General features: G+C 58.5%; 44 protein-coding genes and 4 pseudogenes (2 of these 48 cut by a window edge). 33 read left to right on the top strand and 15 right to left on the bottom strand.

All coding sequences use genetic code 11. The annotated features are described in order from the left end of the window. Positions 1-635: the 3' portion of a cysteine hydrolase family protein gene (locus HU749_RS12330; protein ID WP_095962673.1), read on the top strand. The gene continues 52 nt to the left of window position 1, outside the view; the window shows 635 of its 687 coding nt (coding positions 53-687); its start codon lies off the left edge, out of view; its stop codon occupies positions 633-635. Further along, a complete protein-coding gene (locus tag HU749_RS12335) occupies positions 635-1,996 on the top strand; it encodes a purine-cytosine permease family protein (RefSeq protein ID WP_046062102.1) in 1,362 nt (453 codons plus the stop codon). Before HU749_RS12330 ends, HU749_RS12335 begins: the two co-directional genes overlap by 1 nt. Before the next feature lie 232 nt (positions 1,997-2,228). Here HU749_RS12335 and HU749_RS12340 read toward each other — a convergent pair. Further along, positions 2,229-2,320, bottom strand: a pseudogene (locus HU749_RS12340) (5-carboxymethyl-2-hydroxymuconate isomerase); the annotation flags it as partial. Between the two features lie 253 nt (positions 2,321-2,573). Between HU749_RS12340 and HU749_RS12345 the strand changes: the two are divergent. From HU749_RS12345 to HU749_RS12360, 4 genes are all read left to right on the top strand, one after another. Further along, complete coding sequence (locus HU749_RS12345) at positions 2,574-3,947, top strand: sigma-54 interaction domain-containing protein (protein WP_013692889.1); 1,374 nt, start codon at positions 2,574-2,576, stop codon at positions 3,945-3,947. A 183-nt stretch (positions 3,948-4,130) separates the two neighbouring features. Continuing rightward, positions 4,131-5,279, top strand: coding sequence for an iron-containing alcohol dehydrogenase (locus HU749_RS12350; protein ID WP_095973916.1), 1,149 nt, complete (start codon positions 4,131-4,133; stop codon positions 5,277-5,279). Between the two features lie 71 nt (positions 5,280-5,350). Further along, positions 5,351-6,793, top strand: a complete 1,443-nt coding sequence (locus HU749_RS12355) for a hypothetical protein (RefSeq protein WP_186651970.1) — start codon at positions 5,351-5,353, stop codon at positions 6,791-6,793. 413 nt (positions 6,794-7,206) lie between these two features. Next, a complete protein-coding gene (locus HU749_RS12360) occupies positions 7,207-8,163 on the top strand; it encodes a cyclase family protein (protein ID WP_013692892.1) in 957 nt (318 codons plus the stop codon). Positions 8,164-8,662: 499 nt separating this feature from the next. On the opposite strand, the gene HU749_RS12365 is transcribed toward HU749_RS12360, so the two are convergent. After that, positions 8,663-10,054: an aldehyde dehydrogenase family protein gene (locus HU749_RS12365; RefSeq protein ID WP_079302851.1), complete on the bottom strand. Its 1,392-nt coding sequence runs from the start codon at positions 10,052-10,054 to the stop codon at positions 8,663-8,665. Between the two features lie 100 nt (positions 10,055-10,154). On the opposite strand from HU749_RS12365, the gene ptrR reads away from it, so the two are divergent. The 10 genes from ptrR (at position 10,155) to HU749_RS12415 (ending at position 22,521) form a co-directional block, all read left to right on the top strand. After that, positions 10,155-11,036 carry a putrescine utilization regulator PtrR gene (ptrR, locus tag HU749_RS12370; protein WP_046061803.1) on the top strand — a complete coding sequence of 294 codons (882 nt, stop codon included), beginning with the start codon at positions 10,155-10,157 and terminating at the stop codon, positions 11,034-11,036. A gap of 386 nt (positions 11,037-11,422) precedes the next feature. Next, positions 11,423-12,250 carry a helix-turn-helix domain-containing protein gene (locus HU749_RS12375; protein WP_013692895.1) on the top strand — a complete coding sequence of 276 codons (828 nt, stop codon included), beginning with the start codon at positions 11,423-11,425 and terminating at the stop codon, positions 12,248-12,250. A gap of 224 nt (positions 12,251-12,474) precedes the next feature. Continuing rightward, positions 12,475-14,019, top strand: coding sequence for an ABC transporter substrate-binding protein (locus HU749_RS12380; RefSeq protein WP_046061802.1), 1,545 nt, complete (start codon positions 12,475-12,477; stop codon positions 14,017-14,019). Between the two features lie 168 nt (positions 14,020-14,187). After that, positions 14,188-15,204, top strand: coding sequence for an ABC transporter permease (locus HU749_RS12385; protein ID WP_046061801.1), 1,017 nt, complete (start codon positions 14,188-14,190; stop codon positions 15,202-15,204). Then, on the top strand, positions 15,201-16,085 hold the full coding sequence (locus HU749_RS12390; RefSeq protein ID WP_046061800.1) for an ABC transporter permease: 885 nt from the start codon (positions 15,201-15,203) through the stop codon (positions 16,083-16,085). The genes HU749_RS12385 and HU749_RS12390 overlap by 4 nt, the downstream gene beginning before the upstream one ends. Then, complete coding sequence (locus HU749_RS12395) at positions 16,085-17,116, top strand: ABC transporter ATP-binding protein (protein ID WP_186651968.1); 1,032 nt, start codon at positions 16,085-16,087, stop codon at positions 17,114-17,116. Before HU749_RS12390 ends, HU749_RS12395 begins: the two co-directional genes overlap by 1 nt. Positions 17,117-17,140: 24 nt before the next feature. Continuing rightward, the gene (locus HU749_RS12400; protein WP_046061799.1) at positions 17,141-18,097 is read left to right on the top strand and encodes an ABC transporter ATP-binding protein; all 957 of its coding nucleotides are present in this window, start codon (positions 17,141-17,143) and stop codon (positions 18,095-18,097) included. A 6-nt stretch (positions 18,098-18,103) separates the two neighbouring features. Beyond that, positions 18,104-19,342, top strand: a complete 1,239-nt coding sequence (locus HU749_RS12405; RefSeq protein WP_052719898.1) for a serine hydrolase domain-containing protein — start codon at positions 18,104-18,106, stop codon at positions 19,340-19,342. A 166-nt stretch (positions 19,343-19,508) separates the two neighbouring features. Further along, complete coding sequence (locus HU749_RS12410; RefSeq protein ID WP_186651966.1) at positions 19,509-20,690, top strand: putative porin; 1,182 nt, start codon at positions 19,509-19,511, stop codon at positions 20,688-20,690. Between the two features lie 703 nt (positions 20,691-21,393). Further along, positions 21,394-22,521, top strand: a complete 1,128-nt coding sequence (locus HU749_RS12415) for an alpha/beta hydrolase (RefSeq protein ID WP_202888919.1) — start codon at positions 21,394-21,396, stop codon at positions 22,519-22,521. An 89-nt stretch (positions 22,522-22,610) separates the two neighbouring features. On the opposite strand, the gene HU749_RS12420 is transcribed toward HU749_RS12415, so the two are convergent. The 3 genes from HU749_RS12420 to HU749_RS12430 all read right to left on the bottom strand — a co-directional run bounded on the left by HU749_RS12420 (position 22,611) and on the right by HU749_RS12430 (position 26,067). Further along, positions 22,611-24,302 carry a thiamine pyrophosphate-binding protein gene (locus HU749_RS12420; protein WP_186651962.1) on the bottom strand — a complete coding sequence of 564 codons (1,692 nt, stop codon included), beginning with the start codon at positions 24,300-24,302 and terminating at the stop codon, positions 22,611-22,613. 34 nt (positions 24,303-24,336) lie between these two features. Then, entirely contained in the window at positions 24,337-25,053 is a 717-nt protein-coding gene (locus HU749_RS12425) for a hypothetical protein (RefSeq protein WP_186651960.1), read from the bottom strand. 237 nt (positions 25,054-25,290) lie between these two features. Then, positions 25,291-26,067, bottom strand: coding sequence for an SDR family oxidoreductase (locus HU749_RS12430; protein WP_186651958.1), 777 nt, complete (start codon positions 26,065-26,067; stop codon positions 25,291-25,293). Positions 26,068-26,184: 117 nt separating this feature from the next. On the opposite strand from HU749_RS12430, the gene HU749_RS12435 reads away from it, so the two are divergent. Beyond that, complete coding sequence (locus HU749_RS12435) at positions 26,185-27,111, top strand: LysR substrate-binding domain-containing protein (protein WP_046062099.1); 927 nt, start codon at positions 26,185-26,187, stop codon at positions 27,109-27,111. A 3-nt stretch (positions 27,112-27,114) separates the two neighbouring features. Here HU749_RS12435 and HU749_RS12440 read toward each other — a convergent pair whose 3' ends face one another. Further along, positions 27,115-28,674 (bottom strand): GMC family oxidoreductase, encoded by a 1,560-nt coding sequence (locus HU749_RS12440; protein ID WP_079302842.1) that lies wholly within the window; start codon positions 28,672-28,674, stop codon positions 27,115-27,117. 164 nt (positions 28,675-28,838) lie between these two features. Continuing rightward, positions 28,839-29,600: an alpha/beta hydrolase gene (locus HU749_RS12445; protein ID WP_046061786.1), complete on the bottom strand. Its 762-nt coding sequence runs from the start codon at positions 29,598-29,600 to the stop codon at positions 28,839-28,841. A 114-nt stretch (positions 29,601-29,714) separates the two neighbouring features. On the opposite strand from HU749_RS12445, the gene HU749_RS12450 reads away from it, so the two are divergent. Then, entirely contained in the window at positions 29,715-31,148 is a 1,434-nt protein-coding gene (locus HU749_RS12450) for an HD domain-containing phosphohydrolase (RefSeq protein WP_095962665.1), read from the top strand. A 428-nt stretch (positions 31,149-31,576) separates the two neighbouring features. Further along, the gene (locus HU749_RS12455; RefSeq protein WP_186651956.1) at positions 31,577-32,206 is read left to right on the top strand and encodes a LysE family translocator; all 630 of its coding nucleotides are present in this window, start codon (positions 31,577-31,579) and stop codon (positions 32,204-32,206) included. 39 nt (positions 32,207-32,245) lie between these two features. Here the strand turns inward: HU749_RS12455 and HU749_RS12460 are convergent, their stop codons facing one another. Continuing rightward, positions 32,246-32,698 carry an Lrp/AsnC family transcriptional regulator gene (locus HU749_RS12460; RefSeq protein WP_024616693.1) on the bottom strand — a complete coding sequence of 151 codons (453 nt, stop codon included), beginning with the start codon at positions 32,696-32,698 and terminating at the stop codon, positions 32,246-32,248. 98 nt (positions 32,699-32,796) lie between these two features. Here HU749_RS12460 and HU749_RS12465 point away from each other — a divergent pair, with 98 nt between their 5' ends. Further along, positions 32,797-33,408, top strand: coding sequence for a LysE family translocator (locus HU749_RS12465; protein WP_052719926.1), 612 nt, complete (start codon positions 32,797-32,799; stop codon positions 33,406-33,408). Between the two features lie 75 nt (positions 33,409-33,483). Here the strand turns inward: HU749_RS12465 and HU749_RS12470 are convergent, their stop codons facing one another. Next, complete coding sequence (locus HU749_RS12470; RefSeq protein WP_437127842.1) at positions 33,484-34,476, bottom strand: GntR family transcriptional regulator; 993 nt, start codon at positions 34,474-34,476, stop codon at positions 33,484-33,486. Positions 34,477-34,816: 340 nt separating this feature from the next. On the opposite strand from HU749_RS12470, the gene HU749_RS12475 reads away from it, so the two are divergent. The 8 genes from HU749_RS12475 to HU749_RS12510 are packed head-to-tail and all read left to right on the top strand — an operon-like array spanning position 34,817 to position 42,542. Beyond that, positions 34,817-36,193: an amidase gene (locus HU749_RS12475; RefSeq protein ID WP_186651954.1), complete on the top strand. Its 1,377-nt coding sequence runs from the start codon at positions 34,817-34,819 to the stop codon at positions 36,191-36,193. 39 nt (positions 36,194-36,232) lie between these two features. Further along, complete coding sequence (locus tag HU749_RS12480; protein ID WP_046061782.1) at positions 36,233-37,111, top strand: polysaccharide deacetylase family protein; 879 nt, start codon at positions 36,233-36,235, stop codon at positions 37,109-37,111. Between the two features lie 28 nt (positions 37,112-37,139). Next, positions 37,140-38,480: an MFS transporter gene (locus tag HU749_RS12485; RefSeq protein WP_046061781.1), complete on the top strand. Its 1,341-nt coding sequence runs from the start codon at positions 37,140-37,142 to the stop codon at positions 38,478-38,480. 10 nt (positions 38,481-38,490) lie between these two features. Then, positions 38,491-39,252, top strand: a complete 762-nt coding sequence (locus HU749_RS12490; RefSeq protein ID WP_046061780.1) for an SDR family NAD(P)-dependent oxidoreductase — start codon at positions 38,491-38,493, stop codon at positions 39,250-39,252. A gap of 51 nt (positions 39,253-39,303) precedes the next feature. After that, positions 39,304-40,053, top strand: coding sequence for an SDR family NAD(P)-dependent oxidoreductase (locus tag HU749_RS12495; protein ID WP_046061779.1), 750 nt, complete (start codon positions 39,304-39,306; stop codon positions 40,051-40,053). A gap of 13 nt (positions 40,054-40,066) precedes the next feature. Next, positions 40,067-40,366 carry a hypothetical protein gene (locus tag HU749_RS12500; protein ID WP_079302840.1) on the top strand — a complete coding sequence of 100 codons (300 nt, stop codon included), beginning with the start codon at positions 40,067-40,069 and terminating at the stop codon, positions 40,364-40,366. After that, the gene (locus HU749_RS12505; protein WP_079302839.1) at positions 40,363-41,337 is read left to right on the top strand and encodes a CobW family GTP-binding protein; all 975 of its coding nucleotides are present in this window, start codon (positions 40,363-40,365) and stop codon (positions 41,335-41,337) included. Before HU749_RS12500 ends, HU749_RS12505 begins: the two co-directional genes overlap by 4 nt. Beyond that, the gene (locus tag HU749_RS12510; protein ID WP_079302838.1) at positions 41,334-42,542 is read left to right on the top strand and encodes an ABC transporter substrate-binding protein; all 1,209 of its coding nucleotides are present in this window, start codon (positions 41,334-41,336) and stop codon (positions 42,540-42,542) included. Before HU749_RS12505 ends, HU749_RS12510 begins: the two co-directional genes overlap by 4 nt. Before the next feature lie 121 nt (positions 42,543-42,663). On the opposite strand, the gene HU749_RS12515 is transcribed toward HU749_RS12510, so the two are convergent. After that, positions 42,664-44,205 (bottom strand): ComEC/Rec2 family competence protein, encoded by a 1,542-nt coding sequence (locus tag HU749_RS12515; RefSeq protein WP_079302837.1) that lies wholly within the window; start codon positions 44,203-44,205, stop codon positions 42,664-42,666. A gap of 127 nt (positions 44,206-44,332) precedes the next feature. Next, on the bottom strand, positions 44,333-47,263 hold the full coding sequence (locus HU749_RS12520; protein ID WP_225919161.1) for a beta propeller repeat protein: 2,931 nt from the start codon (positions 47,261-47,263) through the stop codon (positions 44,333-44,335). Between HU749_RS12520 and HU749_RS29365 the strand changes: the two genes are divergently transcribed. Further along, positions 47,264-47,395: a hypothetical protein gene (locus HU749_RS29365; protein WP_264084029.1), complete on the top strand. Its 132-nt coding sequence runs from the start codon at positions 47,264-47,266 to the stop codon at positions 47,393-47,395. It abuts the gene before it with no gap. A 150-nt stretch (positions 47,396-47,545) separates the two neighbouring features. Here HU749_RS29365 and HU749_RS12525 read toward each other — a convergent pair whose 3' ends face one another. Then, positions 47,546-48,874 (bottom strand): glycine zipper 2TM domain-containing protein, encoded by a 1,329-nt coding sequence (locus HU749_RS12525; protein WP_202888918.1) that lies wholly within the window; start codon positions 48,872-48,874, stop codon positions 47,546-47,548. 142 nt (positions 48,875-49,016) lie between these two features. Further along, complete coding sequence (locus HU749_RS12530; RefSeq protein WP_079302834.1) at positions 49,017-50,042, bottom strand: helix-turn-helix transcriptional regulator; 1,026 nt, start codon at positions 50,040-50,042, stop codon at positions 49,017-49,019. 968 nt (positions 50,043-51,010) lie between these two features. Here HU749_RS12530 and HU749_RS12535 point away from each other — a divergent pair. The 4 genes and pseudogenes from HU749_RS12535 to HU749_RS29620 form a co-directional block, all read left to right on the top strand. After that, complete coding sequence (locus HU749_RS12535; RefSeq protein ID WP_186651952.1) at positions 51,011-52,183, top strand: ABC transporter substrate-binding protein; 1,173 nt, start codon at positions 51,011-51,013, stop codon at positions 52,181-52,183. A gap of 1,294 nt (positions 52,184-53,477) precedes the next feature. Beyond that, positions 53,478-54,527, top strand: a pseudogene (locus HU749_RS29610) (sensor histidine kinase); the annotation flags it as partial. A 261-nt stretch (positions 54,528-54,788) separates the two neighbouring features. Continuing rightward, positions 54,789-55,077: pseudogene (locus tag HU749_RS29615) on the top strand (response regulator transcription factor); the annotation flags it as partial. A gap of 518 nt (positions 55,078-55,595) precedes the next feature. Then, positions 55,596-55,937, top strand: a pseudogene (locus tag HU749_RS29620) (ATP-binding protein); the annotation flags it as partial. 17 nt (positions 55,938-55,954) lie between these two features. On the opposite strand, the gene HU749_RS12545 reads toward HU749_RS29620, so the two are convergent. Both HU749_RS12545 and HU749_RS12550 read right to left on the bottom strand, forming a co-directional pair. Further along, entirely contained in the window at positions 55,955-57,028 is a 1,074-nt protein-coding gene (locus HU749_RS12545; protein ID WP_186651948.1) for a DUF2955 domain-containing protein, read from the bottom strand. After that, a protein-coding gene (locus tag HU749_RS12550; protein ID WP_082097871.1) for an HlyD family secretion protein crosses the window boundary here: on the bottom strand, positions 57,018-57,671 show its 3' portion. 477 nt of this gene lie beyond the right edge of the window; 654 of the gene's 1,131 nt are visible here — the last part of the coding sequence; its start codon lies off the right edge, out of view; its stop codon occupies positions 57,018-57,020. Before HU749_RS12550 ends, HU749_RS12545 begins: the two co-directional genes overlap by 11 nt.

Raw genomic sequence — 57,671 nt, forward strand, 5'->3', positions numbered from 1 at the left:
TCACTCTGGAGCGGTTCGATCAAGTAATCAAAAACGCAACAGCGCTGGTTGATTGCGCTCGAAAAAACAACATCCCTCTGTTCTACACCCGTCATGTCAACGATGCCCAAGGTTTCGGCTTGGCGCTGGGCGAGCCCGTAGATGCCGAGGGTAAACCGACAAGCTATCGCGCTGGCACATCTGCCATAGAGATCATCGACGCGTTAGCCCCGCAGGCCGGGGACATTGTCATTGATAAGCAACGCTACAGTGCCTTCCACGGCACTCGGCTGACTCCGATGCTGAAGGAGCGCGGGATCAAACATCTCGTGGTGATGGGCGTGCTGACTGACGTCTGTGTGATGAGTAGCCTGTTCGATGCCTATCAGAACGACTTCCACTTGAGCCTCGTGGCCGACGCTTGTACGGCGACGACTTCCGCAGCCCATTACTCGGCCTTGTTTATTCTCTCCAACTGGCTTTACGGACTGGACATGCTCTCTACCGAACAACTGTTGCGACGCTGGAGGGGCGAGCCAGCACCTTCACTTCGTACGATGGAACCAGACCACCTTGCTTTCCAGCCAGAAGAGTTCATGCAAGCTATCGCGCGCCTGGAGAACTGCCTCGTTGCCAAGACTGAGCGGAGAGCATGATGAACGTAGAAAAAAGAAGCATCGATTTCATCCCGGAAACCGAACGTCACGGCGAACCCCGTTCTCTGCTCTTCGTGTGGTTTGGGGCCAACGCCAACATCACCACGGTTGCCGCCGGGGTGCTGCCGGTCAGCCTGGGGCTGAACCTGTTCTGGAGCGCTTTGTCGATCCTGCTCGGTTCCCTGATCGGCGCGATATTCATGGCTTCGCATTCTGCACAGGGGCCGAGATTGGGCATCCCGCAGATGATCCAGAGCCGTGCGCAGTTTGGGGTATTTGGAGCCATTGTTCCGCTGCTGTTCGTAATGTTCATCTACTTGGGTTTTTTTGTTAGTAATACGTTGTTGGCCACCCAAGCAGTCGCCGCTTCAAGCCCCCTCAGCAGTGAGGCAAACATTGTACTGCTTGGTTTGCTCTGCTTCCTGGTAGCCTTGTTTGGCTACAAGCTCATCCACCGCCTGCAAAAAATGCTGTCGTTGGTCTCGGTTGTTTTTTTCGGGATCGCGACCCTGCTCGCCCTTGCGCTGCCAATAGACGCGGAACAATGGACGACGCAGGGCTTCAACTTGGCGAGCTTCCTCGCGTCAGTGAGCATTGCGGTGACTTGGCAGTTGTCCTATGCCCCTTATGTGGCCGACTATTCTCGCTATTTGCCTACCCAAACTTCCGCGCGCCAGGTTTTCTGGTACAGCTATGCGGGTACGGTCATTGGTGGAAGCTGGATGATGTTGCTGGGTGCGATATTGACCAAGGGCGTCACAGGTTTTTCAGACAACGTTGGCCTTCATTTGCTTAGCGTTCTAGGGGGTGGGACTTTGCTGGCCGTGGCATTCGTGCTCTATGGTCAGATCGCCATTAATGTGTTCAACCTCTATGGAGCCTTCATGTCGACGGTTACCGTTATCGAGCCCTTTGCTGCGCTCAAGGTCACTGCGAAGGTGCGCGCCAGCTTTATGCTCATTATCTGCGCCGTTGCCACTGCGTTATGCACGATGGCCCAGGATGACTTCATTCAGTTCTTTCTGAATTTCATCTTTTTCATGAGCTACTTTCTAATCCCATGGACGGCAATCAACTTGGTCGACTACTACGCGCTACGCAAAGGCGTCTACGAGATTGCGGATATCTTCGACCCCTCGGGAATCTACGGTCGGGTGAACTGGATCGCTATCGGAGTGTTCCTCGCGACCATCGTGCTGGAAATTCCATTCATGAATACGTCCCTCTACGTCGGCCCCATCGCCTCGGCCCTGCAGGGTATCGATTTGGCGTGGGTTGTTGGTCTGGTGTTTCCGGCATGCGCTTACTACGGATTGATGAGTCGGCGCGGTCTCGTGGTGAGCAAACCAACAAAAGCATGATCGTTGAGCCGGAGATTGCTCAGATCAAACACTGATCAGGCTGCGCTGAAGGAGAGTTGGATGTGATCTTTGTGACTGAGCCACCAAGACAGTCGTATCTATCCAGTCGATAGCTGTCCCATCATGCTGTGCGCTTCCCTGCTGGCCGCTGCGAAGATTTTGCGGCAGGCCAGACAGGGGCGCTTTTTTAACAGTAGTGGCGGGTCGTCGATCCATAGCGAAATGCGCTCCTATCCAGTCGAACTCCGCGGCTACGAATTCCTCCTAGGGGAAATACACCGCTGGCGCCAAGTGTGGCGTGAACTTTTCGAAGAGACCCGGCAAATCGGCTTAATTCGACGAAAACCATTTGGTTATCAGCTACCCCTTCTCGGCGCTTTAATACCGCTAAACAGTTCACACGCTACGCTAGGGGCTACGGACTATTGTAGTTGCTGGTAAAGAACGAGGTTGCGATCGGGTCCTCAGGGTTTGCAAGCAGATCTGGAACTACATCGTTAGGCCAGGCTTACGTTACTCTCCATCCTGGCACAACGTTTACACTTAACTGCTCCGCACCCTCGAAGGAACCTCCCCGGTGAACGTCAATGACGCCAGTTTCGAAGAACTGCTCAACGCTTTGCATGACGGCGTCTACATCACTGATGGCGACGGCAAGACGCTGAAGGTCAATCAAGCCTATGAGCGCCAGACCGGGCTCAGCGGTGCTGATCTCATCGGCCGATCCATGCAGGAGCTTGTAAAGGAGGGCGTCCTCTCGCAATCGGCCACACTGCGTGTATTGCATGAAGGTCGGCCGGTGTCGGTGATGCAGAGCCTGAGTCAGGGCAAGAAATTGTTAGTCAGCGCCACGCCGATTCTCAATGCTGAAAACCGGATTTCATATGTTGTCAGTACCGTACGCGACATGACTGAACTGCTGCGCATGAAACACGAGCGTGATGAGTTGCAACAGCTTAAACAACTGCGCAACAGCACCGCCAAACTTCATGCTGGCCAACGAGACAACCTCCTGCGTTCTCCACTTATGGCCGATCAGGAGGTTTCTGGCCGTATTTTCTCGCTGGCCCGGCAGGTTGCCAGTAGCTCGGTGAAGGTTCTGCTTCAGGGAGAAACCGGCGTAGGAAAGACCCTCGTAGCGCAATTCATCCACAACGCCAGTCTGCGTGCCAGTGAACCATTTCTCGCACTCAACTGCGGTGCGCTGCCCGAGAACCTCATCGAAGCCGAGCTGTTTGGCTATGCGCCTGGAGCGTTCACAGGCGCGGGTCCTAAAGGCAAGCGTGGCCTGCTGGAGCTGGCGCATCACGGAACATTGTTTCTCGATGAAATTGGTGATTTGCCATTGCCGGTGCAGGTCAAGTTGCTCAAGGTCATCGAGGAAAATCGCTTCATTCCGGTCGGTGGCCTTGAGCTGAAGGAGGTCGATGTACGCATCATTAGCGCCACCCACCATGACCTCAAACAGCTGGTGGCAGAAGGTCGTTTTCGGGCAGATCTGTATTACCGGCTCAATGTGGTGCCAATCCACATTCCGGCACTGCGCGAGCGTCGGGAGGAGATTCCGCCGCTTCTGCATTACTACCTCGACAGATTCAATGTCCGCTATGAACGTCAGGTTCAATGGAGTCTCGAAGCCCTCGATTTGATGTGCGAGTACGCCTGGCCCGGCAATATCCGCGAGTTGATCAACATCGTCGAACGGCTGGTGGTGACCAATCAGACCGGGACTATCGAGGCGCTCGACATGCCCGAGGAGATCCTCGACCTCAATCCGCGCAATACCAATGAAACCGGCTTGCCATTGCGCAAGGTATTGGAAAATGCCGAGCGCAGTGCGATTCGTGCGGCGCTGCGTGTGCACAAGACCACGCGCCTTGCAGCCAAGGCGTTGGGCGTGAGTCAGGCGACCGTGGTGCAGAAAATGAAGCGCTGGGAACATTCTGATTAGAATTCTAATCAGCCTCGATTGAATCGATCAGAAACCTAATCGGGACTGACCGGTAAAACCCCTCCTATTATCGTGTAAATCGCGCAGAGGCCCCACGTCACGGGGCTTTGCGGGCATTGGCACGTCTTTCGCTAACTCGTATGGCACGTCTTCCAATAAAACAACATCAACTGGACGAGCCCGATGAACATCTCTGCTTTCAAAATCGCGAACAAACTGATCACTGGACAAGGCGCTATCGAGCAGCTTTCGGCTGAACTGACTCGCCTCAATGTCCAGAACCCGCTGATCGTCACCGACGCCATTCTGCTGAAATCCGGCACCGTTGACCTGGCGCTGGCGCAACTGGGCAGCCGCCACTACGGCGTTTTCGATGAGGTCAAACCGGAGCCGGAAATCGTTATCGTAGAGGACTGCACCCGCGCCTATCGCAAGGGCAACCATGACGGCTTGATTGCGGTGGGTGGCGGCAGTGCCATCGATATCGCCAAGGGTGTCGCGGCGTATGCCGAGCATGGCGGTTCGCTGAGCGAACTGTTCGGTGTCGATCTGGTAAAGCGTAAGGGCCCTGCGTTGATTGCGATTCCAACGACCGCCGGCACGGGTTCGGAGGTCACCAACGTAGCGATTTTTTCCGACAAGCAAGCGCAATTGAAGAAAGGCATTGTCAGCGACTACCTGCTACCCGATGTGGCTTTGGTTTGTCCGACCATGACGTTGACCTGCCCACGCAGCGTGACGGCGGCCAGCGGTGTCGATGCGCTGGTGCATGCGGTCGAGGCCTATCTTTCACTCAACGCTTCGCTCATCACTGACGCCATCGCGCTGGGCGCTATCAAACTGATCGCCAAGGCGCTGCCAAAGGCTTATGCCAACCCCTCCAACCTGCACGCGCGGGAAGACATGGCCACCGGCAGCTTGATGGCCGGCATGGCATTTGGTAACGCCGGAGTAGGGGCGGTGCACGCCTTGGCATACCCATTGGGCGGGCGCTTCAACATTGCCCACGGCGTCAGCAACGCCTTGCTGCTGCCGTACGTGATGGAGTGGAACAAGACGGCCTGCGTCGAACGCTTTCGTGATATCGCCGAGGCCATGGGCGTGCGCGTCGCACACCTGGGCGACAAGGATGCGGCCGACCAGGCCGTTAAAGCCATGACGGATCTATGTGTCGCCGTGGATATCCCAACCGGTCTGCGCAGTTTCAACGTGCCTGAAGATGCGATTCCGGCGATGGCCGAGGAGGCCAGCCAGATCGACCGCTTGATGCGCAACAACCCGCGCAAGCTGACCGCCGCTGATATCGAGAAGATCTATCGCGCAGCCTATTGATCTCCGTCACTTACGACTCCGGTAGTACCGGAGCGTGCGCCCGTACAAAACCAATAAAACAGGTGAACTCAATGTCCAACATTCCTGCGCAACGGAGCGAAAGCCCGTACATCCCGCTGGGTCCCTTCAAGGTCCGGCTGCCGTTTATTCACTACAAGATCGAGCTTCCGGATTACCTTCAGGGCTTGCTGATGTGTGCCGTGGACCTGGCGGCCATTCCGCTGATGACCGAACTGCTCGGCATGCCATTCGAGGTCGCACTTGCCGTCGTGATGCTCAACGGCTTGCTGTACCTGGCGCACCATTTACTCGGTGACCCCACCGTACCTGGCTGGATCACCCCGGCGGTACCACTGCTGATGGCGTACTGCGCGCAATTCCCAATGGGCCCGGAGCGTGTCCACGCCTTGATTGCCTTCCAGTTGATGCTCGGGATTTTTTCAATCGCCCTGGGGGCGACCGGGATGGCAAAGAAGGTGGTGGAATATGTGCCCTCGGCGATCAAGTCCGGGATTATCGTCGGTGCCGGCTTGAGTGCGGTGATCGCGGTGTTCCAGGTGGGCGGTAAATTCAACGTGCTGCCCTGGACCATTTCCATTGCGGTCGGCATTGCCTTCTATTTGATCTTTTCCCAACACTTTAATGAGCTCAAGCAGCGCAACCGCTTCTGGTGGAACCTCGCCAAGCTCGGCATCTTGCCGATCGTTCTGTTGGCCGTGGTGATTGCACCATTGTTTGGTGAAGCGTCCTGGCCAACGATTCAGTGGGGTATCAGCAAACCGGACTTTGCCGGCCTGTGGAACGACTACACCGTGTTCGGCCTGGGCATGCCGCCACTGTCCATGTTCATCTCCGCGCTGCCGACCATGCTGGCGGCGTACATCATCGTCTTCGGTGACGTGCTCAGTGCGAAATCTCTCCTTGATGAGGCAGAAACCGTCCGCACGGATGAAGTCGTTGACTACAACGCCGACCGTGCTCACCTGATCTTCGGTGCGCGTAATGCGTTCATGAGCATCTTTGGCCCGGATGTCGCCATGTGCGGCCCGAAATGGGCGGCGATGTTAGTGGTGGTGATCGAACGTTTCAAAGGTGGGCCGAACGCGATGAAGTCGATCATCGGCGGTGTCGGGTCGTTCCGTTGGGGGACCAACAGCGGCCTGCTGTTGTTGCCTGTCGTGACCCTGGTACAGCCGATTCTCGGTGTTGCGCTGTCGCTGACCTTGCTGATCCAGGGTTATGTAAGCGTGCGCCTGGGCATCCTTGAAGCGCGCAGCCAGCGCGACTTGGGTATCGCGGGTGTGATCGGCGCGGTACTGGCAATCAAAGGCGCGAGCTGGGCCTTCGGGATTGGCGTTGTGCTGTGCTTGTTGATCTACGGTAAGAACTTCTTCAAGGGCGAGATGGATGGGACATTTGCCAAGGATTTGAAGGCGGCGGATGCCAAGCCAGCCAAAGGAGCTGAGTCGCCCACGGCTACTAAGCGGGTAGCAGAAGAGGCTATGGCTGACTGACATGTCTGAGTCGCTCAGTCTGACACCATTGCGGTGAGCTTCCTCCCACAGGTTTTGTACGCATCACGCCCTCTGTGATCAACACTAATCCATCTGTGGGAGGAGCCACGGGCTGACTCTAGCCACGCCTTAGCCACGAATGAAAGTTCGCCTTGCCCTCGCCATGCGAGCGATATCTTCCTAGTCAGCGACGGTGATCGGATTTCTGCGATCGTGAAGCTGTTAGCGTCAAGTGTGTCGAGAATATGTGGGGAGAAGGGTAGCTCCGACACCCAGATTCATGAGCGGGGCCGTGAGATCCCATTGCCTACTGCGTCCGCTTACTAGTGGGGTGAATCCTGCTTCGTTGCAAGCATTAGTCACTCAGTCATTCAGAGCAAACAATAACCACCGCGACTAAAAAGGAAAAAATCATGACAACTGCAGTTCCTACGATGGATGATTTTTTGAAGGACGCTCCTTCTAACTGGGGCAAGTGGGGACCGGAAGACGAAGTTGGCTCGCTGAACTACCTGAGCGCGCAAGAAGTCATGCGCGGAGTGGCGCACATTAAGACGGGAAGCGTATTTACTTTACAGCGTATGATCGGTGATCCCGCAGGCGATCCGGTTTGGCCAGGCCGTACCCCGGCGGAACGTACTATGGTTCTCGATGAGTCAAGCTGGGACAATGATCATGGCCCATGTTATCCCGGCGGGTTGCACTACGCTGATGACAAGATCGACGCGTTTCTGCAAGGCTCCACGCAATATGATGCGCTTGGCCACCTCTGGTACGGCGGAAAAATATGGAACGGCTACGACGCGCGAACAACTGTGGGTGGCCTTGACAAGGCCAGTGTCGCACCTATCGGCGAGCGAGGAGTGGTCGGACGCGGAGTATTACTGGACATGGCACGGCATCGTGGCAAGCGCATGCTGGATAAAGGTGAAACATTCACTCACTTAGATCTTGTGGCGTGTGCAGAGGCTCAGGGCCATACGATCGAGCCCCACGATATCCTAATTATCAGGACTAACTTCCTTCAAGCTTTCTATGAGCAGGGCGAGGCGTTTTACGACGGATTCTGCGAGCCAGGCCTTACATATTCGGAGGAGCTTGTTCGATGGTTCCATGAGAAGGAAATTCCAAACCTTGTCACCGATACCATCGCCAATGAGGTCACGACAGACCCAGTATCAGGTGTGGCTCTACCACTACACTGCGCTTTGATGCGTAATCTTGGTATCGCCTTTACGGAGATCTGCGATCTGGAAAAGCTAGCTGAAAGTTGCGCTAAAGACAGGCAGTATACTTTCCTTTATGTGGCAGCCCCGCTAAAAGTACATCGCGCTGCCGGATCACCAGTCAATCCGGTAGTGATCAAATAGTCATTTATGCTGGGGCAGGTTTGCTCCTGCCTCAGCATAAGTGAAAGCAGCCGATGCTCGGTGTTGTTCTGTCGCTGACGTGCCTGATCCAGCTTCTCAGCCCCTTTCGTAACTTAATCAGCCGGTCGGCTTCTTAACGAATACCCTCGGCCTCGGCAAACCTACTCAGAGCAATATTGGTCAACCACGCGTCGAGTCGTTCGCACAGCTGGTGAATAGGCCAACGTCACGGTCAGCTCACGCGTAGCGAGAGCTGACCGGAGGAACGAGGCAGGCAACGGTAATTCGAAGATTTGGGTAGAGTTCCTTTCTATCCCTTCTTCGGATGTCAGAACCACGCAGTGGTCTGAGGATCGGAACAATTCACTTTCGCTTACTTTGCCGTATCCACCAACTTCACGAAATATTTCGCGATTTTAGGCGGGGTATTATTTTTGTAAGCTGCAATGAGCTCTTTAGAAAACGAGGTTTCCAACGCACTCGGTCTTCGTCCATGCGCTTAATGCCGATCAAGCCACACCGTCTGCGCGTTGCAGAATTCACGTACCCCGAAGTGCGAAAGCTCGCGACCAAAACCGCTCTTCTTCACACCGCCGAAGGTGACACGCGGATCTGAGGCGCAGTAACCATTGATAAATACACCACCGGTTTCCAGTTCACTTGCCATTTGTTGGGCACGTTCCACGTCGCCTGTATAAATCGTCGCGGCGAGGCCGAACTCACTGTCATTTGCCAGTGCCATGGCGTGGGTGGCATCGCGTGCGGTGATGATCGAAGCGACTGGGCCAAACAGTTCCTGCTTGAACGAGGTCATCTGGTCGGTGACATCAGCGAAAACCGTTGGCTCGTAGAAGTTACCGCTACCCTCGGCCTTCTTGCCACCCAGTAACAACGTAGCACCTTCCTCCAAAGTGTCGCGCACCTGCTGATCCAGTTCATCACGCAGATCAAAGCGAGCCATCGGGCCGATGTAAGTAGCGGCTGCCAGTGGATCACCGACCACGAGTTTTTGCGTGGCTTCAACGAATTTTCGCGTGAATTCTTCAATAACGCCCTGCTCGACAATCAGGCGCTTGGCCGCTGCGCAGACTTGCCCGGTGTTCTGATAACGGCCAATCACGGCGGCTTTCACTGCATCGTCGAGGTCGGCATCGTTGAGTACGATAAAAGGGTCGGAGCCGCCCAGTTCCAAGACGCATTTTTTCAGCGCCGCACCGGCCTGCGCGCCGATGGCCATGCCAGCTCGCACGCTGCCGGTGAGGGTGACGGCTGCAATGCGTGGGTCTTTGATCGCCGTGGAAACACCTTCCGGCGTGACGTTGATGACTTCGAAAGTCCCTTCAGGAAATTCGGCTTGCTGAAAGGCGTCCAGCAACAGGTAAGCGCTACCCATCACGTTTGGCGCATGTTTGAGCACGTAGGTGTTGCCTGCGAGCAATACCGGAACGGCGCCGCGCAGGACCTGCCAGATCGGGAAGTTCCACGGCATCACCGCGAGAATCGAGCCGAGTGGGCGGTATTCAATGCGTGCTTTTCCGCCCTCAACCAATGTCGGTTCTGCGTTGAGCATGGCCGGGCCGTGTTCCGCGTACCAGTCGCAGAGCTGCGCACACTTTTCGATTTCGCCACGTGCTTGGGTAATCGGCTTACCCATTTCCAGGGTGATCATGTTCGCCATCGTTTCTGCGTTGTTGCGCAAGACGTTGGCCAGGGCGATCAGCCGTTGCGCGCGTTGCGCAACGGGTGTGCGATGCCAGACACGGAACCCGGCCGTGGCACGTGACAATGCGGTTTGCAGTGCCGCTTCGGATTCAAAAGGGTAGTTACCGATTTGCTCGCCGTTGACGGGATTGATCGAAATGGCATGAGTGAGACTGGAAATGTTGGTCATGGCATCGTCCTGCGGGGTGGGAATGCGTTCAGACTACGGTGGCTTTTGGTTACTTAAAACTGAATAATGCTGACCGTATCGTTCACGTATGGAGAATGACTTGGATCTGGTTCAGCTGGAAATTTTCAAAGCGGTCGCCGAGCACGGCAGCATCAGCGTCGCCGCTCAGCACATCCATCGTGTGCCGTCGAACCTGACGACGCGGATCAAACAACTGGAACAGGACCTGGGCGTTGACCTGTTTATCCGCGAGAAAAGCCGCCTGCGGCTGTCGCCGGCTGGTTGGAGTTTTCTCGACTATGCCCGACGCATTCTCGATCTGGTCCACGAGGCGCGCGCGACGGTTGCGGGGGAAGAGCCGCAAGGATCGTTTCCCCTCGGGTCGCTGGAGAGCACGGCGGCGGTGCGTATTCCTGAATTGTTGGCCGCCTATAACCAGAAACATGCCAAGGTCGAACTGGCCCTGTCCACCGGTCCTTCCGGGACCATGATCGACGGAGTGCTATCGGGTCGATTGGCCGCTGCGTTTGTCGATGGGCCGGTGCTGCACCCGGCACTGGAGGGCGTGCCGGCATTCGAGGAAGAGATGGTGCTGATCGCACCGCTCAACCATTTGCCGATCCACCGTGCGCAGGATGTGAACGGCGAAAACATCTACGCCTTTCGCTCTAATTGCTCTTACCGACATCACTTTGAAAGTTGGTTCGCCAAGGATGCTGCGGTGCCCGGCAAGATTTTCGAAATGGAGTCGTATCACGGCATGCTGGCCTGTGTCAGCTCCGGTGCTGGCCTGGCGCTGATGCCGCGCAGCATGCTCGAAAGCATGCCGGGCTGCACCACGGTGAGTGTGTGGCCGTTGTCGGAGTCCTTTCGCTATTTGCGAACCTGGCTGGTGTGGCGCCGGGGGACGGTGTCGCAAAGCCTGACCATGTTCGTGCGTTTGCTCGAAGAGCGATGCACAGCGGCGGGCCGACTGACTTGAGCGAATCAAACCGCCATCGATTAGCAGACTCAGCCGTGCTGCCTCGACCACATCGATGCATCAGGTTGCAGGGAGGATATCGTGACTAAGAGCTCACGCGATGTTCAAGTGAACAGTCGACTCTTGGGTAGCTATAGGCGCGAATTACAAATATGCAGACGATGTTAGTTCTACCGAAGCGTCAGGAATCGCTGGATAAGCTTGTGCATTTGTTGAATATGTCCTCACCTAATCGCTATGGTCGGGTCAATGCTCGCGTCGATCACGGGTTGGCAATGCCGAGCTTCTGCGCTTCAGGCACTGTCTTGCACTGAGCTTTTGAAGCCGTGACCCCAAGCGACGATTAGTTCAACGTGTTGTCAATTGTGGCATTAGGAATACTCTTTATGGTGAGCTCCAGTTCATCCCAGTCGATGCAAGACTTCAGTCAAAACCTGCGCCTTCTCTGCGGGTACTACAAGTCGGTGGCTATGGTTTGCCGCTCCCTCGATATCAATCGCCAGCAGTTCAACAAATACTTGGGGGCGCAGGCGACTCCCTCACTGTTCACCCTTCGCAAGATATGCGCTTTTTTCGGGGTGGATGAGGATGAAATATTCTCCGAGCACGAGTCGTTCCGCGCTTTGCTCAACAGACAGCGCACAGTGCGAGAGCCGGACAGCGCAGTACCAGCCGATTTTTTCCCAAGCTCCGCGCAGGAACTGTCGAAGTACCAGGGTTACTACTTTGTCTATTTGATGTCGCCCTCCGGATCAGGGGAGGTGATCAAGTCGATTACCCGCTTGACCCGTTCCGGCAACAAGATCCTGAGTAAAACCTACGAGCGAGTGAGGTTGGGTGATGACCAACTGAAGAGTTTCGGTATCAATAAATATCGTGGGTTCTGCTTTGCCTCATCCGATCTGATTTACATCGTCGAGCACGAATACCTATCGTCTCGGGGCTACATCTGGTCGGCGCTTTACCCCTCCTATCGCAGTCGCTTCCGCTTTCTCAACGGCTTGGTGCTCGGCGTGTCGGGCGACAATTTTCGACGTCCTTTTGGTGCGCAGATTGTGTTTGAGTACCTCGGTGAATCGATCGATCTGCGTAACGCGCTTTCCAGTTGCAGCTGCTTCCCGATTGATGCCCCTGAGATCCCCAGCGAGGTGAGGGCGCGGCTGCTGATTCGCCCATCCGAGGGTGAGTTCAACCTCGTTCCGCCATTGTTCTAATCCCCGCTTTAAAAACAGACGCTAGGTGACGCTTTCAAGCGTCATTTGGCGTTTTTTTCTTAGCGCTGGCGAAATTGAGCTAGCGGTGCGGCAGATCAATAATGAGCCACACCGCTCAACAGGCAGTTTCACGAACGGCCAAACACGTCGTTCATTCCAGCTGGATTAACGCCTGCTCGTGCAAGTGACCCGCTGCGCCCATCATAAAAATAAGAGGAACATCGATGAACTTCAAAAGAACCTTGATGGCAGGGTTGATGGCGCTTTCCATTACCGCGCCGTTGACCAGTGGCTTGGTGTGTGCGGCAAACAATACCTTGGTTGTCGCTGATCGAGCCTCTTTCAAGGATTGGGATCCAGCCTCGGCGTTTTCGGAAGAGGTGCGGGTGCTGGGCAATATCTACGAGACGCTTCTGGTCTATAACGCTCCGGGCAGTGCCGAGGAGTTTTCCCCTGGGCTCGCCACGTCTTGGGAAAGCAGCGACAACGGCAAGACCTGGACCTTCAAGCTGCGGCACGGCGTTAAGTTTCACGACGGTTCGGCGTTCAATGCCGCAGCGGTCAAAAAATCCATCGACTATGTCAAAGCGCTAAAACAAGGCGCTGCGTATGTATGGAAAGCGCTGGATTCCATCGAGGTCCTCGCTGACGACACGGTAGTGCTCAAGTTCCAGAATCCCACTCCGGCCAATCTGATCGCGGCAGGTCAATACGCTGCTTATATCATTGCCCCGGCGGCGGTGGATAAGGGGCATGACTGGATGATGGCTCCCAATGCTATCGGTACCGGTCCCTATAAGCTTGGGCAGGTCGAACAGGGCCAGCAAGTGGTGCTCGAACGTTTCGATGGCTACTGGGGAGGTTGGAAAGAAGGGCAATTTGATCGCGTCATCGTGAAGGTCGTGTCCGAAGCCTCCACCCGCACCCAGATGATAAAAAATGGCGAGGCTGGCGTTGCCTGGGATATCCCCCTTGATCAGCTCAAGGTATTGGGAGAGAACCCTTCTATCAAAGTCAGTACCGCGCCTTCGTGGAAGAACTTCCAGTTCTTGATCAATACCCAGAAGTACCCTACGGATAACTTGGCATTTCGTCAGGCGCTGCAATACCTCTGGGACTATGAAGGTGTCACCAACGATATTTTGCACGGCTACGGTAGTGTGTCCAAGGGGCCTTTACCCACCAGTATCTGGGGGCATGCCAGCGTGCCTATGGCTTCCTACAATCTGGATAAAGCCCGCCAATTATTGGAGGCCTCTGGCGTACCCAAGCAGGACTGGAAGGTCTCGATGCAGTACATCAGTGGCATCTATGCAAACGCCGCTGAGCTGTTCCAGGCGACGGCGTCTCAGGTTGGCGTAGAAGTGGAGTTACGCCCCGGCGAGTGGGGTGTGATCTGGGATAAGGCCAAGAAGCTGGACACCGCCCCCAACCTGCAATCCATGGCTTGGTGGCCGACGTATCCGACACCCAGCGATTGGCTTTTCAGTGAGTTCCATACCGAGAAGACAACGCTGTTCAATCTGTCTCATTACAGCAACCCAAGTTTTGATCAGTTGATCGAAGAGGCGGCGGCGCTGGAAGGCAGTGATAGGACAAAATCCTCTGAAAGGTACGTTCAGGCCCAGCAGCTCCTGGCTAAGGACGCTCCTGCGATCTGGTACGCCGACGTGCAGCAGATACGTGTCTCCCGCAAAGACATCAAGGGTATGGAAAAGAGCCTGAACCCTGCTTATGAGGCAATTCTCTATTACAACTTGAATCGCTGAATGCCGAGTTGTTTGCGATGAAGTTGTAGGTGTAGGCCTGATTTACCTTGTAGACCGACAGTCGGTTGGTTCGCCCGGTTATTCCTCAAGAGCTAATTTTCTTTTGAGGACTTTGTGCTGGGCGTAAGAAGTCAGGCCCAAGTTTATTAGCCACAAAAGGTAGTATAAATGGCGAAGTATATAGCCCAGCGATTGATAGTGATGTTCTTCATTCTTCTGGGCGTGTTGACCATCACCTTCGTTCTGAGCCGAGCTCTTCCCGGATCCCCGGTAGAGATGATGCTGGGGAACCACCCCACGGCGGAGCAGATTGCCGTCGCGCGGGAAAAACTGGGGTTGGATAAACCTCTGCCGATCCAATACTTCAATTACATCGGCGATCTTCTCCAGGGTGATTTTGGCACCAGTTTGCGCACCGGGCGGCCGGTGGCGGAGGAGGTCATCAGGCGGGTAGGCGCGACGTTTGAACTGACATTCCTTGCGATGTTCTGGGTGGTGCTGCTCGGGGTGCCAATCGGCGTCATCTCGGCGGCTCGGCAGAACTCAGTGGTCGACAACGTGGCACGAGCGGGGTCCATCGCCGGGACGGCATTTCCCGTTTTCATCCTGGCCATGGGCTTGCAGTTGCTGTTCTACGGCAAGCTCAATTGGCTGCCCCTGCAGGGCCGTATCGATGCTTCCATTCTGCTCGATAGCCCGTTTGAGCGCGTGACCGGCTTTTACCTGATCGACACGCTGCTGGCCGGTAATTTCGTAGCGCTGTGGAGCGCCATCAAACATCTGACGCTCCCCGTGCTCACCCTGGTCGTCGTGACCTTGGCCACTGTCACTCGGATCACTCGCAACATGATGGTCGAGGTGCTCTCCGAGGAATACATCCGTACGGCCGTTTCCTACGGCGTACCCAAGTGGCGTATCCATTACGCCTATGCCCTGAAGGCGACAATGATTCCGCTGCTGACCGTGGTGGGCCTGACCTTCGGTTACCTGCTCGGCGGTGCAGTCGTTGTCGAGTTCGTTTTCGATTGGCCCGGCCTGGGCGGTTTCGTGGTGTTTTCGATTGCCCAGAATGATTTCCCCGCTGTGATGGGGGCCACTCTGGTGCTGGCCACGACGTATCTGTCGATCAACCTGATTGTTGATCTCTTGTATCACCTTGTTGATCCGAGGCTGCGAGTCCAATGAGTATCCAAGACGTGTCCCTGTCCATGCCCTCGCGAGCCCCATCATGGCGTATCAAGGCCCTTGCGTTTGCCAGCGATAATAAGTTGTTTGTATTCGGCGCGCTGTTATTGCTGCTGATCATCCTGGCGGCAGTCTTCGCCCCCTGGCTTGCACCTTATGAGCCGAACAAGATTGTCTTTTCCCAGAAATTGCTGGCACCCAACTGGGCACACTGGATGGGCACCGACGAGTTTGGTCGCGACATTCTTTCACGGGTGCTTTATGGCGCACGCACCTCGTTGATCATCGGGGTGAGCGTGACGCTGATTGCGATGCTGATCGGGATTCCGATTGGGCTTGTTTCCGGTTACTTCGGTGGTCGAGTTGATACGCTGCTGATGCGTTTATCAGATGTGTTTCTGGCCTTTCCGCCGCTGTTGTTGCCGATCGCTATCACCGCTGCGCTTGGATCGGGATTGGCCAACGCCATGTTAGCGCTCGCTGTCTCTTGGTTTCCCTGGTACGCGAGGATCATGCGCGGTGCGGTAGTACGGGTTCGTTCAGAAACCTATATCCATGCCGCCCGTTCCATGGGCGTCAGTCACGGCCGTATCTTGCTTCGCCATGTACTGCCCAATGCCACCACGCCTGTGATCGTGCAGGGCTCCATGGACTTTGGTTACACCATTCTTGCCGCTGCCTCGCTGAGCTTTATCGGACTGGGGGCCAAGCCGCCCATGGTCGAATGGGGGCTGATGGCCGCGGCGTCGCGCTCGCAATTGCTCGAAAATCCCTGGACGGTGCTGTTCCCCGGCGTCGCGATTTTTGTCCTGGTGCTGGCCGTCAACCTGGTGGGTGATGGACTGCGCGATGTGCTCGATCCAAAGAAGGGGACGCGCTGATGATCAACGAATCCTTGCAACCGTCTACTCCCGAATATCTCGCTGCTTCGAATAACGACGCTGCTCAAGAGTTGGTGCTGGAAGTGGAAGGGCTGACGGTGTCCTTCCCTGGTTTGTTCAAGACCGTAAAGGTCGTACGCGGCATCGACCTCAAGGTCAGGCGCGGCGAGATCCTCGGGTTGGTGGGGGAGTCGGGCTCGGGCAAGTCCATGACGGCCATGTCCTGTCTTGGATTGATGCCTGAGGCAGCTCGGCTGGGAGGCAGGGTCAAAGTCGCCGGACAGCAGGTCAACGGTGCGTCGGCATCGCAGCTAGCGGATTTGCGCGGCGGTGGCGCGGCGATGATCTTCCAGAATCCGATGAAGGCGCTGAACCCGTTCTTCACGGTTGGCCGGCAGATGTTCGATGTCATCGGCTGCCATCGGCAACTGAGTAAGACGCAAATCCGCGCCGAGGCGCTGAGCTCGCTGGAGGCGGTGAGCATGCCCGATCCTTCTCTGGCGCTAGCCAAGTATCCGCACCAGATGTCTGGCGGCCAGTTGCAGCGCGTGGTGATTGCCATGGCGTTGGCCTGTCGACCGAAACTGCTGATCGCCGATGAGCCGACCACGGCGCTTGACGTCACCGTGCAGGCTCAAATCATCGCCCTGCTGCGCAAGCTGGCGCAGGAGCAGGACCTGGCGATTCTGTTTATCACGCACAATCTTGGGGTTGTGGCTTCGCTCTGTGACCGGGTGGCGGTGATGTATGCCGGCGAAGTGGTAGAGAGCGGTCCGGTGGGCCAGGTGTTCAAGCGACCTGCGCACCCTTACACCCTGAAATTGATGGGCACCGTGCCAAAGTTGGGGCAGGGGGCTCAGCCCCTGGGCTTCATCCCTGGGCAGGTGCCGAACATGGCGGCTCCCCCGCCTGGCTGTGCCTTTAACCCGCGTTGTGAACGCGCCACCGGGCGATGCGTCCAGGCTGCGCCGAGGGTGGAGATCGGCGAGGAACACTGGGCGGCTTGCCACAACACGTTGGTCAAGGTGTGAGGCTTCTTTGAAAGGTAAACGGCTATGAATAACAACAAACAGCCCGCACTGCTGAGTGTCACTCAGTTGCACAAGACCTACGCCAGCCGCGACGGCCTGGTGACCGCCATCGACCACATCAGCTTGGAGGTGCAGGCCGGTGAGACGGTCGCGCTGGTGGGGGAGTCCGGTTGTGGCAAAAGTACGGTGGCCGCGACCTTGCTCGGCCTGCTGCCAGCCGACAGTGGGCAAATTCTGGTCGAAGGTCGGCCGCTGCCTACTGATGCCAGGGCGCGGGGCAGGAGCTTGAGCATGGTGTTCCAGAACCCGTACGCCTCGCTGAACCCGAAAATGACGATCAAGGCGATTGTTGCCGAACCGCTGAAGGTTGCCTTTGGTTTGCGCGGTAGTGCCTTGCACGCGCGCATTCTCACGTTGCTGGGAAATGTGGGGATGGGCGAGGAGCATATGGAGCGTTATCCCCATGAGTTCTCCGGAGGCCAGTTGCAGCGTATCGCTATCGCCCGGGCTCTGGCGCTGGAGTCAAAACTGCTGATCCTCGATGAGCCTACGGCGGCGCTCGACGTGTCGGTCCAGGCCCAAGTGCTGCAATTGCTCAAGACGCTGCAGACCGATAATGGCCTGAGCTACCTGTTCATCAGCCACGATCTTGCAACGGTCGAGTACCTGGCGCAGCAGGTGCTGGTGATGTACTTGGGGCGCATCGTCGAGGCCGGGCCTGTGGGGCAGGTGTTCGGTCGACCGCGTCATCCCTACACCCGTGCACTGCTCAATTCAGTGCCCTCCATCGATCCTGATCGTCGTGATCAGTTGCAAATCCTCAGCGGCGAGATCCCCAGCCCCTTGAACCGGCCTACCGGGTGCCACTTCGCGCCCCGTTGCCCGAGGGTCAGTGAGCGTTGTCGCCGAGAGGTGCCAGCCGAGACCCAGGATCATGGCCACCGTTTTTCTTGCCACCACCCTCTGAACGATGAGAGCTGAACCCCTATGTACAATAAAAACGACATGACCGCTCCTGGCATTGGATATCAGGATTTAAGACTGATGCAGGGCTATCCGCCGCCCCGGGAAAAGCAAGTCCGTCAGCACAACTGGGACAGTCCGCCCTATAACCGCTGGTCGTTCCAGCACATGAGCCAGCTGTTTCCGGTGGCAGCTATTCATCGTGGTCCCGGGCCGGTCAGCGAACTCAAGCGCAACGAGCGTTCTCTGGACGACGTACATTTCCAGCGGATCGACGGTAGGCAAACCGATCTGGCGACCTTCCTGACCGATAGCTACACCGATGGTTTCTTGGTGCTTCATCAGGGCAAGGTGGTTTCCGAGCAGTATTTCAATGGTATGCAGCCGCACACGTTGCATCTGTTGCAATCGGTATCCAAGACCATCGTCGGTAGCCTGGTCGGCAGGTTGATAGGCCAGGGCAGAATCGATCCCCAAGCGCATGTCAGCCACTATGTGCCCGAGCTGTCAGCTAGCGGCTACGGCGATGCCCGGGTACAGGATCTGCTGGATATGCGCACGGGCGTCAGATTCAGGGAGGATTACACCGATCCGGATGCTGAATTCATCCAGTTGGATATCGCCTCGGGTTGGCGTGAACGGGGAGAGCGCGAGTCTCCTGACAGCATTTACGGTTTATTGAAATCGCTGAGTAAAGACCGTGAGCATGGTCAGTTTTTTGAGTATCGCTCGGTGGATACCGACATGTTGGCCTGGGTCTGTGAGCGGGCCTGCGGCGAGCGGCTCCCCGTTTTGTTGAGTCGGGAGATCTGGTCAAGACTAGGGGCAGAACAAGACGCGAATATCACTCTCGATTGCGTTGGCACTGCATTGGCCGATGGCGGGATGAGCGCCACGCTGCGTGATCTCGGGCGTTTTGCCCAGATGTATTTGCAGGGTGGACATTTCAATAGCCAGCAGATCGTCCCAGAGACGTTTGTGCGTGCATGCGGACGTGGTTCCACCCCTGCTTTTGAAGTCCTCTATGGCTATTACACCAAGCACTATCCGACCGCGGCTTACAGCAATCAGTGCTGGGTATTGGACAGTGAACAGGGCACCTACTCGGCGCGCGGAGTATTTGGTCAAAGTATCTATTGGGACCCAGCTGCTGAAGTGGCGATCGTAAAACTTTCCAGTTGGCCGGACTTTATCAACCCAGAGTGGACGTTGGACACCTTCCGCGCTTGTGCCGCTGTGGTTGAAGAACTTCAACGCCACTGACGCAGAAATTTGAACGACCGCGGCTTCTCAAACACCGTTTAGCCCGCTAGCACCTGGACGCTGTTCCAACCTCAGTCTCGGCGGGCCGTACCTATTTCATCCAGACCGCGCTTTGCCGTGGCCGGGATGGTTGTTGCCAAAAATAAAACTTAAAGACGGAGCGACCATGAATTTGAACACCACCCGGGCCTTGCGCTCACTGATCCCGCTGGCACTGTCGTACGCGCTCTCCACGCCTGCGATGGCAATACAGGTTACTGACAATCTCAATCTTGGCGGCGCCGTCCGGGCGCGTTGGGACTATGACCCGGATCGCGACATCCAGAAGTTCAACTTCGATACCGTGATCCTCTCCGCCAAGTACAACTCCGATACTTGGATTGGCGAGGCCAAGTATCGTTTCTACGGACGAGCTTACCCTTACCAGTACACAGAAAACGTCGGTGACGTCCAGTTCGCCGAGTTCGCCTGGATCGGCTACAAGTTCAACCCTGACCAGCAAATCCAGGTTGGCCTGAACCAAGTACCGTTCGGTTTGCAGCCGTACTTTGGCAGCACGTTTTATCAAACCCTGGGCAACGTCGTGGGTCTGGAAGACTTGGAAGAACTTGGCGCCAAGTACATCCAGCAAAGCGGTGACTGGAATATCCAGGCTGGGTACTACCTTCGCCCGGCCTCGCAGGGCAAAGGTACGAGTAAGGGGGAAACCTACTCCAGCGTTGTCTCTGAAGCGGACAGCTATGTCATCGACGGCAGCAACAACCAGGAACGCGACACCGTGGTACTGCGGGTGGCCAAGGCGATGGACCTGGGGCCGTGGAAGTCCGAAGTCGGGATTTCTGGCCTGACTTCGTCCCTGGAGAACCGCGACACCAACAATGACGGCCGGCGCAATGCCGTGGCGGTGCACTACATCGGTAAAAACGGGCCATGGGGCGTGCAACTGCAAGCTGCGCGACAGCAGATGTCCCCGCGCAACCCCGGCACTGATGAACTGGTGACTTTCGGCGGTTACGACGCCACTTACAACGTCGCCAGTCGCGGCAACTTGTACGTGGCGGATGTGAGCTACGACGTTGGCGGCAAGTACCTGTTCGATCAGATCAGCGGTGTGCAGCTGTACGCCAACTACAGCGCCTTCGATAAATCCGCAGACGATTTCAAGACCTCGCAACGGATGATTCTCGGCACCTCGTTCTCGTTCAGCAAATTGTGGATCGCCACGGAATGGTTGTACGGCAAGAATGATCCGGTCATCGGTGGCAGCAGTCTCACCCAGAGTCTGGGGGCTGGGGGTAGTGATCAGTGGGAAAACCAGCTGTATATGAATATCGGCTATTACTTCTGATTTGGATTTTTTGGGCAACTTACGGATGTTCGCGTAGACCCAATGGCAGAGCTGGGAATCATACCTCTGGACCTTGATACCCCTCCAAAACAAGTCCAGAATCAAGTTTTTTCCTGCTCCGGAAAGAAAACAAAACCCTTAGATTTCAACGAGTAGGACACCAGATACAAGTCTCGTTTCCCGCTAAAAATATTGCACTGCAGAGTTCCACTGAATTCTGTAAGCGATTGAAATCAGGGCCTTTAGGCCCTTTTTTCGTTCCAGCGGGAACCACTGAAATCCAGCTCCATCCAGTGCTTTTAAGTCCCGATTTAAGTCCCGAATGAGGACTTGAATTTGGATGAGCACTGAATCGGTTTTTTGCTGGAGCAGCTTGGATAGCGAGACGAGCATCTGTTCAGGAGCTCGCTATGGCACTCTCGGATACGACCGTTCGGCAAGCCCGAATCACCGGCAATGACTTACGATAGGCGACACGGATGGGCTTGCGCTCAACGTGATGGCCCGTGGACGATGACGCGCAGTGGTTGTACAAACGCATCCATGGCGCTCTCTCGCCAGGTAATGAACGTGACGAGGCGAACGGTTTGGGCAGCGAAGCGGGGAGTGACCGTTGAAGGGGTCAGCAAAGATCAGCAATGCTTTTCCGTCGTGGCGTCCGCTCATGTTGGGCGTCGCCGCCACCGTGGCGTGCCTGGCGCTGATGGCAGGGTGTGCCCGGCAACCCAGCGCTGCCGACGCCCGGACGGAGCCTGCGACGTTTCAAGACTACACGCAGGCGTCACGGGCATTGATCGAGGAGCGGCGGGTGTTCCAGACCGCCAACCGCAGTGACGAACTGGCCTGGAATGCGCCCTACGAAGTGCGTCCCGATGCGCCCTCCAGCAAAGCCATTCTCTTGCTGCATGGTCTGGGGGATTCACCTTGGTCGTTCGTCGACATCGCCCAGGACCTCGCTGCACAAGGCTTCGTGGTGCGTGTTGCGTTGTTGCCGGGGCACGGCACCCAGCCGGCTGACTTGATCGAGGTGCAACTGGAACAATGGCAGCAGTTGGTCGAAGAGCAAGTCGCGCTGCTGCACAAGGAATTTCCAGACGTCTACCTGGGCGGTTTCTCAACTGGCGCCAATCTGGCGCTGGCTTACTCCGTCAAAGATCCAAGCATCAGGGGCCTCTTGCTGTTTTCCCCGGCCTTTCGATCGAGTGAATCCTACGACTGGGCCACGCCTTGGCTGGCGCATTTCAAAACCTGGATACTGGCCCCCGACAATTCCCGGCCACAACAATCGGCGGTGCGCTACCACAACGTTCCCACCAACGGCTTCGCCCAGTTCTACCGCAGCAGCGTCGCGGTACGCCGGCTCATCGAACACGAAGACTTTGACCGTCCCGTCGTCATTGTCCTGACCGAACAGGACTCAGTGGTCGACGTGCGCTACGTGCGGGAGCTGTTCAAACACCGATTTACCCATGCCGCCAGCCGGTTGATCTGGTATGGCCAGGCGGAGCCGGCCGGAAGCGGCGGGGCGGCCTCTGACCCGCGCATCCTGGCGCGTACCGACCGCATCGCCGATGAACGAATCAGCCAGTTCTCCCACATGGGCATCCTGTTCTCGCCAACGAACCCGCTCTACGGTCGCTCAGGCTCCTTGCGGTTCTGCCGCAACAGCCGCAACGCCGATGAAGTGGCCCGGTGCGAGGCGGGCGAAGAGGTCTGGTATTCGGATTGGGGCTACAGCGAGCCAGGGAAAATCCATGCGCGGCTGACCTACAACCCTTATTTTCGGTGGCAATCCAATGTCCTTCGTGAAGTGTTGGCGGCGGCTGAGTAGGGCGCCTGACATTTGGTCTCGGTTCCCAGCTGCCATCGCCCGCCTACAATCCCGTATAGGCAGGGCAGGGACAAGGTGCGCCCATTCCTTCAGGGCATGATCGGTAGTTCAATGAGATTCGGGCAGCCTGAGCGAATACCTTCTTCGACAGCTCCCGCAATATCGCCGGCGCGCTCGATCCTGCGGGAAGGGATTCCCAGGGAAGAGGCGAGGGCCAGGAAATCGATCGCCGGGTCGCAAAGGTCCATGCCGATGAACTGGTCAGTGCTTGCACTTAGATAGTGCGCCTGGCTACGAGCGTAGTTCTTCAAAATGTTGTATTCGCTGTTGTTCATGACAACGAACGTGACCGGCAGCCGTTCATGCGCCGCCGTCCAGAGTGCTTGCGGTGAGTACATTGCCGAGCCATCACCGACCAGACAGACTACCGGGCTGCGGTCCAGGCCAAGCGATGTACCGACAGCCGCCGGCATGCCCCAGCCCAGGATGGCGCTGCGGGTAAAAAGATACTGGCGGGCCGAATGGGAATCCAGGCAGGCACGGACATGAGGAATCGTGGCAGGTGCTTCGTCGACGATCCAGACGTCCGGCCCGATTGCCCGGATAGCCTCGTGGGCAGCCACGAAAGGCGTTGTCACCGGAGTGTTGAATTCGCGACTGACGCGAGCGGCGACGTCGGCACGACGTGTATCGCGTTCTTGGCCAGCGATGTTTCGCAGCGTCGCGATTGCCTCGCTGTGTGGGGCCAATTTCTTGTCCAGTATCGGCAACAGCGTTTGCAAGGAGAGTCTTAAATCCCCGATCAGCCCTAGCGCTGTCTCGTGGACTCTGCCTAGTTGGTGTCCATCGCCGGTCAATTGGATAAGGCGACAGTGAGGCGGAATAGCAGGGCCCTGGGAATATTGATAGCTGATCAACGAATGGCCGCCGAGCAGGAAGACCGCGTCGAAGTCAGAGAACGTCTCCCTGGTATCGCAAGCCTTTGCAGGCAGCGTTCCCCGCCACTGCGGATGAGCCGTCGGGAACGGAATATGCCCGGGCCAGGATGGACCGTAGACCGGCGCGCCGAGTGCTTCGGCGAGCATCACGGCTTCAACTTCTGCGCTCGACTGGATCACTTCTTCTCCAACGATAATCGCCAGACGACCGGGGGCAATTGTCGCTAAGGCAACGGCCAATTCCTCAATCGCCCCGGTCACGGCGCCGCGCTCGATTCGCGATGGCGGGCCGGCCGTTACATCCGTGTGTTGCTCCATCACGTTAATCGGCAGGGAAAGGAAAACCGGGCCGGCCGGCCCCGTGCGACAGTCCTGAAACGCACGACGCAGCAGCATAGGGATGTGTTCGGGATGATGAATTTCCTCCGCCCATTTGAAGCTCGGTCTGGCGAGCGCGACGAGGTCTCCGTGGAGCAGCGGGTCGGTCACGCCATGTCGCGTGTCTTGTTGACCCGCCGTGACAACAAGCGGTGTATTCGCCATCTTTGCGTTGAGAATGGCGCCCATTGCATTGCCGAGTCCACCGGCCGTATGGAGGTTGACGAAGCCGGGGCACCCGGATGCCTGCGCATAACCGTCGGCCATCGCTACGACTGAGGCCTCCTGGAGGCCGAGGATGTATTGGATGTCTGAGGCGCCTGAGAGGGCGTCGAGCAAAGCCAGTTCGGTTGTTCCCGGATTGCCGAAGACGTAGCGTACACCTTCGCTGCGAAGCACTTCTACGAACAGGTCCGCGCCGCGTTGCCCGCGGCTGTTGAAAGAAACATTGGATCTTAAAGGCATGGCGCAGAACCTCATCTGATCTGGAAGCTTTGATTTAGCTGGCTTGCTGTGGCGACTGTCGTGCGGCAATCGCATTGCACAAGGCCCGGGCGACAGGTGCGTAACTGGTCTGGCTGGGCTGGCCGGCTTCGGGAGCCCCGGTGGGATTGATCAGGTGCACGGCGATCTGTCCTGGCAGCCATGAGACGAGTGGCCAACGGGTGCGATAGGCAGGTTTAGGCCGGGTATCTCCGATGGTCGGATCAAAATCGCAGGATGTCACAAACGCTATCCCTATCAGGCAAGCGCCTTCGAGCTGCGAGCGCACGCGGCCAGGATTTTTCAAGAAGCCCAAGTCCGCGACAACGACCGCGTCATGAATGATCAAGCGGCCTTCGTCGCTCACCTCGATATCGAGAACGACCGCCATGCAGGTCTGCGCGTCATAGTGGGCAGCGATGCCTTGCGCCCGACCATGTCTTGGGGGCTTGCCCCAATGAGCTTTCTTTGCCGCTTCGGTGATGACGCTCCGCATTCGATGGCCATCGACGCTTGATGAGTGCCGAGTGCCATCGTTCACCGTCGATGCCGGATCAATCAGCGAAAGCAGATAGTCCCTGTAATCCAGCTTGCAGGCTCGCACCTGCGCGGCCATGAATCGCTGTTCGGCGAACAGACGGAGCAACAGGCCTTTTCTGTTCAGATTGCTGTCGAGCGTCGATTGCCAAGTGAATGGATCAAGAGCACTGACGTGCGCATCAGAATGGCTCATTGCGTTTCTCCTTCTGGCTGATGGCAAGAGGTCCAGCTAAAGCGATGTGTCCTTGGTGCCTGTAGCGCTGGCACCGTAGGGGCAGTCATTGGGGTACTTTAGGGGGAAGGATCTGACGTCAGAGTGACCGGAGGCTGACAGGAACATGTCAGGCGTCAAGTTCGGTTTACGACGTCCTCAAGCACGGCCTAAAACTCAGTGCTGGAGTGTTCAAGGAGCGTTAACGTCCCACACCTCTTATGAAGCCGTTGGAATGGTGCCGCCATCAATGACAAACTCGCTGCCCGTGATGGATGCCGCGCGAGGCGAAGCCAGAAAGGCGATGAGGTTTGCCACTTCTGCAGGTTTCGAGGGCCGGCCGAGTGGAATACCGCCTAACGCATTCATGATCATCTGCTTGCCGCCTTCGTAGTCGGTCCCTGCTTCTTTCGCCAGGCGCTCGGCCAAGGCGACCGACGCCTCGGTTTCAACCCACCCTGGCGATACTCGGACAACACGTACGCCTTTTGGCGAGACCTCCTTCGACAGGCTTTTGCTGTAAGTCGAAAGCGCAGCCTTGGCAGCCGCGTAAGCGGTCGTTGCTTCAGGCAGCGGCAGCCGACTCTGAATGGAAGTCACGTGAATGATGACGCCCTCGTTTCGTTCGAGCATGCTCGGCAGCAAGGCACGATCGATACGTACGGCTGGAAACAGGTTCAGATCGAGCTCGCGTTGCCAGTGTTCCTCGTCCAGTGCAGCAAAGCCGCCACCCGGTGCCGATGAGCCACCCAGTACGTGGATGATGATGTCGACGTCTCCCAATATTCGCTTGGTCGCGGCCACCAACGTCTCACAACCCTCCCGGGTCGATAAGTCAGCCGGAACGCACACGTCTGGCGGCATCTCGATGTTTGCCTGGCGAGCCGAGGTCAGCACTTTTGCGCCTTCGTCGAGCAGCAGCTCAACAACCGCTTTGCCGACGCCCTTGGTGCCGCCGGTAACCAGAATGCGCTTGTCTTTCAAATCAAGATTCATGGCGTAATCTCCATCTCTGAAGGTGAATTGATGACACCCAGCGATCTTGCCGCCCACGGGATAGTTTGCTCAACTGGTATAAACGTAATGGCCAATCCCGATAAGCAGGACAATCAAATGCCGGATCTTCGTGTAGGGCTCAACGAGTTGGAGGCGGTGACGGCGGTGGCGCGGCGGGCCTCGTTTCGACAAGCCGCTATCGACTTGAGTGTTTCGACGACTGCGTTGAGCAATACCATCGCCAAGGTGGAGTCGAACCTTGAAACGCGGCTGTTCAATCGCACCACACGCAGCGTGTCGCTCACCGAGGCCGGCAGGATGTACATGGAGCAAGTCGGGCCGGCACTGCAGGATGTTCGCGCGGCGCTCGAGGCGGTGCGCTCGCACAATGTCGGACCTTCGGGAGTCTTGCGCATCAATGCGTTTGCAAGCGCTGCGCGTACGACCCTGATGCCGCTGATCCTGGAGTTTTCGCGGCGTTACCCAAAGGTGCACATCGATCTGGTGACCGAAGGGCGTCTGGTGGATATCGTTGCTGACGGCTTCGACCTCGGCGTGCGGTCTGCCAATCTGGTACCCAGCGACATGATTGTCGTCCCGCTGGGTCGACCGCAACGTTACGCCATCGTGGGCTCGCCAGCGTACTTCGAGGTGCACGGCCAGCCTCGGACTCCAGCCGATCTACTCACTCATCACTGCTTACGGATCCGCCTACCCAACGGTGCCATTTATCCGTGGCATCTGGAACGCGACGGGGAGGTCATCAGGCTGGATGTGAACGGGCAATTCACGCTGGACGAGCCTGGCCTTGCCAAGGCGGTAGTCGGGGCAGCCGTGGCCCTCGGTTTTTTCATGGAACAGGACGTTCAAGCCGAAATCGACAACGGAGAGTTTGAGCGAGTGTTGGAGGATTGGACGCCAGCGCGAGACAACTTGTGCTTGTATTACCCGAACCGACGCAACCCTTCGGCAGCGCTCAAGGCATTTACCGACTTGGCCCGTGCCAACCTGATTGGCAACGAGAGACTTCGGGCGCCTGTATGAAGCTCACAGATTGTAAGTGGCCCGTATAGCCTCCACGGCCCGCTCGCCGATCACGACGCACGGGGCCATCGTATTGCCGCTCGTGACATGCGGCATGATGGACGCATCGGCAATGCGCAGGCCCTGGATTCCGTAGACGCGCAGTTGACCATCGACCACGGACATCGCGTCCTGGCCCATTTTTGCCGTACCGCATTGGTGCCAGTAGGTAACGGCAGCGTTGCGCGCGTAGTGTTCGAGCGATTGGGTGTTCAGTTTTCCAGGCAGGCTTTCACTTTTTACCAAGCCCTTGAAGGGGGCCTGCGCGCCCAGTTCCTGGACAAAACGGATGTTTTCCAGCGCGTTGCGCCGATCGGTGGGATGCGACAGCGTGTTGGGTTGAATGATGGGGCCATCAGTCACATTCGGGCCGCTGAGCTTGATCTGTCCGCGACTTTCCGGGTGGGCAAGGCCAGCGAACATTGTCCAGCCATGTGCAGGAACGCCGAGTGACGCGGTCTCTGCGCTGGGCACTGGAAATTCGACCTGGCAGTGGAACATGTCCGGGAGATGCAAAGCACTTTCGCTGCTCCAGTAGAGCGTCGCCTCCGAGCCGCCATACCCCACCGGTTGTGGGGTCGCGTATTCGAAAATAACCGCAAAGGACACGTGATCTTGATGATTGGCGCCAACGCCGGGGAGATGCTGGACGACCGGAATGCCGTGGCGCTGCAGTTCTTCCTCCGGCCCCACTCCCGATTGCATCAGGACCTTGGGCGTGTTGACCGCCCCCAGCGAAAGAATGACTTCGTGATTGGCGTAAAAACACTCGGTCTGCCCATTGTTTATGGTTTGCACGCCGATGACGCGTTGGTCCATGAATACCATGCGACTGACAAGCGTATCAGTCAGGACCGTGAGGTTGGGCTGGCCACAGCGCGGAGCGACGTAGGCGCGGTAGATGGAATTACGCCGGCCATCCTTGACGATGAGGTCGTTCAGCGCCGCACCTCCGCGGCCTTCCATCATGGCGCCGTTCGGGTTGTCAAAAACAGGTATACCCATTCCGGCAGCCGCACTGATCATGGCGTTCGCAATCGGTTGGGCGTTTTGTACAGGTGCGACATGAACCGGCCCGCCCTTGCCGCGACGAACGGAATCGCAGGTGCCCTGATAGTCTTCCACGCGTTGATAAATCTTCAGGACCGACGCGTAGTTCCATGCAGGCTCACCACTTTGCGCCGCGAAATCTTCCCAGTCGTTTTTATGGCCGCGGGCCCACAACATGACATTGACGCTGGACCCGCCGCCCAATCCGCGGCCCATGTTCAGCGGGATTTTCCTGTCGTTGAGATGAGGGTTTGCGGCACCCACAAAATTCCAATCGCGCTCGGTACCAAGGTTCAGCGGCCAGTTCCCCGGCTCCAGCACGTGGGGGTGGTCATCGCTGCCTCCGGCCTCGATGAGCAATACCTCGACCTCGGGATTCTCGGCCAGCCGTCCGGCCACGACGGAACCGGCGGTCCCCGCCCCACAGACGATAAAATCGAAATGGCGCTTTTTCAGCTCGGAATTCATAGGCATGAGCGGGTTTCCTTGGACGGTGGGGTATTGCTCGCCTGATGCGATGGCTGCTGCGAGGGAAGGGCGTTGCATCCGAGCTTCTGGCCACCCTGTCCTGAAACCGGTGGCAATCCATTCAGACGCAGCAGCACTTCCCTCGATCTCAGCGCAGAAGGGGCCTGGAGTTACTGGCTCTTCTGAACCGCCTGGATGATGACTTTTGCGACATCTGCCGGGCGAGATTGTTGTGGCACGTGGCTGGCTTCGATTTCGGTGACCTTGGCACCGATCTTCTTGGCAAAAGCGCGTTGCAGATCAGGCTGGATCATCCGGTCCTCCTTGGCCACAACGTACCAGGTTGGCTTGCCTTTCCAGGCGGCGGCGCTGGTTCTGTCATCGAAGGCCGAGGCCCGGATCGGCCCTTGCGTCGCCGCCATTACCGCGGTTTGCTCTGGGGAAAGATCCTGGGCAAAACCGGTGGCCATGCCCTCGGCGGTCATGTACAGGAAACCGTTTTTGTCGGCGGCGATGTCTTTCACGCCGGACGGGGCAGGGTAGTCCTTGCCCAGGTCTTTACTGGCTTGACCGGCATCCGGAGCGAACGCGGCGACGTACACCAGGCTGCGCACTTTCTTGTCGGTCCCAGCCTCGCTGATGACGGTGCCGCCCCAGGAGTGGCCGACCAATACGACGTCGTTCTCCTGGTTGTTCAGCACTCGCTGCGTGGCGGCGACATCGTCCGCCAGCGAGGTCAACGGATTTTGTACCACGGTGACCTTGATGCCTTCCGCCTGCAGCAGCGGGACGACCTTGCCCCAGTCGGAGCCGTCGGCGAAAGCGCCATGGACGATGACGACTGAAGGTTGCTGCGCCGCGGCATGGACCGCGCCGCCGAACAGTGAACAGGTCATGGCGAGTGTGAGGGCAAGTGCCTTGGGTTTGAACATGATGCGATCTCCTGTATGGGGTGAGCGCAGTTTCAGCGATACTCGGCGGCTGAGGTATCGGTCATTTATCCGAGGCCATCAACAATGTTCAATCGGCTGCCCGGAGGAAACGACATGTCAGCAGGTGACTGTATCGAATTGGAAGACGCCATCCTGGCGTTGTCCATGGTGGGCGACCTGAGCATGGGCCAGCCGTTCGATCAGTCGCGCCGCACCGCCCGATTGGTGCAGATGCTCGCGCAGGTGTGCAATGGCGCTGGCGAGCACACCGAGATCGGACGCCAGGTGGCCTTGCTGCGCTGGTCAGGGTGCACTGCCAATGCGGAGGGCTTCACCCGACTGCTGGGCGATGACGTCGAGGGCCGCAACGCGATGCTGACGCAAACACTCAGTGCGGCGGGCCAGCGAGCGATGCGCAGGTCCACGCCGCTGGCGCAGATTCATTGCGAGGTGTCCGGTGATATCGCTCATACATTGGGCTTGAGACCCGAAGTCGAACACGGGCTGCGTCATGTGTTTGAGCAATACGACGGCGAGGGAAGGCCGTCCGGCCTGCGTCATCCGCTGGTGCCGGAGGTGGTTTATCAAGTGTTGCTCGCCGGTGATCTGGAGATCCTGTCTCGCAGGCACGGTCTGGAGGTGGCATTGCAGTGGATCGCCAGCAAGAGTGATCGACGCTATCCAGCAGCGCTCGCCGCCGAAATGCTGCAACACGCCGAAGATTGGCTCGCTCAACTGCGCACGCCATATGTTGCTGCTGCGCGGCAAACCGCACCATCGGTGCCATTGACCCTTGTCGGCGATGTGATCGATCTCAAGCTGCCGTGGCTGTCGGGGTATTCGCGACGTTCTTCGGAGCTGGTCCAGGAGGCCGCCAGGCTTTCGGGGCTGCCAGAGGCATCAGTAGACAATCTCGGCCAAGCGGCGCTGATCCATGGCCTTGGCCGCGCAGCGGTGCCCAATCGAGTCTGGAATACCCCGGGTGCGTTATTGGAAGGCGATCTTGAGCAAGTGCGGTTGGTGCCTTACTGGACGTCGCGGGCCTGTAGCCAGATACCGGCGCTGGCAGTGTCGGGCCAGATTGCGGCCCACGCCTACGAGCGACTGGATGGCAGTGGTTACTTCCGCAGTCTCAACGGTGAGGCGCTGCAAAGCGAACATCGCTTGCTTGCCGCGGCCCTGGCTTGGCAAGCATTGCTGAGCGAGCGGCCGTGGCGCTCGGCCTGCAGTCAGGACGATGCCGCCCGCTTGTTGCTGGACGAGGCGGAGCAGGGACGCTTTGACCGACGAGCCTGTCAGGCGGTCATCGCGGCGGCGCGCGGGGACACGATGATGACGGCCTGCAGGCCAAGCGGTGGCCTGCTTTCCGAGCGTGAAACCGAAATTCTACGGCGCATCAGCACAGGAGGAAGCAACAAGGAAGTGGCGCGTCAGCTAGGCATCAGTCCGAGCACGGTCCGCACCCATGTGGAAAACGTGTTCCGTAAACTTCAATGTACCACCCGTGCGGCTGCGACCCTCAAAGCCCTGACACTAGGGTTGATTTGAGGTTAGGTCCATATCTGGCATATCAAGATGTGATGCCGAGACGCTTACCGAGTTTCTTAATGGGGATATGTCGGCTCTGGTAAACCGTATGAACACTGCCAGTCCGTTGCTCATTCGTCATTCTTTGACTCATTGAAAATGTCGGGGCATTCGAATTCATAGGTTCGCTACGGCAGGAGCAGCTCTACGCCCCCGCTTAGTTATCCAAGAAATCCGTGAGTATGTCTGTGGATAACCACGCCGATGCCAGGTAGGCAGGGCGTTTTAACGGGCGCTCAAAAAATGTACAGGCAGGTTGGCATCACCTCCCGCCGTAGGCCATTGAATTTAAACAGGGCGCTGAAAACCGGGATCACTTTGCAAGCATGTTCCGAAGTAGCTAGTTAGAGTGGATAGCCGTACGGCTGCCGACTGCCATGGAGATCCAAATGAGCGACTTGTCCCTGCTGCTTGCCTTCATCGCTGCTGCGTCAGTGCTCACGGTTACCCCCGGCGTGGACACAGCCATGGTGCTTCGCGCTACAGCGACCGGCGGTCGACGTTCGGCGGCGATGGCCTCTATCGGTATCGTGCTCGGGTGCCTGGTGTGGGGAGCCGCGGTGTCACTGGGGCTCGGTGCCTTGTTGCAAGCTTCGGAGTGGGCTTACCTTGCGCTGAAAATCGTGGGTGCCGCTTATCTCGTCTGGCTGGGTGTAAAACTGCTGCTGCGACCCAGGACAACGCTGCAAGGGCAGGGGATCGAGAACATGGCTGGCTCTTCGCGTGACGCCTTTATTCGCGGTTTATTAACGAACCTGCTGAACCCCAAGATAGGTGTCTTCTACATCACGTTCCTCCCCCAGTTTGTCCCGAGTGGCGCGAGCGTGGTCAGCTACTCCTTCTTCCTTGCGGCGTTACACGTGCTGTTGACGTTGGCCTGGTTCGGCATTCTGATAGTGGCGACGGTGCCGCTGAGCAATTTCCTGAAGCGCCCAGCGGCTCTGAAGGCACTTGACCTGCTCACGGGCGGTGTTTTTGTCGCGTTTGGGCTCAAACTGGCTGTTTCCAATCCGGCTTGAGCCGAAGCTCCATGTATGGCCGCCCGCGGTTCTCCAAGCTTAGGCACGGTCGTTCTTTGGCGTGTCCATTACGATGTAGCTCGTAATCGAAGAAACATGCGGCTGCGTACCCAAGACCTCACTGTGGAATGTCTTGTAAGCCTTCATGTCCGCCAGTTCGACACGCAGAAGATACTCAAACGTCCCGGTGACAGTGTGAAACTCAACCACATCCGGACAGGCGCAGATCGCTTTTTCAAAAGCCCGAAGAGTGTCCTTGGTGTGGTTGGAGAGTCCTACGGTCACGTAGGCCACAAACCCTGCTCCCAGGCGAGATCTATCGATGACTGCCCTATAGCCTGTGATGACCCCAGATCGCTCTAGCTCTTGAACCCTTCTCAGGCAGGCGGAGGCAGACAGCCCGACTCGTTCGGCCAGCTTCAAATTGGTCTGGCGGGCGTCCCGCGAAAGCTCGCGCAATATTCTCCTGTCAATTTGATCAAGTTCGGTCATTAGTTGTGTTTGTCCTGGATTTATTCGTGATTATGCAACCATTGTGCGTGTGCTGCGCTATAAAATTTCCGCACTTCTCAACCAGGCTTATCCTTGTCATGACCGATCCCACGCTCCTCATTCCATTCATGATTTTCGCCATCGTGATGACCGCTACACCGGGCCCTAATAACGCCATGGTGTTGGTCTCAGGTGCGAAGGTTGGCGTGATGCGAACGATGCCCTTGGTCAGTGGTATCGCCCTTGGAGTCAGCTTGCAGTTCGTGCTGCTTGGACTGGGGCTAGGTACCCTATTTGACGCGGCGCCAGGTTTTCATACAGCGCTAGGCGTTGTCGGCGCAGGCTATATCCTTTGGCTGGCCTGGAAAATTGCAACCAGCGGCCCGCTGGAAATCGGTCAAGACAGCCGGCCTCCAATGGGGCTATTAGCGGGTGCGGCATTTCAGTGGATAAATCCGAAAGCGTGGGCGCTTTCAATTAGCGCATCTGCAACGTATATACCCGTCGAAAACCATGTCCTGAACCTATGCATAGCAGGTGCTCTATTGGCGGCTCTGTCGATGCTATGCGTGGGAATCTGGGCAGTGGGTGGGGCTGCATTACGCCAGGTGCTAACGCGCCCCAGCTATTCGTTAGCCTTCAACGTCTCTATGTCCATCATTTTGATATTGACTACGATGCCTGCGATTCTGCGGTTGGCCCTTTCATAGCCGTAGCGAGTCCTACCCGATGGTGTGGCAGGTGGCAAAGGCCATGGAAATGAAGCGGTCCACGCCGAACCTGCTTCAGCTCAGTCTGGTCAGATACGCCGGCACTTGTTGCTCAGGTAGCACTGACAGAACTTTCAACCGTTGCAACATGCGTTGGCGGGCGCGGTGGAGGTGTTCCTTGAGGTTCAGTGCTGCGGCGTCGAATGCGCCATGCAATAGCAGCTCTAAAATCAGACGGTGCTCGGCCAGCATGGCTTCGTCGGGGCCGAGGCCCAACTGACTGTAAAAAATCCGACTGATGATCCTCGGGCTCTGGGCCTGCCGGATCAATGTAGCGATCTTGCGATTGTTTATTCCGGCGAGGCAGTGGTAATGCAGATCTTCTTCAAGCTGCTCGATGCATGCCAGGCTGCAATGTGGGTTGCTCTGTGCCTCTTTAACCCGAGCCAGCATCGCTTCAAGGGACTCCCGGCTAAGCCCTGGTGCGCTCTGGCGTAACGCCTCAGGTTCAAGGCAGGCGCGCAACTCGTAGTCTTCGGTGACCTCCCTGGCGGTGAGCGGGCCGGCCAGCCACTGGGAGTAAGGTTCCTTTTCCACCAGGCCGCGGTCACGCAGACGCATCAATGCCTCGCGTATCACCGCCCGACTGACGCCGTAATGCTCGGCGGCCTTTTGCTCGTCGAGCCGATAGTGCCCGAAAGCAATACAGGTCGATAAAGCCGAGCCAATCTCGTCGAACATCCGCTCGCCCAACGGCCGGGTATCGACCAGTTCTTCGCTGCTATCAAGGCCGAGTTGCTTGTGGGTAACGGCCAACCGTAGTGGCTCCACTTCAACCCCCTTCGGGTTGACCAGATAACCGCGGCCATCGAATCGACTGATCAAGCCTTCCTTATGCAACAGGTCCAACGCTTTGCGCACCGGTACGCGGCTGGTTCCGAACAGGTCGGCCAGAGGTGCTTCGAGCAGGACGAGTCCTTGAGCCACCTCTCCATTAACGATGGCGTCACGCAGGACCTGGCGGATCATGGCGTAGCGCGATGCAGTGCGGTAATCCTCGGCGGTCATCGATCTCATACGCTTCTCGAAAGGCGGGGGAAGATTCTCGCACAAGTCTGTTGTCACCGTGGACCACGTCATTTGTGCGCGTTCGTTGGGCCGTTGTTACTGATTTGCACCAAAACGGATATTTTCTAATTGATACGTTATTGGTGTTGTTGGCTGATCCTGCATGGAAGGCTTCGCAAAATTGAAGTATCCACCCGCTTGGAAAGGTGTCTAACCCGTGGGCTAGCCGCAGGCTGCTTGCTCAGGTGACCGCCCTGACATTCCTTCAGCACTCATTCTGGCACGCTATCTGCTCTGTAAAACGTATATTTTATTAATAAATACGTTTTAGGTGGGTCAGATGTCCTACGCCAGTCCTCAATTACCGCTTGAAGCCGATGCATTGGCGATGGCGGATGCATTCGCCTCGGGCTGCAGCGACCCGGTCAAGGCGTTGGAAGAAATGCTGGCCAGGGTGGTGGAAGTCGATGACGTGTTCATCTCTCTCTGTTCGGCGCGTGCCTTTCGCGAAGCCCACTCATCGGCCGCGCGCTGGAAGGCCGGACAGCCGGCAAGCGCACTGGACGGCGTACCCATTGCTTGGAAAGACATGTTCGACGTCGCAGGCAGTCCAACGACCGCAGGCGCAGCCGTGCGCCGCGACATTAAGCCAGCGCTGCTTGACGCTAATGTCGTAGGCCTACTGGCGAAAGCTGGAATTGTCAGTGTCGGGAAAACAAACCTTAGCGAGTTCGCTTACTCAGGACTTGGACTCAATCCCCATTTTGGAACGCCGCACAATCCAGTCGGGCTCGACCAACCACGCATTCCAGGCGGTTCGTCCTCGGGCTCAGCGGTCGCCGTCGCGGCGGGAATCGTGCCGATTGCCATGGGCACGGACACCGCTGGGTCAATCCGAATTCCAGCGGCCTTCAATGGGCTGGTGGGGTTTCGCAGCAGTTGCAGGCGTTACAGCCGCGAGGGCGTCTTCCCGCTCGCGCATACCCTCGACAGTGTCGGGCCTCTGACACGTAGCGTGCGTGATGCCTTGGCTATCGATGACATCCTCTGCGGGCGCAGCAAGTCGACATCACTCATCCCTCACAGTTTGGCAGGGCGGCGTTTTTGGGTCGACCAGGCGGTCCTTGATGATGCACGTGTAGAACCTGCGGTACGTGACAACCTACTGCACTGCTTGAGCGTATTGAAAGATCACGGTGCGCTGATTGACCTGCGGCCTTCGCCAGCCTTTCAAGCGACGCTTCAGCTTATCGAGCAGCAAGGCTGGCTTGGCGCCCCTGAGGCTTTCGCCCTGCATCAGCCTCTGCTCGACAGCGATGCCGCCACCCGACTCGATCCCCGCGTGCGACGCCGCCTGGAAGCCGCACGTGCATTCCCCGCCAGCCAGTTGATCAACCTCCACAGCTCGCGCAACCGGCTGCAGCAACAAATGACCGATGAGCTGGATGGGGCGTTTTTGATTACACCAAGCGTATCCCATGTAGCGCCGCCTCTGTCGCCACTGGAAGCCGATGACGAGCTTTTCGTGCACACCAATCTCGCTACGTTGCACCTGACCATGCCTGGCAGTTTGCTGGATCTGCCGGGTGTGTCACTGCCGAGCGGCCGCGATGCGCTTGGTTTGCCCACCGGCATGTTGATTAGCGCGCCTGCGGGCGAAGACTTTCGATTGTTGCGCGCGGCGCTGGCAGTGGAAGCCGCGTTGCGCCAGCCCTGAAACCCACGACTGAACTGATAAAACTGCAGGAGAACAACGATGGCTAAAGAAATTCTGTGCGCCTTCGGCGTCGACGTGGACGCCGTGGCCGGCTGGCTGGGCTCGTATGGTGGTGAGGATTCGCCCGACGATATTTCCCGCGGTCTGTTCGCCGGCGAAATTGGCGCCCCGCGCTTGCTCAAGCTGTTCGAGCGTTACGGCCTGCGCACCACCTGGTTTATCCCTGGGCACTCGATGGAAACCTTTCCCGAACAGATGAAGGCGGTGGCCGACGCCGGTCACGAAATCGGCGTGCACGGCTACAGCCACGAAAACCCGATTGCCATGACCGCCGAGCAAGAAGAAATCGTGCTGGATAAATCCATCGAGCTGATCACCCAGGTCACCGGCAAACGCCCCACTGGCTACGTCGCGCCGTGGTGGGAATTCAGCAAAGTCACCAACGAGCTGCTGCTGAAAAAAGGCATCAAATACGACCATAGCCTGATGCACAACGACTTCCACCCCTACTACGTGCGCAAGGGCGACAGCTGGACCAAGATCGACTACAGCCAGCATCCCGACACCTGGATGAAACCCTTGGTGCGCGGCGAAGAAACCGATCTGGTGGAGATTCCGGCCAACTGGTACCTCGACGATTTGCCGCCAATGATGTTCATCAAAAAGGCCCCCAACAGTCACGGATTCGTCAACCCGCGCCACCTCGAGGAAATGTGGCGCGACCAATTCGACTGGGTCTACCGCGAACACGACTACGCGGTGTTCACCATGACCATCCACCCCGATGTGTCCGGCCGCCCGCAAGTGCTGCTGATGCTTGAGCGTCTGATCGAACACATCCAGAGCCATGCCGGCGTGCGCTTCGTCACTTTCGACGAAATCGCCGACGACTTTATCCGCCGCCAACCGCGTACCTGACACCCACTCACTCTCCGAGGCGCGATTCATGTCTATCTACAACAAGCTTGACCTGACTGGTTGGAAACCCCGGCAGTTGACGTCCCAGGAAGTACGCTTCGCCACCTGGATCGCCTTCTTTGCCTGGGTGTTTGCGGTGTATGACTTCATCCTGTTCGGCACCTTGCTGCCCGAGATCGGCCGGCACTTTGGTTGGGGCGAAGTGGAGCAAGCTGAAATCGCGACCTGGGTGGCAGTGGGTACCGCGGTTGTCGCGTTGGCCATCGGGCCGATCGTCGACAAACTGGGGCGACGCAAAGGGATTATCTTCACTGTGGCCGGTTCCGCACTGTGCTCGGCGCTGACCGCGATTGGCGGGGCGTGGGGCAAGTCGCCGCTGATTCTGATCCGTTCGTTGGGCGGTCTGGGCTATGCCGAAGAAACTGTCAACGCCACCTATTTGACCGAGTTGTATGGCGCCTCGGAAGATCCGCGGCTGACCAAACGTCGCGGCTTTATCTACAGCCTGGTGCAGGGTGGCTGGCCGGTCGGTGCGTTGATCGCGGCGGGCTTGACCGCGCTGTTGCTGCCGATCATCGGTTGGCAGGGCTGCTTCATCTTCGCCGCGATTCCGGCGGTGGTGATTGCGATCATGGCGCGCAAGCTCAAGGAGAGCCCGCAGTTCCAGATCCACCAGCGCATCAGCGAACTGCGTAAAAGCGGAGCGGTGAAAGAAGCGCAAAATGTCGCCGTGACCTACGGCGTCGACTACGACGAACACAGCAAGGCCGGCCTCAAAGCCGCGTTCCGTGGCCCGGCCCGTCGTGCCACCTTGGTGATCGGCGCCGCGCTGTTGCTCAACTGGGCGGCGATCCAGGTGTTCAGCGTGTTGGGCACCTCGGTAATCGTCAGCGTGCACCACATCTCGTTCGAGAACTCGCTGATCATCCTGGTGCTGTCGAACCTGGTGGGTTACTGCGGCTACCTCAGTCACGGCTGGATGGGCGACAAGATTGGCCGCCGCAACGTGATCGGCCTGGGCTGGATGCTCGGCGGCCTGTCGTTTGCCGGGATGCTGTTCGGCCCGAGCAACATGCCGATGGTGGTCGGGCTGTACAGCTTGGGCCTGTTCTTTCTGATTGGGCCGTACTCGGCGGCGCTGTTCTTTATCAGTGAAAGTTTCCCTACCAGCATCCGCGCCACCGGTGGCGCGATCATCCATGCCATGGGTCCGATTGGCGCGGTGGTCGCAGGGTTTGGTGCGACCCAGGTGTTGTCCGCCGGCAGTGACTGGCAGACCGCCGCACTGTGGTTCGGTGCGCTGCCGTGCTTCTTGTCCGGTGCCCTGATGTTTGCCGCACGCCACGTGCGCCCGGAAACTGTTCAGTAAGGAGTTTTTGATGAGCCGTAAAGTTGCCTTGATTACCGGTGCCGCCAGCGGCATCGGTCAAGCCCTCGCCGTGGCCTATGCGGGCAGCGGTGTGGCGGTCGTCGGCGGGTATTACCCGGCCGATCCCCATGACCCGCAGACCACGGTGGCCTTGGTGGAAGAAGCCGGTGGCGAATGCCTGATGCTGTCGCTGGATGTGGGCGATACCGCGTCGGTGGATGCACTGGCCGAACAAGCCGTGCAGCACTTCGGCCGCCTGGATTACGCCGTTGCCAACGCCGGTTTGCTGCGCCGTGCGCCGTTGCTGGAAATGACCGATGCGCTCTGGGACGAGATGCTCAATGTCGACCTGACAGGGGTGATGCGCACCTTTCGCGCGGCGACTCGGCATATGACCGAGGGCGGTGCGTTGGTGGCGATTTCGTCGATTGCCGGTGGCGTGTATGGCTGGCAAGAGCACAGCCATTACGCAGCGGCCAAGGCAGGTGTGCCGGGGTTGTGTCGTTCGCTGGCGGTGGAGCTGGCGGCCAAGGGCATTCGTTGCAATGCGGTGATACCGGGGTTGATCGAGACGCCGCAGTCACTGGATGCGAAGAACTCCCTCGGACCGGAAGGCTTGGCGAAGGCGGCGAGGGCGATTCCGTTGGGGCGGGTAGGGCGCGCGGATGAAGTGGCTTCATTGGTGCAGTTCTTGACCAGTGACGCATCGAGCTACCTGACCGGGCAGAGCATCGTGATCGACGGTGGCTTGACCGTGCGCTGGCCTGACTGACTGTACTGGATCAAAAATGTGGGAACTGTGTTTTTTCGGGAGATTGTTTACATGCCCCAACTGACTAATCGCCGCGCCGTGATCACCGGCGCCGGCAGCGGTATCGGTGCCGCCATCGCCCGTGCCTATGCGGCAGAAGGCGCGTGCCTGTTGCTGGCCGACCGCAACGCCGTCAGCCTTGCCGAAACCGCTATCACCTGCCGCAACCTCGGCGCCGAAGTGGTGGAGTGCCTCGCCGATGTGGGCACTGTCGAAGGTGCCCAGGCCAGTGTCGACCGCTGCGTCGAGCACTTCGGCGGCATCGACATTTTGGTCAATAACGCCGGCATGCTCACCCAGGCACGCTGCGTCGACCTCACTATCGAAATGTGGAACGAGATGCTGCGCGTCGACCTCACCAGCGTGTTCGTCGCTAGCCAGCGTGCCTTGCCGCATATGCTCGCCCAGCGTTGGGGGCGGATCATCAACGTGGCCTCGCAACTGGGCATCAAGGGCGGCGCCGAACTCACCCATTATGCCGCGGCCAAGGCCGGGGTGATCGGCTTCACCAAGTCCCTGGCGCTGGAAGTCGCCAAGGACAACGTGTTGGTCAATGCCATCGCTCCCGGGCCGATTGAAACGCCATTGGTCGTCGGGATCAGCGACGACTGGAAGCGCGCCAAGGCCGCCGAATTGCCCCTCGGCCGGTTCGGCCTGGCGGATGAAGTGGCGCCTACCGCCGTGCTGCTGGCCAGCGAGCCGGGTGGCAACCTGTTCGTTGGCCAGACCCTCGGCCCCAACTCCGGCGATGTCATGCCATGAGCGAGGTGTAGCCATGTGTGGACTCTGCGGTTTGCTCGGCGAAGACCTGCACTGGAGCGACCCGCTGGGCGATGAGCTGCCCAGGCGCCGCGAACGCCTGCGCCGCATCGCAGCAATCAATCAGGTACTGGCGGTGTTCCGGCTCAAGGTCGAAGACTTTCAGGGTGCCTCTTATCTGCTGCTCGGCGCGACCGGCAAGCAAGAACTGGCGAGTGGCCTGGATCAACTCTGGCGAGCGGCCGAAACCATGCTCGGTCGCCCGTTGGACCCCCTGGACCCGCGCCTGTTGGATCACTTGGAGTCAGCCGTATGAGCATTGCTCTCAACGTCATCACCGGTTTCCTCGGCAGCGGCAAAACCACCTTGCTCAAGCGCCTGCTGCAAGGCGAGAGCCTCGGCGATACCGCTTTGCTGATCAATGAATTCGGTGACGTCGGCATCGACCATCTGCTGGTGGAAGAAGTCGCCCCGGATACTGTGCTGCTGCCCAGTGGCTGCGTGTGTTGCTCGATTCGTGGTGAACTCAAAGACGCCTTGCTCGGCCTGTTGCAACGCCGTGAGCGTGGCGAAATCCCGGCGTTCAAACGGGTGATCCTGGAGACCACCGGCCTGGCCGACCCGGCGCCAATCCTCGCCACGTTGAACAACGATGTGCAACTGCGCGGACGCTTCCACATCGGCCTGGTGGTCACCTTGGTCGACGCCAGCCATGCCGCGCTGCAAGAGCGCCTGCATCCGGAATGGCTGGCCCAGGTCGCCGCCGCGGACCGCTTGCTGTTGAGCAAGACCGATTTGGTGGAGGACTGCGCCCCACTGCGCGCGCACCTGCAAGCGCTCAATGCCGGTACGCCGATCCTCAATACCTGCGACGTCCACTGCGGTGATCAACTGTTGCTCGGTGAAGGTTTGCGCAGTGCCGAACCGACAGTGGAAGTCAGTCGCTGGCAGCTGCATCGCAGTACCAGCGCCACCCACGGCGCCGCGCAAGTGTGCAGCCTGACCTTCGACCAGCCGTTGGATTGGGTCGGCTTCGGGGTTTGGTTGTCGATGCTGTTAAGATGCCACGGCGAACGAATTCTTCGTGTCAAAGGACTGCTCAACGTGAACACCAGTAACGCCCCCATCGTCATTCATGGTGTGCAGCATTGTTTGCATGCCCCGGTGCATTTGCCCGCCTGGCCGGGCACTGACCGACAATCGCGGCTGGTGTTTATCCTGCGTGGACTCGATCCCGCGCTGCTGCGGCGTTCCTTTGACGTGTTCTCCCAGCGGTTCGCCGCATGATCACACTCCGCGTCCTCGGCACCTCAGTGACCTTGCTCGAATGCCTGCGTGTTCGTGCGGAACAGGAGTTGGGCATTCGCCTGGTGTATCAGGTGCACGATGTCGAGCAGGCCCAGCGCATCGCGGTGATGCAGCCCGACAGCTACGACCTGTACGACCAGTGGTTCCACAACGTCGACTTCGTATGGCCGGCCCGGGCGATCCAACCCATCGATACGCGGCGCATTGCGTTGTGGCATGAGATCAACGACCTGCCCAAGCGCGGGCGCCTGTCCGCCAACGACCGGTTGGGCAGCGGCAGCGTGCCTAGCGAGCGCTTATTCGTGCAGCACGATGGCAGCCTCGGCAGCACCGTCACTGAGCGAATCAGCATGCTGCCCTTGACTCATAACGCCGACAGTTTCGCCTACCGCCCCGAGCGCCTGCCCGAAGGTTTTCGTCACGACAACGAAAGTTGGGGGTGGTTGCTGGACCCCGCGTGGCGTGCGCGCACTGCGCTGCAAAGCGATGCGGCCATCGGTGCCCTGGATGCCGCGCTGGCGGTGCAGGGCGCGGGGCTGGCGCGCTTCAAGGACATCGGCAATATGAGCATCGAAGAGATCGATGTGCTGGCCGATATTCTGGTGCGCAAACAGAGGGAAGGTCACTTTGCGGCGTTCTGGTCCGATGACGAGGAGGCCGCGCAATTGATGCTCAGCCCGAGCATCGATATCCAGAGCCTGTGGTCGCCGACGTTGATGCGCCTGCATCGCGCCGGGGTGAAATACCGTCTGGCGGTACCTCGCGAGGGCTACCGCGCCTGGTTCGGTGGTTTGTCATTGTCGCGCCACGCCCAGGGCCCGGTGCTGGATGCGGCCTACGCATACCTCAATTGGTGGTTGTCCGGCTGGCCCGGCGCGGTGATGGCGCGCCAGGGTTACTACATCGGCAATCCGGCGCGCAGCCGCGACCATCTGAGCAGTGCCGAGTGGGATTACTGGTACGCCGGTCAACCTGCGCGCGAGGAGTTGCTGGGCAGTGATGGCTTGCCACTGATTGACATCGGTGATGTGCGCGATGGGGGTTCCTATGAGCAGCGCATGGGGCACATCGCTGTGTGGAACTCGGTGATGGATGAGCACAACTATCTGGTGAGGCGCTGGGGGGATATTTTACGGGCGGGGACGAAAAGCTCCCGCCGACCGGGGAATGGTGGACCGTGCTGACGCCAGAAACTACTGGCGGAAACAACCCCGCGGGCGGTAATCCCAACCGGGCCTGGAACCCTGCCTATATATACTTTACCTCCGCTCCGGAACTCAGCGATGAAAGGGCACGGAGGCTTCGCTAGCTCTGGTTGAGCGGTACGGAGCATCTCCTTTTAGTGACGTGGCCGAAGCCATGGCATGGCGCGAGTAAAACACTGGGTGGCCGATCCCATCCGATCAGTGCGCCGCCGCGTGACGTGCTGGGTGCATGTTCGCAGGTCGCCAGGACATCGCCTCCGGGAGTACGGTTGCCGGGGGTTATCAAACTCCAGCGATAATGGTCCCAATCCGCGCTGTTGTGCAGCATGACGCCTTGCGACGTCGGATGCCGGACAGGCGCACTGCCGTGTTTGTTGTCCGGGCCGAACGAGTATGCCAGGCGCTTATAGCTCACGTTGCTTGGTGGTTTAGGGACAGGGCTTTTGCTGTCCAGATCGGCTCCGTGGTGCGGCGCGACCATGCCCACGGGCGGTAAGGGGTCTAGTTCTTTAACGAAGTGGAGATAGTCGCAATCGCCGGTAAGCAGCCAGCTTCTCCCAGGGACATTGTTAGGCTCTTCCACGGCCAGGACGATCCCGGTGCCATTGCGGTCCCTGCCTTTGCCACGCATGAATCGGATACGGCGCTGTGTCGACAACTTCGCGTTGCCGATCTCGCCAGGGAGCGGGGAGTAGATGAAAAATTCCCCACCTTTGCTTCTGACCTCGTGAGCAAAGGCTATGTGCAGGGGGCCGACTTCTTGAAGTGGAGCGATCCACTTGCGCTTGAGCGCGGGATAACCGTTGTTGATGGAGAGCGCGTAGGCGCCAGCCCAATGATCGGCATCCCAATGGGAAAGTATGATCGAAGGCGATTGGGTGAAGCAGAACTTTAGCGGGTGAGGCGTTGTGTGCTTGTTTCTGTAAACGCCTGCACCTAGGTCGTAGTAGTGCGTCGGTAAGCCAGCCGGGTGCCAAGTAGTCGACAGCAGTGCATTCGCGTTGCCTTGCCCCACGTCATACACCGCTAACAGATCGGCGGTGGCGCTAGAAAGCTCAGTTTCCAACTGGTGCGTGGAGAGGGTCGGGAGGTGGGCCAGGGAAAAAATGGTGGACAGCGCCTTACCCTTTCGTGCCGTTGGCATTTTTCCCTTTACGTACACCGGGACTGAGTTAGCAAACAGTCCGGGATAGAGTTGTGCCGCCACCAGTCCCTGTCCGCGTTGATTATTGATTTCCAGCTCAAACCACATCCGCTCAAGGTCTGCGGCCGAGTTGTGCAGGGCGCGAGAGTTGTTTGCAGAGGGAAGTGCCGGTAGGCCAAAAAATCCATGCCCGTCAGGCAGTTCGAACTCCAGCCGGTAAATCGGCATGGCTTCGAATGGATTGAGAGGGGGGCGCGGAGCAAGTTGTTTCCAACTACTCCAGGCGTTTGCGACGTTGTCGGGTTGCTCCGCATCCAGCAACGGATTTTGCTGTCCCTGCGCGTCCAGCCATTCGCCATCGACCAGGTCAAATGCCAGCAGGACGGATTGGGCGCCGGAAATGATTTCGAGGTGATCGAAGCGGGCGTATGCGCGTGTGGGGATCCGTGTAACCGGGTCTTCGTTGGGCGTGGCACTACGGCGAAAATGAGTGTTCATTGTTCTGGCCTTATTGGACTGAAGTGACTGACCATCATCTATCTGGCGGGTGCTGCGCTGTCACAACCGCCCTTGAAGTGTTGCTCGTTACCGGCAGGGGAGCATCGGCGATGCTCCCCGATCCGCGCTATGCTTTCGGCTGGCAGATGTAGTTACCGCTGCGCAGGAAGGTTTCATGCTTATTAGGCGAGTAGACACTCAAGGTGCCCTGCTCGTTGGCCGCGAAGTGCTTCCAATTGCCTTCCTCGAGTACCAGTTCCGCAAAGCTTTCTCCTGTCTGGCTCACGTACAGCGCCTCTCGCCCCCAGCGCGTCGTAAACAGGCTGACATCTCGCAGATGGGCGCTGGCATTGATGCGGATGTCTTTTGATCGAAGTTTCCACTCATAGCCTTTGTCGGACGTCATGACACGATCCGAGTAGAAACACATCACTGTCTCTCCTATACGCGTGATGAGCGGTTCATCGTAGCTATCGTCTTCGCTCGCCCAAGTGCAGGTTCGCCAGCCTTTTCCGGCCACGTAATAGCTGACGAACGAGGCCGCATTGGGCTTTTTTTTGTGTGACTTGAATAGCCAGTTGTACTTGCAGAACGCAAGTAGGCTATTTCCATCAGGCAGTGGCTGGATGCTTTCAACTTCGACACCCTCCGGGAAGCTCGGTGTGTCTTCCCAGCGCAGCCATGGGCCGTCGATGTCGGCGGTACAGAAGACGGCAAGCTTGTCGTAGCGAGAAGTGTTCGTCGAGTCGAAAATCAGCCCTTTTTCGACGTAGGAGTACTCCTTGCGCTCCTTGAATCTCCATAGCCACAAACCGTTGTAGCGGATAACCTCTTCAGTTTGTGAGAACTCCCAGCCCTGCGCATCCGGGAAGAGGGCCTGCTTCCAATTCTGCGCATCGCGTGAGTAGTAGAATCCCTCCTTGTAGCCCCCTATGGCGATCCACAGTCCACTCACGAAATACAGCCGCGAGATAGTAGGGGGGGTATCAGTGGCGCTGAGACGCACATTCTGCCAGTGCTCTCGATCCAGGCTGCGATACACCTGATTGTCGTGGTCGACGATCAACCAGGTGGTGCCATTGGTCTTGATGCACTGGATTTTCTCGGGGTCGCAGGGAGGGTGCTGTACCTGATCCCACTCGATACTGAACAAGTGATCTCGGCCGTCTTTTTGGATGAGCACGGACTGTTTGGCCAGCTTTTCCTGCTGTTCCTGGTGAAGTCGCTCAGCACGCTGCTTCGCTTTGCGCTCAACCACAGACTCGTCGAATCGACCTTCCATAAATTGCGCGAGCTGTTCGGCCACGTCCGCACAGGCATTTGAAAAGGCATTGAGCGTGCCGTCGAGCTGGCGTTCGAAGTGATTGAATTGGTCGTACCAGTCTCCGTTGGTGGCGGAGTTGTCCAGCTCGAAATCGGCATAGCCGGATTCGTCGGTGAAGGTGATCGTTGGCAGGCCCCAGCGCGCCAGCATGCGATTACCCTGATTCAGCGTGCTTGAATGTCTGGAGATGAAATCACTGATTTTCTTGCGCATCTCGTTCAGCGAGGACAGGCAGGAACCGCGGCCCATTGTGCAAGTCGTAGCCTCCACTTTGCTGCTGACCTTGCTCAGGAACGAGTCGTCCCACCCATCCATGAAGAACGAGTAATCCGAGGCTTTCAGGGTCGCTTTCGTAAGATCAATCGAGAGGCTGACGGCATCACGGTCGACTTTACGCAGGCTGGCGCGAGCCTCGGTGAACGTCTGCTCGAAGCGTAGCTCGCGGTAGTGAACGATGTTTTTCCAGCCGTGGGTCTGCTGCTGCAACTTCTCGGCGGCCGCAAGGACTTGCTCTTCGTCCTGCCCGGTGATGATCACCAGGGCACGGGCGAAATTGTCCTTGAATTGCGCAGGCTTGAGCGCGTTCAGGATACGCAGCACGTGAGGGCCTTCGATTTGTTTCTGGCACATCGTCAGCAGGTAGAACGCATCAAGCAACCATGTGTAGGCCTTGTCGTCGCCCTTGAGCAAATCCTGCAAGACCTGCAGGTAGTCCTGTGCCTTGCGAGGGTTGTCCGCCAGTACAGAGATTTCACCCAGCGCGTGTGGGCACCCGGCTTTGTGCGCCAGCAACTCAAGAAACTCTCGGCCCTGTCTGTTCAGTGACGCCGAGTTCTCGATGCACAGAGCGAACAGCAACAGGTAGTTGCGTCGGGCATCAAGGTTCTCAGTGGTGTCGAAGAAGGTGTGGAAATGGATGTCCGGCAACGACGACACCAGTGCAACCGGCTCGGCATGGGCATCTTCGGCGGGCTCGTCGGGCAATGCGTTCAGGCCGCGCTGATCCTTGTAAATCTCCAAAGTCAGCAGGCTGCCGCCGATGATTTCCTCGATCAGGTCTCGCATCCGGTATCGGGTATAAAGGCCGGAAAACGCCTTTCCAAAGAATTTGGAGATGATTCGCTCGCGCTTATCGTCGCTGTCACAGACCTCGCCATCCGAGATCATATCGATGATACGGTCGTACTCGTCGGAAAGGTAATACAACGAATTGAACGCCAAACCCGAGATGTTTCTCTGGATGAAGTACGAATCGGCGACGTGCTCGTCGAACGATAGCTCGATGACGGAGCGGTAGCGTTCGATGCTCGTGGCTTCGATCTGGTCGATCAGGTCAACGATAAAACTCAACAGCTCGACTTCTTCATCGCAGTCCACGTCCAGCTTTTCCAGCGTGACGATCAGGTGGTTGATGTCTAGCGAGGTCAGCATGACGCCTGGGTGGCTGCGCATGAAGTCATACGCCAGGTTCAGCACCAGCAGTACCTTGGGCATCGATTTGAAGCGACGTTTGTTCGCTTCGATGTTCAACGACCATTGATGAAAATTGGTATTGTTCTCAACCCGGATCAGGCGGCTATTGATCTTGTTGACTGCCTGGGAGAGAAATTCCCGGGTTTCGATGATGTATTCGTTCATCGTGCCCAGGTTGTTGCGTATGACCGCGATGCTCTGGGCGTTAATCAGGTTCTGTTGCTGCAGTTGCTTGAGGTAATGCCAGGCGAACTTCTGCATGTGCAGCGCATCGACTTGGTTCTGCAACTGGTTCTGGCGAGTCTTGCCGCTGAACGCAGCGGCAAACCGCTTAAAGAATCCGCTTTCGGCTTGCTGCTTGAGGCGTTCGTCGCTGGAGGTGATCAGCCGTGAAGCATCTACCGCCAGTTGCTGGGTCAGTGCTGCGTTGTTCCGGTGCTGGGCGACGAGCGCCTCAACCGCTTCCTGCTCCGAGGCGGCCAGCGGTTGATTGAAGATTTCCTGGGGTGCTGCTTCGACCGTTTCGCTCATTGAAAATACGCCTTAAAGATTATCGATCAGGTTCTTCAACTGTGTGCTTTGGGCTGCCATGGTCTTGACCTGGCCAGCGAAATGGCGCTCGGACAAGTACAGGCCCTTGTGGAATTCGGCGTAGAACGACTGCGACATCTGCAGGTATTCCAGCGAGTCATGCATGATCATGGCGTTACCCACCACGTGTTCGGTGGCGGCCAGTGTCAATCGGAAGCTTTTCTCGATGTGGTTGTCGATGGCGATGCTCATGGCCATTGTGGTGATCAGCCCGCCGATGATGCCGCCCACCAGCGCACCGATCGGTCCACCGAGAGCGCCCACTGCAGCACCCACCGAGCTGCCGACAACGGCGGCGCCAGTCTGCAGCAAGTTGTGGCCGGTCCGGGTTTCCAGCTCTTGGCGTGTGATCTTGCCCGCGGCAAACAACACCACGTTCTGCACTACGTCCACGGCACACACCGCTGCAGCTGCTACGCCATTGTTGGCGAAGGTGCGCTTGAATGCCGAGCCCGCAAACAGATTCGGCAGGTTGCGCGCTGTGATGCTGACCGACGCAGTCGCGATGCCTGCCTTCAGCGCGCTGTCACCGGCAGCGATGGCGGTGTTTTGAAGGATCTGGAAAGTCGCCTGCTCCACCGTGATTTCGCCGTCGCGGACTTGTTTGATCGACTGGAAAGTATTGATGCTGCCGGCGATCACAGTCGTAATGACTGCTGCCGAACCTGCCGCGCGAAGGCCTTGTTGAACGGTGGCCTTGTTCAGGTAACCGTTCTGCATGTTTTCATGCAATTGCTTGCCTGCGTCGGTGCCGCTGCCCAGACGCTCGGCGTCCCGCTTACCCAGCGGCGTTGACTGAACACCCTCGACATCGAGGTTGGCCGTCGTTTTCTCACGAACTTTTTCGGCGGCGTTGGCTACTTCCGGCCGCGTTTGCTGGTTTCTCTGCATGTCTCGTTTGGCCGCTTCCTTGATCTGTTCGATCTGGTCTGCAGGCCCGATGAATGCATCACTGTCCTGATACTGATGAATGCCGTCTTTTGTGGACCTGAATGCCTTCTGCGTGGCATCGCCATCCTTGAAGTATTTCAGTTGTGCGCCCAACAGTTGCTCGTCGCCCTTCATGACCACGATGTCGTGGGTGGTATGGTTCTTCGCCAGTGGGGTGTTGGTGAAGTTGTCAGTGAAGGCGCGGACTTCCTTGTCCTTCAGGATGGCGTCCAGATTGAACGATTCGGCGTGCCATGTCTCTGCGGCGAACCCACCTTTGATCGCGCTGTTTTGCGCCGTGCCGGCAATCTTGTCGACTATGGCGTTTGCATGATTGATCTCGTTCAGCATGTTGCCGATTTTTTCCGACGCCCGTGTGGGCCAGATCGGGCAGAGGCTGACTGAGCTGTTCAGTGCCTTTTTACGTTGGTTGTCCATAGAGCTTCCTTGGCGTCATCAAGATACGCAGAGTTGATCGGCGCGCTGTCGAATATCAGTTGCTTGTCGAGCCGGCGTCGGAGTAGAGGGTTCGCAAGTTGTTCAGCTTCTGGCGGATCTCATCGACCCAGACCTGTGGCGCATGGACCCGAATGTTGTCGTTAAGCCCGAAAATCCACCAAAGCGTGTCCCGGTCCAGCGACACCTGAGCGCGCAACCGTTTCCAGCCCTGGTCGGGGAGGTCGCTCAGGTTCTGCACACTGCTCAGCGGTGTCTCACTGAGCAGGGCTGCGATCTGTGGGTGAACGTCGGCGACCAACTCGACCTGCGCATCGGCTTGTCGATGGTTGAAAATCCCTGTGTCGATGTAGTCGTCGACGTCGAACGTGGCGTGCAGCTCCGCGACTTCATCCAGGACCCTGACGTCGCGAATCCGATGCAGGGCGAACTGGCGAAGGTCGTCGTAGCCGTCCACAGACGCCACCAAGTAGCTGATGGCGTGTCGAGACACCAGCCCGGCGGGGTGCAGGCGCAACTGCTTGAGTTCGTTTTTACTGCGGCTCTGGTACGCCACTTCCAATTTTCGGCGCTCCAGCAAACCGGTTGAAACCTCACTCCATACTTGTGGTGCAATGCTGGCAGGCATCAGGGTTTTGCCGTTGGGAACCGTTCGGACCCGCTTTGCCCAATCTGCCAGGCCGTTGTTACCCAGATCGCCCAGAAAGTTTCGGGCGCGTCTGAATTGGGGGCCGAGTTGGTCCAGCACAGCTTGTGGGAGCAGTGTGGTCAGATGTCGTTCGGAGAGGTAGAGCGCCAGCGCCGTCGGGGTGTCCATGTCTTCCAGTTTCAGCGGCGCGTCGCGGGTGAAACTCCAGCGAAATGGAATTTCACTGTCGTCGCACTGCAACGAGAAGGGAATGGACAGCCGGTTCAAATCGCGCTGAACGGAGCGCAGTGTCACGGTAAAACCCTTGTCCCGGAGTTTTTCCAGCAGCGTCGATGTAGCAATGCGCTGCGGCTCGGTGGGTATTACACGCAGCAACGCGAATAGGCGCAGCAGCGTATCCTTCGCTTTAGACATGGCAACTACCTTGTAAGCCTATTCAACGGTTGATCACCATTCAGGCGACAACTTGACATCGATGCTACGGGATTTGATGGCTCTATGCCATCTTTCGGGTGTGCCATAAAACTAAAGTCTCGACATGTGGGGCTTGGATTTTCAAAAAGGACGCAATTGTCTGCGCCTATTCAACCGGGGTACGGCGGTTCTGAGCATCGCGTTTGAGATCGGTGTATTCGCGATAGAACGCGTAACCTTTCTGTAGAACGACAAATAATCCGATCGCTGCAAGCAGGTTTTTCATAAGAGGCTCCTTGGTTGGCAGTCATTGTCTTCAGTGGGGGCGACAAGGTGTGTCGCGCTCTATCTCGTTGTTCAGAGCCAGAAATTCTTCCAGGCGCGCCTTGAGCACCTCTTTGTGGGTCGCCTCCCGGTATTCGAGCGGCAGGTCACGGCAAGCCGGGCAGCATCTGGGAGGCGGCAAAACGGTTGGTCGTGAGTCACACCAAGGCAAGACGGTCGTTTTCCAGGAGCATTCGGAACAGACGAGGGTGAATGCGAGCGACATGAGCATGGCGACGTCCTGCAATCTTCGGTGCTGCAGGATTGCTTTGCGGGGCGACAACATATGTCGCCGGACTTCGATGTCGCACAGCCCTACGACACGGATCGTGTCTCTGTGGCGGAGGTCAGAAACTTTTACTCGGTCGGCGTGTGCAGGGGCGGTGTGAGATTGGATTGCATTTGAAATGCCTCCATTCATGTCGACAGGCTGCTTGCGGCCCAGGCTGTGCAAAAAAGCCGGCTGCCCGAAAGCTTGATGTCACGCTCGCCCCTCAGGTGTCGTAGGCGGTATGACCTTGTGAGGCACTCAGTTGGCTGAAATCCTCCATGGCCGCGCGAAGCGGGCACGTTGAGACTATGCTCATTGCCACTGCAGGCAATGTACTGGTTTCACTTGTCGCCCACCAAGGAAAGGAGTCTGTATGTGTCTGATTCTTCATGCCCGGTTCTATTATCTGAATGGTCGAATGCGCAGTCTGGTAGCGCGTGTCCATCGGCGTATTTCGATCACCCACAAAGTCTTGTGGCGCTTGGCCGGCTGCGTGACCGGGCTGGCGCTGGTTGCTGTCAATCCAGCCCAAGCTGCCGACGGCGGCATCGCCAGCGGTCCTACCGCAAGCTATAGCATTGCCTTCAGCAACTCCTACGCCGGCAGCGATTTTCGCAAGGTGATGGTGCGCAACTGGCAGGAGATTGCGGTCCAGGCGCAAAAGGATGGCTTGATCCGCGAGGCTCCGGTGGTCAGTGCCAATAACTCGGCATCGGAACAAGCGGCCCATATCCAGGACATGATCGTCAAGGGCGTCAACGCCATCGTCATCCTGGCCGCGTCCGACACGGCCCTCAACGGGGTGATCCGCGATGCCTGCAACGCCGGCATCGTGGTGGTCGTCATGGCCAGCCTGGTCACCGAACCCTGCGTCTATACCGTGGACTACAACTGGTCCGCCATGGGCCGCGTGGAAATGGACTATATCGCCGGGCGCCTCAAGGGGAACGGAACGCTGCTGGAGATTCGCGGCATTGCCGGCGATGCCACCGATAAAAACATCAGCGACGGCATTCGCAAGGCCGCTGGCGACTATCCGGGCCTGAAGTTCGCCAAGACTGTATACGGGAACTGGACGGCTTCTGTCGCACGCAAGGAGGTGGCGCTGGCGCTGCCGTCGCTGCCCAGCATTGATGCCGTTGCGACTCAGGGCGGTGACGGTTATGGCGCCGCCATGGCGTTCAAGGCGGCGGGACGCCCTTTGCCAATCATCGTGATGGGGAACCGTCAGGATGAACTCGCCCTGTGGAAACAGGAGCGCGATGCCAATGGCTACGAGACCGTCTCTGTCTCCGCTTCCCCGAGCGTCTCCCAGGTGGGTTTCTGGGTGGCCCAGCAGATTCTGGCGGGCAAGCAGGTGCCGAAGTTCGTCGAGGTGCCGCTGGTACGCATCGATGCGAAAGACCTGGACACCTGGCTCGCCACGATGCCGGTGGGCGGCGCTGCCAATCCTCTCTACAGCCAGGCTTCCGTTGCGGCGATGATCGACGCAGCCATCAGCAATACGGCGGCGCCGACGCCTTTGCCGGAGGTGACGAAGCCGTAGTGGCAGGCGTGGAGCGAGGAGGCGAGGCGCCATGTTGACATTCAAGCCCTCCACGGACAGGCCCATTGCCGTCAGGATTGGCCTGGCGGTCGCCGCACTGGTGTTCCTGATGCTGGTGGTATCGCTGGTGAACCTCTACGGCCTGCGCGGCATGGTAGGTGCGGTAGATTCTGCCAGCCATTCCGCGGAAATTCTGGCCTCGGTCAACGGCGCCACGGGGCGGGTGGAAAACTTCATCGCCACCCGCGACCAGGAAAGCCTGTCCCAGGCCGAAGGCATGGTGGCGACGGCTATCGCCGGCCTCACCGCTATTCCGGTGGCAGAAGCGCAATCGCTCAAGGGCAGTCTGGAACGGCTCGCCGCGGCGATCGCTGCCTTGCGGGTGGCGACCCTGACCATGGATGGTGAAACGGAGAACATGACATCCCATTACAGCCGGATGCGAGAGGCGACGATCCTCGTCGAACAGGGCATCGCCGATGGGCTGAAGGGGGTTGATGCCCGCGCCGCTGAGCACGAGGCGCGGGTGAGCAACATCGAAAGTGCTCATCGCATTCTGGATATCCTGCGCAACGGCGAACGGATCATCATCGCCAATGTGGCCAAGATGCTGGTGACCGGTAATGGGGCGACCGCCACCGCGGCGCGGAACGCCAGCGCGGCACTCGCGCCCGTGGTCGAGCAATTGCGCGAGTTGATGACGGCGCCGCAGGAGCGAGAGAACGTGGACCAGTTGGCGACGGCGGTCGCTGCGGTCAGCCTGGCGGTCGAGCACCTTGGCGAGGCGCCCAAGCTCCGGGGAGACGAGGCTTTGCGGCAGCTCGCCGCCGTCGGGGATGTGGTCGAGCGCCTCGAGGCAATATTGGCTGAAGTGGAAGGGCAGGTTGTCCATGACGCAAGCGACATTCAGGCTGCAACTGGTTTGCTGCACAATGCCGCCGCGTTGTCCAAGCGTTTTGCCGAGCGTGTTGCCACCCTGGAGGCGCAGACCCTGTCGTTTCGCCTGTCACCGTCGGCCGAGGTCGCCGGCTCGGTCGGCGGCATCCTGGACGAGCTCAGCCGTCTCTCTCGCGTTCTCCCTTCGTCCGTGGGGCTGCAAGCCAAGGCTACACCCCTGACTGTCACCGATCAGATTGCCGGCTACCGGGCGGCATTCGCCAGGTTCCATCAGGCGAGCAACGCCTTGATCGGCGCGCGCGACCAGGTTCGCAACGAGGCACGGAGCGCCGGTCTGTTGGTGGCGCGCTTCGCAGGCCAAGCGCGCGCCGACGCCTTGGTCCACAATGATCGCGGCATGCTTGCGACGATACTTGCGGGTAGCGTCGCGATCCTGCTGGCCGGCGCCATCGCCTGGAGCACGTCGCGATTCGTCGCCCAGCCCATCGTGGCCCTGGCCTCGGTCATGCGCCGGCTTGCGGCCGGCGACCTGAACGCCGAGATCGCCAGCGCCGGACGCGGCGACGAGATTGGAATCATGACCCGCGCCGTACGGGTGTTCCAGGAGAATGCCCTGCGCATCCGGGTGCTGGAGGCCGAGGCCGAAGCCGAACGACAGCAAGTCCAGGCCTCTTTGGAGAGAATGGTCGCCGAGCGGACCGACACGCTGCACCACCAGACCGAGGTGCTGGAGGCGCAGGCCATCGAACTCATTCAGGCGCGCAACCAGGCCGAGACGGCGAACCAGGCAAAGAGCGATTTCGTGGCCACGGTCAGCCACGAACTGCGCACCCCCCTGACCCTCATTCTCGCCCCCCTGGAGCAACTCTCGGCGGCGACCGCCCCGCCTGCGGACTGGCATGTGCAAGTCGATCGCGCCCAACGCAACGCGCTGCGCTTGATGAACCGGGTGAACGACATCCTCGATTTCTCCAAGGCCGAAGCGGGCAAGTTCGAGTTGTGTCCGATGCCAGTCGACTTGAACAAGACGGTGGGTGTGCTGGCCGAGGATGCCGCCATGGTCGCCGAGGGCAAAGGCTGCACCTTGACCTGCAGCATCGATCCCGCGCTTGGCACGGTGTTCCTGGATCCCCGGCACTTCGAAAAGATTCTCCTCAACCTGGTGAGCAATGCCATCAAGTTCACGCCCGCTGGCGGCACCGTGCACCTGGCAGTGACTGCGCTTGATGGCGAGCGATTTGAACTTGCGGTGCAAGACTCGGGGATTGGCATTGCGCCTGACAAACTGCCGTTGCTGTTCCAGCGTTTTTCCCAGATCGACAATTCCGCCACGCGCCACTACAGCGGCACCGGCATCGGTCTCGCCCTGGTCAAGGATCTGGTCGAACTGATGGGGGGCGAAGTCGGCGTCAACAGCGAGCCCGGACAGGGCTCGTGCTTCTTTGTTCGACTTCCGCTGGGGGCTGAGCAAGACACTGTACCGACTGAAGCCAGCGATATGCATGAGCGATCGTCACCGAGCACAGCAAGCACAACCGAGCAGCGCCACCTGCGTTTCGACGACGGCCGCCTAGGCAGTCGCAACGATCAAGCTTCGACGCAAGGCGCAGACGACGAGCAGCACCCGGAACACGCCTTGCGATCCAAAGTGCTGGTGGTGGACGACAGCCCGGAAATGCTTGGCTATCTCAGCGAGCTGTTGCGCGACGACTACAGCGTCGCCACCGCAACTGATGGAGAGCAGGCCTGGGCACTCCTGCAGCGTCGGCCCATTGATGTCGTCGTCTCGGATGTGATGATGCCGAAGCTCGACGGTTTCGGCCTGACCGCCAGAATCAAGGCCAGCGCCGGTTTCGCCCATTTGCCCGTGATCCTGGTGACCGCCCGCGGCGGCAGCGAGGCCTGCGTCTCCGGGCTGGAGAGTGGCGCCGATGACTATATTGCCAAACCCTTCTCGCCGCTGGAGCTCAAGGCACGCGTACGCGCGGCGCTGCGCATGAGTCGGGTGCAAACCGAGCTGAATGCAAAATCCCGTCAAGCGGGCATGGCCGAAATCGCCACGACTGTGCTGCACAACGTCGGCAACGTCCTCAACAGCGTGAACGTATCGGCAGAATTGGTCAGCAGCCAGATGCGCACCTCCAAAGCCCAGGGGCTGGGCAAGGTGGCGCAAATGATGAACGAACACGTCCATGACCTGAGCGATTTTCTCACCAAAGACCACAAGGGAAAGATGCTGCCTGATTACCTGCTCAAGCTGGCGAAAGTGGTGGCGCAAGAGCAACAGGGCATCATCGAAGAACTTGAACAACTCACCAAGGGCATTGACCACATCAAAACCATTGTCGCTGCCCAGCAGTCCTATGCCGTTGCTGTCAGTATTGTCGAAACAGTGCCGGTCGCAGAGTTGATCGACGATGCCTTGCGCATGAGTGCTGGATTACTGGCGCGCCAGGAAGTGACGGTGGTCAAGGACATTGCCGACTTGCCCCTGCTGCCCCTGGACCGGCACCGGATGCTGCTGATTCTGGTGAACCTGATCAACAATGCCAAGCAGGCGTTGGACGGCGTGATCGATCGCAGCCGATGCGTCACGTTCGGCGCGTCTCTCGCTGACGGGGCAGTATTGCGTATCACGGTGGCCGACAACGGTAATGGGATTGCGCCTGAGCACCTGGCGCGGATCTTTTCCCATGGTTTCACGACGCGCAAAGACGGTCACGGTTTCGGCCTGCACAGCTGTGCGCTGGCCGCGCAGGAAATGGGTGGCAGCTTGACCGTGCGCAGCGACGGGGCCGGACAGGGCGCAACCTTTATCCTCGATATTCCCCTTGATGCTCCGTTGAGTAAACGATGAACACTGGACCGCAGAGGCTAATGGTCGACGGACGATAGGCTGCGATGGGCGTTGGCCGTCTCGGCCGGCATGACGCCCGCCCTTGGCCACAGCAGCGCGGCCAGGCCAATGGCATAGACAACCGCAAACAGCACGTAGGCGATCCGGGTGGAAAACAGCTGGGGCGTTTCTGTCGGCAACGGTGATACACCGAGCCCGAACAGAATAAGGAAAGTCATGAGCCCCCCGCCGAATACTTTGCCAGCGGTGTTGCCGATGGCGGCCTTGCCGGCAAACAGCAGGCTTACCAGCAGCAGGATCAGCGCCACCAGCCATAGGGTCGGCCGCAGTTCGAACAGCGTAAAGGCCAGGGAAGCCACCACCCCGCCCAGCAAGTTGACCATCACCAGGCCAAGGGCGGTGCGGCTGCTCATGCCTAGCGAAAACTGGCTAAGCAACGAGGCCACGGTGATGGGGACGACCATCGCTGTGGCCAGCCGCGGGTCGCTCAGGCACAGGGCAACCATAGCCAGCAGAATCGCCGCGCTGGCCATGGCCTGGTGAATCACCAGGGTCAGCTCGCGCGGCTGTGGGATTTGCTGGTCGGTATGTTCACCAGCAGGGTCGGGCAGCAGCGCATGGGCGCTCCAAGTCAGCAGCAACCCCAGGCTGACCGCCTTGACCAGCACTAGCACGATGGACTCGCCCAGATCGCGCTGCACGATATCGAGCATCGGTACCACAATGGCAATGACTAGCATCAGCGCCGGCCCCGCGCCGCCCCGTTGTTGGCCTTGCGCGGTAAAACAGGCGAAATAAAACAGCCACAGCACTGGCAGGAGCACCCACGGCCGATCACCGAGGATGCCGGTCATACACACCAGCAGTGCGCCGGTCAGCAGACTCACCAGCAACGTTATCAATCCCTGAGACAACGCTGGTGCGCGGCGGCTGGCCAAGAGGAACTGGATGGCGAACAAGGGCGCGAGAAAAGGCAGGATGTCGCCCAGGACCAGACCCGTGCACAAGCCCACGGTCGCTGCCAGGGCGATGCGCAATCCCTGGCGCTTGATCCGCAGCAGCTCCAGCGCAGCTTGCCCATCAATTGACATAATTCAGCCAGGCGCCCAGGCGTGTCATAAATGCCCCCAGCGCGTTAGTCACGCGGTTGTCATCGGTGTAGATCACCACGGTCACTTGCGAGCCGTAGCGCGGGCCGATCGGGTGCGGTTCCTCCACGAGCAGGCGCACCGGAAAGCGCTGCGGGTCGCGCACCCAACCACTCTCGTTGCGCACCGAGGGCAGGGCGGAGTTGCTGCTATCCTGTTGCGCGACACCCCAGCCGACGCTTTCAACGCGGCCCTTGAACACGCGGCCTGGCAATACATCGAACACCAGTTCCGCCGGGTCGTCAGCCTGCACATGCTCCAGGCTGTTTTCCTTGAAGGCGGCAGACACCCATACGGTGCCTCTGTCGATGAAGGTCAGTGCCGGTTGGCCAGCGCTGACGACCTGACCCACGGCGAGCTGGAGATGGGTGATCACGCCATCGGCGGGTGCAATGACTTCGGTACGCACCAGGTCGAGCCGGGCTTTTTCCAGTGCGGCCAGGGCTTGCTTGAATTGCGGGTTGTCGTTGCCTTTGGGTCCTAATTGCTGACGCGCCCGCTCCAGGTCGGCTTGGGCTTTGCTCACGGCCGCCTCGGCGGAGCTCAGCGAGGCCTTGGCTTCATCCTGGCGCGCCGGGGCGAACAC

This window comes from Pseudomonas ogarae (assembly GCF_014268695.2).
Lineage (GTDB): Bacteria > Pseudomonadota > Gammaproteobacteria > Pseudomonadales > Pseudomonadaceae > Aquipseudomonas > Aquipseudomonas kilonensis.

Bases quoted from the DNA above. Each gene is read 5' to 3' on its own strand.
- HU749_RS12530 (WP_079302834.1), bottom strand. From the start codon at position 50,042: ATGTCTAAAGCGAAGGATACGCTGCTGCGCCTATTCGCGTTGCTGCGT.
- HU749_RS12470 (WP_437127842.1), bottom strand. From the start codon at position 34,476: ATGACCGCCGAGGATTACCGCACTGCATCGCGCTACGCCATGATCCGC.
- HU749_RS12435 (WP_046062099.1), top strand. From the start codon at position 26,185: ATGCCGGATCTTCGTGTAGGGCTCAACGAGTTGGAGGCGGTGACGGCG.
- HU749_RS12385 (WP_046061801.1), top strand. From the start codon at position 14,188: ATGGCGAAGTATATAGCCCAGCGATTGATAGTGATGTTCTTCATTCTT.
- HU749_RS12425 (WP_186651960.1), bottom strand. From the start codon at position 25,053: ATGAGCCATTCTGATGCGCACGTCAGTGCTCTTGATCCATTCACTTGG.
- HU749_RS12360 (WP_013692892.1), top strand. From the start codon at position 7,207: ATGACAACTGCAGTTCCTACGATGGATGATTTTTTGAAGGACGCTCCT.
- HU749_RS12430 (WP_186651958.1), bottom strand. From the start codon at position 26,067: ATGAATCTTGATTTGAAAGACAAGCGCATTCTGGTTACCGGCGGCACC.
- HU749_RS12485 (WP_046061781.1), top strand. From the start codon at position 37,140: ATGTCTATCTACAACAAGCTTGACCTGACTGGTTGGAAACCCCGGCAG.
- HU749_RS12460 (WP_024616693.1), bottom strand. From the start codon at position 32,698: ATGACCGAACTTGATCAAATTGACAGGAGAATATTGCGCGAGCTTTCG.
- HU749_RS12335 (WP_046062102.1), top strand. From the start codon at position 635: ATGAACGTAGAAAAAAGAAGCATCGATTTCATCCCGGAAACCGAACGT.
- HU749_RS12535 (WP_186651952.1), top strand. From the start codon at position 51,011: ATGTGTCTGATTCTTCATGCCCGGTTCTATTATCTGAATGGTCGAATG.
- HU749_RS12455 (WP_186651956.1), top strand. From the start codon at position 31,577: ATGAGCGACTTGTCCCTGCTGCTTGCCTTCATCGCTGCTGCGTCAGTG.
- HU749_RS12520 (WP_225919161.1), bottom strand. From the start codon at position 47,263: ATGCAGAAGTTCGCCTGGCATTACCTCAAGCAACTGCAGCAACAGAAC.
- HU749_RS12445 (WP_046061786.1), bottom strand. From the start codon at position 29,600: ATGTTCAAACCCAAGGCACTTGCCCTCACACTCGCCATGACCTGTTCA.
- HU749_RS12405 (WP_052719898.1), top strand. From the start codon at position 18,104: ATGTACAATAAAAACGACATGACCGCTCCTGGCATTGGATATCAGGAT.
- HU749_RS12380 (WP_046061802.1), top strand. From the start codon at position 12,475: ATGAACTTCAAAAGAACCTTGATGGCAGGGTTGATGGCGCTTTCCATT.
- HU749_RS12365 (WP_079302851.1), bottom strand. From the start codon at position 10,054: ATGACCAACATTTCCAGTCTCACTCATGCCATTTCGATCAATCCCGTC.
- HU749_RS12400 (WP_046061799.1), top strand. From the start codon at position 17,141: ATGAATAACAACAAACAGCCCGCACTGCTGAGTGTCACTCAGTTGCAC.
- HU749_RS12420 (WP_186651962.1), bottom strand. From the start codon at position 24,302: ATGCCTTTAAGATCCAATGTTTCTTTCAACAGCCGCGGGCAACGCGGC.
- HU749_RS12545 (WP_186651948.1), bottom strand. From the start codon at position 57,028: ATGTCAATTGATGGGCAAGCTGCGCTGGAGCTGCTGCGGATCAAGCGC.
- HU749_RS12495 (WP_046061779.1), top strand. From the start codon at position 39,304: ATGCCCCAACTGACTAATCGCCGCGCCGTGATCACCGGCGCCGGCAGC.
- HU749_RS12505 (WP_079302839.1), top strand. From the start codon at position 40,363: ATGAGCATTGCTCTCAACGTCATCACCGGTTTCCTCGGCAGCGGCAAA.
- HU749_RS12525 (WP_202888918.1), bottom strand. From the start codon at position 48,874: ATGCTGAACGAGATCAATCATGCAAACGCCATAGTCGACAAGATTGCC.
- HU749_RS12465 (WP_052719926.1), top strand. From the start codon at position 32,797: ATGACCGATCCCACGCTCCTCATTCCATTCATGATTTTCGCCATCGTG.
- HU749_RS12355 (WP_186651970.1), top strand. From the start codon at position 5,351: ATGTCCAACATTCCTGCGCAACGGAGCGAAAGCCCGTACATCCCGCTG.
- HU749_RS12515 (WP_079302837.1), bottom strand. From the start codon at position 44,205: ATGAACACTCATTTTCGCCGTAGTGCCACGCCCAACGAAGACCCGGTT.
- HU749_RS12395 (WP_186651968.1), top strand. From the start codon at position 16,085: ATGATCAACGAATCCTTGCAACCGTCTACTCCCGAATATCTCGCTGCT.
- HU749_RS12490 (WP_046061780.1), top strand. From the start codon at position 38,491: ATGAGCCGTAAAGTTGCCTTGATTACCGGTGCCGCCAGCGGCATCGGT.
- HU749_RS12350 (WP_095973916.1), top strand. From the start codon at position 4,131: ATGAACATCTCTGCTTTCAAAATCGCGAACAAACTGATCACTGGACAA.
- HU749_RS12480 (WP_046061782.1), top strand. From the start codon at position 36,233: ATGGCTAAAGAAATTCTGTGCGCCTTCGGCGTCGACGTGGACGCCGTG.
- HU749_RS12440 (WP_079302842.1), bottom strand. From the start codon at position 28,674: ATGCCTATGAATTCCGAGCTGAAAAAGCGCCATTTCGATTTTATCGTC.
- HU749_RS12500 (WP_079302840.1), top strand. From the start codon at position 40,067: ATGTGTGGACTCTGCGGTTTGCTCGGCGAAGACCTGCACTGGAGCGAC.
- HU749_RS12390 (WP_046061800.1), top strand. From the start codon at position 15,201: ATGAGTATCCAAGACGTGTCCCTGTCCATGCCCTCGCGAGCCCCATCA.
- HU749_RS12410 (WP_186651966.1), top strand. From the start codon at position 19,509: ATGAATTTGAACACCACCCGGGCCTTGCGCTCACTGATCCCGCTGGCA.
- HU749_RS12475 (WP_186651954.1), top strand. From the start codon at position 34,817: ATGTCCTACGCCAGTCCTCAATTACCGCTTGAAGCCGATGCATTGGCG.
- HU749_RS12510 (WP_079302838.1), top strand. From the start codon at position 41,334: ATGATCACACTCCGCGTCCTCGGCACCTCAGTGACCTTGCTCGAATGC.
- HU749_RS12415 (WP_202888919.1), top strand. From the start codon at position 21,394: ATGGCAGGGTGTGCCCGGCAACCCAGCGCTGCCGACGCCCGGACGGAG.
- HU749_RS12375 (WP_013692895.1), top strand. From the start codon at position 11,423: ATGGTGAGCTCCAGTTCATCCCAGTCGATGCAAGACTTCAGTCAAAAC.
- HU749_RS12450 (WP_095962665.1), top strand. From the start codon at position 29,715: ATGTCAGCAGGTGACTGTATCGAATTGGAAGACGCCATCCTGGCGTTG.